Below are 55783 nucleotides of genomic sequence, written 5' to 3'. Positions count from 1 at the left end.
CTCGCTGTCGTTGGCTTCTATAAGAATGCCACCGTGGCGCACAGACGCCTCGGCTTGGGCGAGTCCATTCAATTACAAAGGGCGGTGAAAATACCGAATGCCAGACAGCACAAAGGGGAGCCGAAGCTCCCCTTTAATTTTTCGTTGCGCGTGCTCTTTTTTTATTATTGAGGGGCGGTCTGTTGTTGTTTTTGGTGACCGTGACCCTTTACCGCTGTTTTTTTCGATCCCCATCCGGGATCAAGAGCAAACGTATTTTTTTGAGCGCTGATCTACTTTCTCGCTGAGCGATCCAACCGATTCGGGAGCTACCTGAAGGTAGTTTTATTGTTCTCTGCCCGGTTGCGGGTAACTCCGAAAAGCACCCTGAAAAGCACACCTTCTCCAAAAAAATCTGTTAGCTGCGTCTCTGCCGTGTTGTTTTTGTTATGTCAGAGTCGTTACGTCTTGTTTTTATTGGTTGTGCCGCTTTTTTTATTCTTGTTATGCCATAGAGATAGCAGGTGTCGTGCCAACTTTTAAAAATACTTTAAAATCAATAGCTTAATAAAAGTGTAAGGTTTTTCCCTCAGGTAAACCCCGACAATTTGTTTCCGTGTTACTCGCTTTTGCCCCACGCCCAGCCGCAGCGGTAACACCCGGACACAACCGCGCCCTCACTGAGCGCTACGTGCCTTGGCCACGCGCGAACCGGTGGGCCGCCCCAGCACTGTGCAGATTTGCTGGCCGGCGAGGATCAGGGCGTCCAGGTCGATTCCCGTGTCGATACCCAGCCCATTGAGCAGGTACACCACATCTTCCGTGGCGACGTTACCGCTGGCGCCCTTGGCGTAAGGGCAGCCGCCGAGGCCGGCGATGGAGCTGTCGAATACCGAGATACCTTCCAGCAGGCTGGCGTAGATGTTGGCCATGGCCTGGCCGTAGGTGTCGTGGAAGTGCCCGGCCAGTTTGTCCCGTGGCACGACAGCGGAAACCACGTCGAACATCTTGCGGGTGGCGCCCGCGGTGCCGGTGCCGATGGTGTCGCCCAGGGATACCTCGTAGCAGCCCATGGCGTAGAGCTCGCGGGCGACCCGAGCGACTTGTTCCGGTGCGACGTTACCTTCATAGGGGCAGCCCAGCACACAGGACACGTAACCACGCACGGTCACGCCGTGTTGTCTGGCCGCCTCCATGATCGGCACGAAACGCTCCAGGCTTTCGCTGATCGAGCAATTGATGTTGCGTTGGGAAAACGCTTCGGAGGCCGCCGCAAACACCGCGACTTCCTTGACCCCGGAGGCGATGGCGTCTTCAAACCCTCGAAGGTTGGGGGCGAGCGCGCCGTAAGTCACCCCGGGTTTACGCTGGATCTGCGCGAAGACATCCGCAGAGCCCGCCATCTGCGGTACCCATTTGGGCGAGACGAAACTGCCGACTTCTATATAGCCCAGGCCGGCAGCCGTCAGCGCGTCGACCAGTTGTACCTTGTCGGCAACGCTGATGGGTTGGGCTTCATTTTGCAGACCGTCGCGCGGGCCGACTTCGACAAGGCGTACGTGGGTGGGGAGGGACATGGCATTGGACCTGTGCTGATTGTTCGGAGAACCCTGTAGGAGCGAGCCTGCTCGCGATGGGCTCCCAGGCACCGCGTTTATCCAGCAAACACGCGTTATCGTTAACGACCATCGCGAGCAAGCTCGCTCCCACAAGGGGATTGTGTTGTCTTATTGAAGCGATTCCTGGCTTTTGAGGGTCTGTTCCAGCGCCTGGACGCAGCGTTCTTCCGCCGTATCGAGTTCGAGTTTCATCTGCTCGATGTCCAGCAGTTGCTGTTCCAGCTGTTCCCGACGCTCGCTGATTTTCGCCAGCATGCTGTGCAATTGCTTGGTGTTACCGCTGGAAGGGTCGTAAAGCTCGATCAGCTCGCGGCATTCGGCCAGGGAGAAGCCGATGCGCTTGCCTCGCAGGATCAGCTTCAGGCTGACCTTGTCGCGGGGCGAATAGATGCGTTCCTGACCTCGCCGTTCGGGGCTGAGCAGGCCTTGCTCTTCATAGAAGCGAATCGCCCGGGTGGTGATGTCGAGCTCGCGGGCGAGGTCGGAAATGCTGTAGGTCTGGCTGCTCATGGAAGCGCTCGCAAAAGGTCATGGCGCTAAGCTAATGGCAGGTTGACGTTTACGTCAAGGGGCAGGGGATGACTGCTGTTCTTGCCGGCCCCATCGCGAGCAGGCTCGCTCCCACAACGTTTTTCGGCGTACACAATCAAGTGCGTGACAAATTGACCCGTGGGAGCGCGGCGTGCCGGTGATGAACGATGACGCGGTAACACGCCCTACGCCTTTTCCAGCTTTTTCTCGTGCGCCGTCACCTGCTGGCACAACTCGATCATCTGCTCGCGCATCCAGCGGTTGGCCGGATCCTGGTCGGTGCTTTCGTGCCAGTACAGGTGGGTTTCCACCGGCGGCACATCGTTGACCGGCAAGCTGAAGGCGTGCAGATCGTTACGACGGGCGAAGCGCTCCGGAACGGTCATGACCATGTCGGTCTGCTGCAGCACTTGCGATGCCATCAGGTAATGCTGTGAGCGCAGGGCGATCTTGCGCTGGATGCCCATCTTGCCGAGGGCCAGGTCGACATGCCCCAGACCGCTACGGCGGCTGGAAATATGGATGTGGGTCAGGCCCAGATAATCATCGAGGGTGAATTTTTCCTTGCCCGCCAACGGATGCCCCTTGCGCATGGCGCATACATAGCGGTCTTCCATCAACTTGACGTGGCGCACTTGCGGGTCGGTGTTGAGCGGCGCATCCACCGCAAAATCGAGGCGACCGGCGGCCAGTTCCTTGGTGGTCTCGCGGCGCTTGGACAGGAAACTCTCGATGATCACCGTGGGGGCGAGACGGCGCAGGCGCTGGAACAACGGTGGCAGAATCACCGCCTCGGTCAGGTCGGTCATGCTGATGCGGTAGGTCTTGACCGCCTGCAACGGGTTGAAAATGCGGCTTTCCTGCACCGATACCCGCAGCAGGGAAAGGGCGTTGCGTACCGGGCCGATGATGTTCTGGGCCATCGGCGTCGGCACCATGCCCTGGGCGGTGCGCACGAACAAAGGGTCGTTGAAGGTTTCGCGCAGGCGGGCCAGTGCGTTGGATACCGCCGGTTGGGTAATCCCGACGATCTGCCCGGCGCGGGTCAGGTTGGCTTCGGTGTAGATCGCGTCGAAGACGATGAAAAGGTTGAGATCGACCTTGCTCAGATTCATTACGCGGCTCTCTTATTGTGTGGGCGGCTGGCCTTGAAGATCAGCCGATCATATATCGGTGATGAATGTTAATACACGCCGAGAATAGGCTAGGTAAATTTTCGTAGCTGTTCTAGCATCGATTGCATGATCTAAACAACCTCCCCCAAGAAGGTATCTTGCTCATGGATTTCGCTTATTCGCCCAAGGTTCAGGAACTGCGTGAGCGCGTGACAGCGTTCATGGACACCTACGTCTATCCCGCTGAAACCGTGTTCGAGCGCCAGGTTGCCGAGGGCGACCGCTGGCAGCCGACCGCGATCATGGAAGAACTCAAACTCAAGGCCAAGGCGGAGGGCCTGTGGAATTTGTTTCTGCCTGAGTCAGAGCTCGGTGCCGGCCTGACCAACCTCGAATACGCGCCCCTGGCCGAGATCATGGGGCGCTCGCTGCTGGGGCCTGAGCCGTTCAACTGCTCCGCGCCCGACACCGGCAACATGGAAGTGCTGGTGCGCTACGCCAACGAAGAACAGAAGCAACGCTGGCTCGAGCCGCTGCTGCGCGGCGAAATCCGCTCGGCATTTGCCATGACCGAACCGGACGTCGCATCGTCCGACGCCACCAACATGGCCGCCCGTGCCGTGCGCGATGGCGACGAGTGGGTGATCAACGGCAAGAAATGGTGGACCTCCGGGGCCTGCGATCCACGCTGCAAAATCCTGATCTTCATGGGCCTGAGCAACCCTGATGCACCGCGCCATGCACAGCACTCGATGATTCTGGTTCCGGTGGATACCCCCGGCGTAAAGATCCTGCGTCCGCTGCCGGTGTTCGGTTATGACGACGCGCCCCACGGTCACGCCGAAGTGCTGTTCGAAAACGTGCGTGTGCCGTACGAAAACGTCCTGCTGGGTGAAGGACGCGGCTTCGAAATCGCTCAGGGTCGCCTCGGCCCGGGCCGGATTCACCACTGCATGCGTTCGATCGGCATGGCCGAACGTGCCCTGGAATTGATGTGCAAACGCTCGGTGAACCGCACGGCGTTCGGCAAACCCCTGGCGCGACTGGGTGGCAACATCGACAAGATCGCCGACTCGCGGATGGAAATCGACATGGCGCGCCTGCTGACGTTGAAAGCGGCGTACATGATGGATACCGTCGGCAACAAAGTGGCGAAGAGCGAAATCGCGCAGATCAAGGTGGTGGCGCCGAACGTGGCGTTGCGGGTGATTGACCGGGCGATCCAGATTCACGGCGGGGCAGGGGTCTCCAACGATTTCCCGCTGGCCTACATGTATGCGATGCAGCGCACCCTGCGCCTGGCCGACGGTCCGGACGAAGTGCACCGTGCGGCAATCGGCAAGTTCGAAATCGGCAAGTACGTGCCAAAGGAAATGATGCGTAGCGGGCAGTAACAGGCACCGAGTCATCGTTCATCGCGGGCTAGCCCGGCTCCCACAGGTTTAGTGTGATCCTTGTGGGAGCGGGCTTGCCCGCGATGGCGTCGGCCCATTCAACACATCTACATCAAATTCAATACACCCAAACCTCAACCCGCCGATTCTTGATCCGCCCCTCATCGGCGCTATTGGCCGCCACAGGCATTTCGGCGCCAAACCCGCGAACGTCGCGCAGCACCACGCCACTTTTCACCAGTTCGCGCCGCACCGCCATGGCCCGCAGTTTTGACAGCAGGTCAGCGCGGGCCGGGTCGCTCTTGGCATCGCCAAACCCTACTAGTGTGACCTGCCGATCGGTTTTGCCGTGCTGCTTTATATAGTCGAGCACTCGGGACAGGTCCTGTCGCGCCTTGTTGTCCAGGCTGGCGCTGCCTTCCTCGAAGCGAAAGTTAACGGTCAGGCGCTGGGCGTGGCGGCTGAGTCCCTGGTAGGCCTCGGGCATCAGTGCGTTGGGTGTGACGGTCATGGCCTGCACGGTCTGGGCGATAAACCCGTTGGCCGCGACAATCGCCTGACCCTGGCCGCTTTGCGCGAACGTCACCAGCGCGTCGGCCCAGGGATTTTTCCCGTTGGGCGGCAGGTAGAGGAACAAGCGGCGGGACAGGGGATAGTCTTCCGTGGCGATCAGGCTGTTGAGCGGCAGCATGGCCTGGGATTGGCCGTCGACAATCGCCACCGGTTTGGCCGAGCGCACGTACGGCAGGCCAATGAAGCCGATGCCTTGTGGATCGAGGCTGACCGCGTCCGACAATTGCTCGCTGGATTCGAAACGTTTCGCTGCACCGCTCAGGGTTTTCCCGCGACGGCTGAGGACCAGTTCCTTGAAGGTGTCATAGGTGCCGGAGTGATCATCCCGCGCATACAGATGAATGGCGCCGCCACGGCCGCCGAGTTCTTCCCAGGTTTTGACCTCGCCACTGAAGAGGCGTGCCAGTTGCTCGGTATCGAGTTGGTTCAGCGGGTTTTGCGGGTGAAGGATAATCGCCAGGCCGTCGATGGCGATGACCTGCTCGGCGGCCGCGCTTTTCAGATCACCCAGGGATCGGAGGTCAACCAACTCGCTGTCCTTGATCGGGCGCGATGAAGCGGCCAGATCGGCCCTGCCGGCCTTCAGTGCGCTGAAGCCGGTGCTGGAGCCGTGGGCCGCGAGTTCGACCTCGACCCGGCGTCCTTGCGGGGTTTCACCGACAATCCGCAGTTCGTTGGCCTTGTCCGGCGCTTCGCTGTGCACCTTGAGCAAGCCCTGTTCGCGCAACAGTCCTTCGACCAGCGCCGGACCGAGTGCCGCTCCGATGGTATTGGAGCCCTGGATGCTTAGCACCGGGCCATGGTCGGGCACCGGCAAACTGTTGGCCGAGGTCATCAGCGGCAAGCAGGTGCACAGCATCAACAGGAACAAACCGCGCAGCGTCATGCCGGCACCTTGAATGGCTAAAGGAGGTGCCGGGAGATTAAGTCAGTAGGGTTTCAGAGAGATGACAGTTTTCCAATGTGGGAGTGAGCCTGCTCGCGATGAGGGCCTGGCATTCAATTTTCAGTTGGATGACAGTCCGTCATCGCGAGCAGGCTCGCTCCCACAGAAGAGGGTAATCAGCTCAACTCAAGCCAGATCGGCGCGTGATCGGAGGGTTTTTCCATGCCGCGCAGTTCGTAGTCCACGCCCGCGTCCTTGACCCGCGGCAACAGGCCATGGGACGCCATGATCAGGTCGATGCGCAGTCCGCGCTTGGGCTCGTCTTCAAAACCGCGGCTGCGGTAGTCGAACCAGCTGAACATGTCGGTCACCTCCGGGTTCAGGTGACGGAAACTGTCCACCAGGCCCCAGTTTTTCAGGCGGGCCATCCACTCGCGCTCTTCCGGCAGGAAGCTGCATTTACCGGTTTTCAGCCAACGCTTCATGTTGTCGGGGCCGATCCCGATGTCACAGTCTTCCGGTGAAATGTTCACATCGCCCATGACCACCAACGGCTGATCGTTCCGGAACTGGCTTTCCAGCAGTTGCTGCAGATCGCTGTAGAAACGTTCCTTGGCCGGGAATTTGGTCGGGTGGTCGCGACTTTCGCCTTGAGGGAAATAGCCGTTCATGATGGTCACCGGCACGTCATTGGCGTCGGCGAACGTGCCCCAGATAAAGCGCCGCTGGGCATCTTCATCGTCGGTGGCGAAGCCTTTGTGCAGCACCAGCGGTTCTTTGCGCGACAGCAGGGCGACGCCGTAGTGACCTTTTTGTCCATGGAAATACACGTGGTAGCCCAGGGCTCTGACTTCATCGAGCGGAAACTGGTCGTCATGGACCTTGGTTTCCTGCAGGCCGATCACGTCGGGCTGGTGTTTGTCGATCAGCGCCGCCAGCTGATGGGGACGGGCACGCAGCCCGTTGATGTTGAAGGAGACGATCTTCATGGTCGGCAGTCCTGGCAAAAGGGCGATGCTAGCTGACATGTCGGCATCGGGCCAGTGTCGGTGCAGCCGGCTTTTACATTGACTGACTGATCTGCGAGTCTGGTCTATACCTGTGGGGGGGGGAACTGTGTTGCCACCCAAAGGCTCCTACCAACAAGAGCACAGCCGTTCGAGCTGTGCCGGGGAGAATGACCGTCATGCCCGAAACGTCCACCGCCATCGCCGATATTCACATGCTCGACAGGGGCTATTCCCGCGAAGCACGTTCCCTGTTGTACCAGGCTTACCGGCACGAGCCGACGTTCGGCTACCTGTTCGAAGCCGAGCGCCCCGGCTATGAACAGCGGGTGCGCGCCACGGTGCGTGAGCTGGTCAAGCAACACTTTCTCCAGGATTTGCCGGCCATCGGCCTGCTGGTCAACGATCGCTTGATCGGCATCGCCCTGATCGCGCCGCCGCAACGGCGCCTGGGCATCACTGAAAGTTGGGCCTGGCAGCTGCGGATGGTGCTGAGCACCGGGTTTCGCTGCACCCGTCGCTACCTTGAATATCACGATGCGGTGATGGCTTGCGTGCCGTCCGACTCGGTGCACCTGCTGCCATTGCTGGGGATTCATCCGCAATTCCAGGGCAAGCACTTCGGCGAACAACTGCTGCAAGCGGTGCACAACTGGTGCGCGGTGGATGAACATTCTCAGGGCGTGGTGCTCGACACCGGCAATCCGCGTTACCTGGAGTTCTATAAGCGACAGGGTTATGAGGAAATTGGTGAGGTCGCTGTAGGACCGATCCGCGAACACGTGTTTTTTCACGCCAATCCTCAAGTCGTACAAACCGCAACGGCATAACCGTCGAACTTTTGGGGCGCACCGGGCTCTATCACGCTCCCATGTTCATCAAGCATGCTCGTGATAGCATCCGCGCCTATGAAGTTTCCAGGAAGAATTACCAGTGGCGTGCTGATGCTGATTTCCAGCTGCGCGGCACTGGCCCAAAGTGAATTGGATGTTCGGATCAAACCGTCCAACGATGAACTGAAAGCCAATATAGAGGGCTATGTCGGCAGTCTCGGCGATCGTGACGAAGAGGCCTTGCTGCGCTTCAGTCGGGGCGCCGAGGAACAGGCGCGCAAGGCCGCCCAGGCCTTGGGTTATTACCAGCCGCACATCGACAGCGACGTGAAGGGCGGCAAGACGCCACGCCTGATACTGAACATCGACCCCGGCGAACCGGTGCATCTGCGCAACGTCACCATCCGCATCGACGGCCCGGCCGCCTCGCTCAAATCCTTTCGTGTGCCCAATGACCATTCGCTGAAAACCGGTGCGGTGCTCAACCATGGCCATTATGAAGATGCCAAGCGGCTGATCCAGAACCAGGCCTCGCGCTATGGCTTTTTCAGCGGGCGTTTTACCCGTTCGACACTGTCGGTGGACCCGCGAGCCGGCGTGGCCGATATCGAGCTGGTCTATGACAGCGGTCCGCGTTACGCCCTGGGCAAGGTCAGTTTCGAAGGCGACACGCCCTTCGACGAAGACCTGCTGCAACGCATGGTGCCATTCAAGGCGGGTGCGCCCTATGACTCCGAGCTGATTGCCGAACTCAACCAGGCCCTGCAATCGAGCGGTTATTTCGAGGGCGTGCGGGTGGACGCGGCGCCGACCGCGTCCAGGGACAACGTGATCCCGGTGGACGTCCGGCTCGAAACCCGCAAGCCGCGGACCATGGGCCTGGGCCTGGGTTACTCCACCGATGTCGGCCCGCGGATCAAAGCCAACTGGACGCGGCACTGGGTCAATCCGCAGGGGCACAGCTATGGCTGGGAAACCGAGGTCTCGGCGCCACGGCAAAACGTCGGGGTGTTCTATGACATTCCGCTGGACCCACCACTGACGGACAAACTGCGTTTCGCCGGTGGCTATCAGAATGAAGAAATCGCGGACAGGGACAGCCTCAGCAAACTCCTGACCATCGGTCCCGAATGGCACAGCAAGTTGCCCAGCGGATGGCAGCGGGTGGTGTCGCTCAAGTGGCAACACGAGGAGTACCGGCTCGGCGATGACTCGGGACTCAGTAACCTGCTGATGCCCGGCGTGAGCTATTCGTACCTCAAAAGCGATAACCGCATCGACCCGCACAATGGCTATCGCCTGCAATTCGAAAGCAAGGTGGCCAAGGAAGGTCTGGGGTCGGATAACAACCTGGTGTACGGCACGGCGCTGGTGAAGGGCTTGACCACAGTGTTCGACAAACACCGCTTCCTCGGTCGGGTGCAGGTCGGCGGCAGTGCCACCAACGGCTATAAGTCGGTGCCACCGTCGCTGCGCTTCTTCGCCGGTGGCGATCAGAGCGTGCGCGGCTATGACTACCAGAGCCTGTCCCCGGAAAACAATGAGGGTGACCGCATCGGTGGCCGCTACATGGTCGCCGCCAGCGCGGAGTATCAATATTCCATCGCCGAAAAATGGCGTGTCGCCACGTTCATCGACCAGGGCAATTCCTTCAATACACTTGAACTGCCGAATCTGAAGACCGGTGTCGGTATCGGTGTGCGCTGGGTCTCGCCAGTGGGGCCGATCCGCCTCGACCTGGCTCACGCGATGGACGACGATGGCGGCATTCGACTGCACTTTTCCATGGGGCCCGAGTTGTGAAGCGTGGTTTGAACATATCGCTGCTGGCGGTCCTGACGCTGCTGATGCTGGTCGCCCTGACCCTGGCCACGGTGTTGGGCACGGCGGCGGGCAGTCGCTGGGCGCTTGGCTTTGTGCCGGGTTTGAGCCTCGACAACTTCCAGGGGCGCCTGGGCGGGCAATGGAGCGCCGACCGCGTTGTGTGGCAGCAAGACGCCAGCCAGGTCGAACTGAACAAGGTGATTTTTGCCTGGTCGCCGCTGTGCCTGACGCGCATGACCTTGTGCATCGAGCAATTGCAGGCTGATCAGGTCAGCCTGCAATTCCCGCCGGGCGGTGAAGAACAAAGCAGCGGGCCGATCAGCCTGCCGGATTTGAAATTGCCGGTGGCGCTGGAACTGGGTGACGTGCAGGTCGGCAGCTTGCGGTTCAACGGCAGCGAGCAGCTCAAGGGCTTGAAACTGACGGCGCACTGGACCGAGAAGGGGATGCAGATCGACTCGGTGAAACTGCAGCGGGACGATCTGAACCTGAATTTGACCGGGCAGTTGCAACCTGGCGGCAACTGGCCGCTCACCGCTGAAGGCCAATTGACCCTGTCGACGCCTGCGCCCTGGACGCTGGCCCTGAAAATCGACGGCGATTTGCTCAAGACCCTCAACCTGAAAGCCGACAGCAGCGGATACCTCAACGGCCAACTGACCGGTCAACTGCAACCCTTGGTGGAGAACCTGCCGGCCAAGGTGCGCATCACCGCTGACGGTTTCAAGCCCAGCGCCGACCTGCCGGACACCCTGCAACTCAATCAGCTTGAACTCACGGGCGACGGCGACCTGAAAAACGGCTACGCGCTGCTCGGCAAGGCCACGTTGCCGGCCGAACAAGGACCTGTAGCGCTGGTGTTGCAAGGCAAGGTCGACGCCAATGGCGCGCAGATTGCCGCGCTCGACCTGACGGCCAGCGACAAGCAAAACCTAAAACTCACGGGGCAAGTCGACTGGAGCAAAGGCCTGAGTGCCGAGGCGAAAATCGATTGGCTGGACTTCCCGTGGCACCGCCTCTATCCGCTGATCGATGAGCCGCAAGTGGCTCTGCGCAGCTTCAATGGCGAAGTTTCCTACACGGACGGTAAGTACCTCGGCCACTTCAACGCCGCGCTGGACGGTCCGGCCGGGGCGTTCAGCCTGACCAGTCCGTTCGCGGGTGACCTGACGAAAATCTACCTGCAACAGATTCAACTCACGGCTGGCCAGGGCAAGGCTGAAGGGCATCTGAACCTGCAGTTCGCCAATGGCATCGCCTGGGATACCGCGCTGGATTTGTCGGCGATCAACCCGGCGTACTGGGTGGCGGAATTGCCCGGCACCCTGGCCGGCCCATTGCGCAGCCAAGGGGAAATCAAGGATGAAAAACTCAGCCTGAGCGCCGACCTCGATTTGAAAGGAAAACTGCGTGGTCAGCCTGCGGTGATCCAGGCCAGGGCCAATGGCGGCGGCGAGCAGTGGAACCTCGATGCGCTGCAGATTCGCCTGGGCGACAACAGCATCAACGGCAAGGGCAGCCTGCAACAGAAACTCGCCGGGCAGATCGATATCAAGCTGCCGCGTCTGGCCCAGCTCTGGCCGCAATTGCGCGGCCAGCTCAATGGCCGGATCGATGTCGCCGGCACGCTCAAGGCACCGCAAGGCAAGCTGGACCTGCAAGGCACTCAGCTGGCGTTCGCCGACAATCGGCTGCAAAGCCTGAACCTGGACGCCACCCTCGACAGCGCGCAACGGGCGAAAATCGACCTCAAGGGCAGCGGGATCCAGGCCGGCGACACCTCCCTTGGCACCCTGACCGCCAGTGGGCAGGGCGATATCAAAAACCAGAAACTGACCCTCGATCTGCAAGGGCCGAAGCTGAAACTGGCCCTCGGTCTCGACGGCATCCTGGACAAAGGCAACTGGCGCGGACGCCTGGCCAGCGGCGATATCCAGGCCGGTGGCCAGGACTGGAAGCTGCAAGGCCCGGCAAAACTGGAGCGGCTGGCGGATGGCAAGATCAACTTCGGTGCCCATTGCTGGCAGTCCGGCCCGGCCAGTTTGTGCGGCGAAGACCAGCGTCTGATGCCTGATCCGAAACTGCGCTATCACCTCAAGCAGTTCCCCATCGAAAGCCTCGCGCAGTGGTTGCCCAAAGACTTTGCCTGGCAGGGTCGACTCAACGCCGACGTGCAACTGGATCTTCCAGCCAGCGGTCCGAACGGCCAGGTCAGCCTCGACGCCAGCGGTGGCCTCTTGCGCATGCGCGAGAAAGACCAGTGGCTGGACTTCCCGTACCAGACCCTGAAACTCACCAGCAAATTCACGCCAAAACGCATCGACACCGACCTCAACTTCGTCGGCGGCAAGCTCGGCGAACTGATGGTGCAGGCACAGATCAACCCGCTGCCCAAGAACAAACCCCTGAGCGGTTCCTTCCGCTTGAGTGGCCTGGACCTGTCGGTGGCGCGACCGTTTGTGCCCATGGTCGAAAAGCTGACTGGCCGTTTGAATGGCAGCGGTACGATTTCCGGTGGGCTGCTGGCGCCCCAGGTCAATGGCAATCTGTTGCTCAGCGATGGCCAGGTTTCCGGGCCGGAACTGCCAATGGAGATCGAGGCGTTGCAACTTCAGGCCGTCATCGCCGGCGAAACCGTGCAATTGAACGGTGGCTGGAAAAGCGGCAAGACCGGCCAGGGCAGTTTGAGCGGTAGCGTTGCCTGGGGTCAGGCGCTGGTGGTGGACCTGGCGCTCAAGGGCACGCAGTTGCCGGTCACCATCGAGCCCTACGCCAAGCTTGAAGTGGCGCCGGACCTGAAGATCTCGATCAAGGACGACAAGCTCGCGGTTTCCGGGAAAGTGCAGGTGCCCAGGGGGGAAATCACCATTCGCGAGTTGCCGCCATCGACGGTCAAAGTCTCCGGTGACACGGTGATCGTCGGCCAGCAGACCGAAGAGGGCAAGCCGCCGATGGCCACGCTGATGGACATCGATGTGGTGGTGGGCGAGGACAAACTGAGCTTCGCCGGGTTTGGTCTTACGGCCAACCTGCAAGGCCACGTTCACATCGGCGACAACATGGACACCCGGGGTGAACTCTGGCTCAACGACGGCCGTTATCGCGCCTACGGTCAGCGGTTGACCGTGCGCCGGGCGCGCTTGCTGTTTGCCGGCCCGATCGATCAGCCGTACCTCGACATCGAAGCCATTCGCAAGACCGACGACGTGATCGCCGGCATTCGCTTGAGCGGCAGCGCCGAGCAGCCGACCACGCAGATTTTCTCCGAGCCGGCCATGAGTCAGGAACAGGCGCTGTCCTACCTGGTGTTGGGCCGTCCGCTGAGCAGCAACGGCGAGGACAACAACATGCTCGCCCAGGCGGCCCTTGGTTTGGGGCTGATGGGCAGTTCCGGGGTCACCAGCGGGCTGGCCAAGAATCTGGGTATTCAGGACTTCCAGCTCGACACCCAGGGCAGCGGCAACACCACCAGCGTGGTGGCGAGTGGCAACCTCTCCGAGAAGCTCAGCCTGCGCTATGGCGTGGGCGTGTTCGAACCGGCGAACACCATTGCCTTGCGTTACAAATTGAGCAAAAAGGTCTACCTCGAAGCCGCTGGCGGCGTGGCCAGTTCGCTGGACATCTTCTACAAGCGGGATTTCTAGGTCCCGCTCTCTCCAAAACCTGCTCTCAACCTTCGCTGGCTTGCCAGCGAAGGCATCACCGCGTTCGCCGTTAATATCCGACGCCATTAGTCAACTAATTACAAAGCATGCTAACTATTGCGTTGACATTCGCTGCCTAAGCAGTAATATCTCGACATACATTCACTGCCTAGGCAGCTAACTGGTGTCCAGATGAAACATTTCACCCCAGACGATTTCCATAATTGCCACCTTGGCCTGCTGCTCGGACGCGCTGCGCTGCTCAAGGACCGGATTATCGACACCCACATGGAGCCCCACGGCATCACCGCCGCGCAGTTCAAGGTGCTGATCATCATGGCCCAGTTCGGCGTCGATACCCCGGCCGAGCTGTGCCGGCACCTGTCGTTGGACAGCGGTTCGATGACCCGGATGCTCGATCGTCTGGAACAGAAAGGTTTCCTTGCCCGCCAACGCTCCGAAGCCGATCGCCGGCAGGTCCAGCTGGTGTTGACCGAAGAGGGTCAGAAGCTGGCCGCTCTGTTGCCGCACATTGGCGCCGAAGCCATGAACGAACTGGCGGGCGGCATCACCCCTGAAGAGTTGAAGACCCTGGAACAGATCCTGAAGAAAATCCTGGTGGCAGCCGGTGACGCGATCACCTTGCTGCGGGTAGGTGACAAATGAGCAGCAAAACCCTGCGTACCGGTTTCAGCCTGGTGCTGTTGGCCATGACGCTCGCCGGCTGTGCCAATTACAGCGGCCTGAACACCGAAGGCGTCAGCCTCGAGGCGAAAAACCTCAAGGCCGGGCAATCCCTTAGTGGTGTGACTCTGTCGCCGGCGGCCTGGCCGAAAAGCGACTGGTGGAAAAGCCTCGGCGACCCTCAGCTCGACGGCCTGATTCGCGAAGCCCTGCACGACAGTCCCGACATGCAGATCGCCGACGCCCGTGCCCATCAGGCCAGCGCTGCCGCTTATGCCGCCGATGCCGCGCGGATGCCGACCCTCGATGCCAGCGCCGGCGTGACCCGTTCGCGTCTGGCCCGTGATCAAGACCCGAGCGGGCAGGGCGACAACTACTCCACCCTGCGTAACATCGGCGCCAGTTTCAATTACAACTTCGATCTCTGGGGTGGCCAACGGGACGCCTGGGAAGCCGCATTGGGCCAGGCCCGTGCCGCTGAAATCGATCAACAGGCCGCGCAGTTGACCTTGTCCGCCGACGTGGCCCGCGCTTACAGCGATCTGGGGCAGGCGCACATCGTTTACGACCTGTCCGCCGAAGACCTCAAGCGCACCCGGCAGATGCTCGATTTGAGCCAGCGCCGCCTGAGCGCCGGGATCGACAGTCAGTATCAGTTCCAGCAGACCGAAAGCCTGGAGGCCACCTCTGAAGCGAACCTGATCGACGCCGAAAAACGCCTGCAAAGCGCCAAAATCGCGCTGGCCGTGTTGCTGGGCAAGGGCCCGGATCGCGGTAACGAGATCGCCCGGCCGAAAGTCCTTCAGGCCAGCGCCGTGGCGTTGCCGTCGGTGCTGCCGGCCGAGTTGCTCGGTCGTCGTCCGGACCTGGTGGCCGCGCGCTGGCGGGTTGAGGCGGCCAGCAAGAACATCGACGCGGGCAAAACCCGGTTTTATCCCAACTTGAACCTGAGCGCGGCGGCCGGTGCCCAATCTTTGTTGGGCGATGCGATGTTCGGTTCGGCCAGTCGTTTCTTTAACGTCGGGCCGACGATTTCACTGCCGATCTTCGATGGCGGCCGCCTGCGCGCCGACCTCGATTCCCGCGACGCCGATTACGACCTCGCGGTGGCGCAGTACAACAAAAGCCTGGTGAAGGCGTTGGGGGATGTCAGCGACAGCATCAACCAGTTGCGTGATATCGGTCGGCAAATCGCCGCCCAGCAACACGCCACGGACATCGCCCAGGACTCTTACAACACCGTGGTCCAGCGGTACGGTTCCGGCATCGGCAACTACCTGGACGTGCTCAGCATCGAGCAACAGTTGCTCCAGGCCCAGCGGCAGCTGGCCAACCTGAACGCCGAGCAGATCGACTTGTCGATCCAATTGATGCAGGCGCTGGGTGGCGGGTTTACGCCCGACAACCTCGCGTCTGCCAACACATCGCCAGCCACGCTGAGCCACTAATTCAAGGTATTTGCCATGGCCACTGCCGATACAACTCAAACTGCTGAAAACACTCCAGGCAATCCCAACGCGGGCAAGCGCAAGTTCATGCTGCTGATTCTCGCGGTGGCAGTGGCGCTGAGCGGGGCGGGCGTCTGGGCCTACCACGAGTTTTACGGTCGCTGGAGCGAGAGTACCGACGACGCCTATGTGAACGGCAACGTGGTGGAAATCACGCCGCTGGTCACTGGCACCGTGGTCAGCATCGGCGCCGATGATGGCGATCTGGTGCACGAAGGTCAGGTATTGGTGAACTTCGACCCGAACGATGCCGAAATCGGTTTGCAAAGTGCCCAGGCCAATCTGGCCCGTACCGTGCGTCAGGTGCGCGGCCTGTACAGCAACGTCGACGGCCAGAAAGCCCAGGTCAATGCCCAGCAGGCAGAAGTGCAGAAAGCCCAGGACAATTTCAATCGCCGCAAGAACCTCGCGGCGGGCGGGGCGATTTCCCAGGAAGAACTGTCCCACGCCCGTGATGACCTGACTTCGGCGCAAAACGCCTTGGCCGATGCGAAGCAGCGACTGAAAACCACCAGCGCCCTGGTGGATGACACCGTGGTGTCGTCGCATCCGGACGTGATGGCTGCCGCCGCGCAATTGCGCCAGGCGTACCTGAACAACTCGCGCAGCACCTTGATTGCACCGGTCACCGGTTATGTGGCCAAGCGCACCGTGCAGCTCGGTCAGCGTGTGCAGCCGGGCACGGCCCTGATGGCGGTAATACCGCTGGACCAGTTGTGGATCGACGCCAACTTCAAGGAAACCCAGTTGCGTGACATGCGCATCGGCCAGCCAGTGGAAATCGAAACCGACCTTTACGGCAGTGCCGTGAAATACAGCGGCACCATCGACAGCCTTGGCGCCGGTACTGGCAGCGCGTTCGCCCTGTTGCCCGCGCAGAACGCCACCGGTAACTGGATCAAGATCGTGCAGCGCGTGCCGGTGCGGATTCACGTCAACGCCGATGAGCTGGCCAAACACCCTCTGCGGGTCGGCCTGTCGACCGTGGTCGATGTGAACCTGCATGACCAGAGTGGCCCGGTGCTGGCGCAACAGCCACCGCAAAAGGCGTCGTTCAGCACCAACATCTATGACCGTCAGTTGGCCGAGGCCGACGCGATGATCACTCAACTGATCCACGACAACAGCGCCGCGGTCAGCAAAACCGCGCAACGCTGATTCGCCTGTGTGCAGCACGCCGCCCCTCTGTGGGAGCGAGCTTGCTCGCGATGGCGGTTTGCCAGTCAATGAATGTGTTGAATGTTCATTCGCTATCGCGAGCAGGCTCGCTCCCACAGGGTCAGCTGTGTCTGTAACAGACGCAGCGCCAACAAGGTTTCAAAGGATTCGCGATGAGCAATAACGCGTCTTTCACACCCCCCAGCCTGGTGCTCAGCACCATCGGCTTGTCGCTGGCGACCTTCATGCAGGTGCTCGACACCACCATCGCCAACGTGGCGCTGCCGACGATTTCCGGCAACCTCGGGGTGAGTTCGGAGCAGGGCACCTGGGTCATCACTTCGTTTGCCGTCAGCAACGCCATTGCCTTGCCGCTGACTGGCTGGCTCAGCCGGCGGTTCGGTGAGGTGAAGCTGTTTGTCTGGGCGACGCTGCTGTTCGTGCTTGCTTCGTTCCTGTGCGGTATTTCCACCTCCATGCCGGAACTGGTGGGCTTTCGCGTGCTGCAAGGGGTGGTGGCGGGGCCGTTGTATCCGATGACCCAAACACTGCTGATTGCGGTCTACCCCCCGGCGAAACGGGGGATGGCGCTGGCGCTGTTGGCGATGGTCACGGTGGTGGCGCCGATTGCCGGGCCGATCCTCGGCGGTTGGATCACCGACAGTTACAGCTGGCCGTGGATTTTCTTCATCAACGTGCCGATCGGTTTGTTCGCCGCGTGGGTGGTCACCCGGCAGATGAAGAAACGTCCGGTGGTCACCAGCCGCCAACCCATGGATTACGTGGGTCTGATCGCGTTGATCATCGGTGTCGGCGCATTGCAGATTGTTCTCGACAAAGGCAACGACGCCGATTGGTTCGAGTCCAGTTTCATCGTTATCGGCTCGGTGATTTCCGTGGTCGCCCTGGCGTTTTTCGTGATCTGGGAAATGACTGATGAGCACCCGGTGGTGAACTTGCGGCTGTTCGCCCACCGCAACTTCCGCTTTGGCACCCTCGTGTTGGTGCTGGGCTATGCCGGATTCTTCGGGATCAACCTGATCCTGCCGCAATGGTTGCAGACCCGCTTGGGCTACACCGCGACCTGGGCCGGTTTTGCCGTGGCGCCGTTGGGCATTCTGCCGGTGCTGCTGTCGCCTTTCGTCGGCAAATACGCACCGCGATTCGACATGCGGGTGCTGGCGGGCGGGGCATTCCTGGCCATCGGTCTGAGTTGTTTCATGCGTGCCGGCTTCACCAATGAGGTGGATTTCCAGCACATCGCCCTGGTGCAATTGTTCATGGGTATCGGCGTGGCGCTGTTCTTCATGCCGACCCTGACCATCCTGCTGTCGGACCTGCCGCCCAGCCAGATTGCCGACGGTTCGGGGCTGGCGACGTTCCTGCGGACACTGGGCGGCAGCTTCGCCGCCTCACTGACGACCTGGATCTGGATTCGCCGCGCCGACCAGCACCATGCCTACCTGACCGAAAGCATCACCCCGTTCGACCCGGCAACCCGCGAGGCATTGCATCAATTGGGCGGGGCAGGGGCCAAGGCTTATACGCAGATGGACCAAATGGTGATCAGCCAGGCGTACATCATGTCCACGGTGGACTACTTCACGCTGCTGGGCTGGATGTTCATGGGGCTGATCCTGATCGTATGGCTGGCCAAGCCCCCCTTTACCGCCAAGGCCGGGCCGGCGGCCTCCGCCGGGCATTGATACAAACGCAATCCCTGTGGGAGCGAGCAGGCTCGCTCCTACAGTTTTTTGTTGTGCAAATTAGTTGGCGGGGGCAGCCAATTGCGGCGGCGGGGCGAAATCGAACGGCGCCAACGCAAACCCGTGATCATCCACTTGCAACGCCCAACCCTGGCGATCCCAATCCCCCAGCACAATGCGCCGCGCAGCTTGATCGCCCAGTTGCAGCTTGTGCACGGCGGGGCGATGGGTATGGCCGTGAATCAGGGTTTTCACCCCGTATTCCTGCATGATCCGCGGAATTTCTTCGGGCGTGACATCAACGATGTCGTTGGCCTTCATCCGCGTTTGCGCACGGCTTTCACTGCGCAGCTTGCGCGCCAGTTTATGCCGGGTGCGCAGCGGCAGATGCCGCAGGATGAACAGCGTGACGGGGTTACGCAGGTAGCGACGCAGCTTCATGTAGGCTTCGTCGCGGGTGCAGAGGCTGTCGCCGTGCATCAATAGCACCGGCTCGCCTGCCAGTTGCACGACACTCGGATCCTTCAGCAAGGTGCAGCCGGCCTGTTTGCAAAAGGCCTGGCCGAGCAGGAAGTCGCGATTGCCGTGCATCAGAAAGATGGCCGTGCCGCTGTCGCTGAGGTCGCGCAGGGCCTGGCAGATGGAGCGCTGGAACGGCGTCATGGCATCGTCGCCAATCCATGCCTCGAAAAAGTCGCCCAGAATGTACAGCGCACTCGCCGAGCGGGCGCGTCCGGCGAGCAAATCCAGAAACGCCCGGGTAATGTCCGGGCGCTCCTCTTCCAGATGCAAGTCTGAAATCAGCAATATCACTCAATGATCTCGGCTTTCTCGATGATCACGTCGTCTGCTGGTACGTCCTGGTGGCCGGCCTTCATCGTGGTGGAAACACCCTTGATCTTGTCGACAACGTCGGTGCCTGCAACGACTTTGCCGAACACGGCGTAGCCCCAGCCCTGAGTGGTCTTGGCGCTGTGGTTCAGGAAGCTGTTGTCAGCCACGTTGATGAAGAACTGGGCGGAAGCCGAATGCGGCTCCATGGTGCGTGCCATGGCCACGCTGTACTTCTCGTTCGGCAGACCGTTGTCGGCTTCGTTCTGGATGCTTGGGCGCTTGTCTTTCTTTTCTTTCATGCCAGGCTCGAAACCGCCGCCCTGGATCATGAAGTTACCGATGACGCGGTGGAAAACAGTGTTTTCGTAGTGACCGGCTTTGACGTATTCGATGAAGTTGGCCACGGTGATCGGGGCTTTCTCGGCGTTCAGTTCCAGGACGATGTCGCCATGGTTGGTGGTCAGTTTGACTTGGGTCATGATTACTACTCATTCAGGGAATTCGTGGATTTCGGGACATTGCGGTCCCTTCACCGGTTCAGCCGTTTTCGGCCAAGATGCGCAGTTTAGCGTGCCAGACGCGAATTTCGAGGCTGTTTTTCATTTACGCCCCATTAAATGCGACCGTTTGCAGGCCTGCTCTGTCAGCTGCTTGACGGCATCGGCTATGATAGCGGCTTTGTTTTGTCCGGCCTTTATTACGGCCACGCACTTGTACGTTCAAGGATCCTATGAGCAAGCCCACTGTCGACCCTACCTCGAATGCCAAGACCGGCCCTGCCGTGCCGGTCAATTTCCTGCGGCCGATCATCCAGGCAGACCTGGACTCGGGCAAGCACACGCAGATCGTCACGCGTTTCCCGCCTGAGCCCAACGGCTACCTGCACATCGGTCACGCCAAGTCGATCTGCGTGAACTTCGGCCTGGCCCAGGAGTTCGGCGGCGTCACGCACCTGCGTTTCGACGACACCAACCCGGCCAAGGAAGACCAGGAATACATCGACGCAATCGAAAGCGACGTCAAATGGCTGGGCTTCGAATGGTCCGGTGAAGTGCGCTATGCCTCGCAGTATTTCGACCAGTTGCACGACTGGGCCGTCGAGCTGATCAAGGCCGGCAAGGCCTATGTCGACGACCTGACCCCTGAGCAGGCCAAGGAATACCGTGGCAGCCTGACCGAGCCTGGCAAGAACAGCCCGTTCCGCGACCGTTCGGTGGAAGAGAACCTCGACTGGTTCGCGCGCATGCGCGCCGGTGAATTCCCGGACGGTGCACGGGTGCTGCGAGCCAAGATCGACATGGCCTCGCCGAACATGAACCTGCGTGACCCGATCATGTATCGCATCCGTCACGCTCACCACCACCAGACCGGTGACAAGTGGTGCATCTACCCGAACTACGACTTCACCCACGGTCAGTCGGACGCCATCGAAGGCATCACTCACTCGATCTGCACCCTGGAATTCGAAAGCCACCGTCCGCTGTACGAGTGGTTCCTCGAGAACCTGCCGGTGCCGGCCAACCCGCGCCAGTACGAGTTCAGCCGCCTGAACCTGAACTACACCATCACCAGCAAGCGCAAGCTCAAGCAGTTGGTCGATGAACAGCACGTCAATGGCTGGGACGACCCGCGCATGTCCACGCTGTCGGGTTTCCGTCGCCGTGGCTACACGCCGAAATCGATCCGCAACTTCTGCGAGATGATCGGCACCAACCGTTCCGACGGCGTGGTCGACTTCGGCATGCTCGAATTCAGCATCCGCGACGACCTCGACCACAGCGCCCCGCGCGCCATGTGCGTACTGCGTCCGCTGAAAGTCGTAATCACCAACTACCCGGAAGGCCAGGTCGAGAACCTCGAACTGCCATGCCATCCGAAAGAAGACATGGGCGTGCGCGTCCTGCCGTTCGCCCGTGAGATCTACATCGACCGTGAAGACTTCATGGAAGAGCCGCCAAAAGGCTACAAGCGCCTGGAGCCAAACGGCGAAGTGCGCCTGCGCGGCAGCTACGTGATCCGTGCCGACGAAGCGATCAAGGACGCCGACGGCAACATCGTCGAGCTGCGTTGCTCGTACGACCCGGACACCCTGGGCAAGAACCCCGAAGGCCGCAAGGTCAAGGGCGTGGTCCACTGGGTGCCGGCCGCTGCCAGCGTCGAGTGCGAAGTCCGTCTGTACGATCGTCTGTTCCGCTCGCCGAACCCGGAGAAGGCCGAAGACAGCGCGAGTTTCCTGGACAACATCAACCCTGATTCGCTGCAGGTACTCACCGGTTGTCGTGCTGAACCCTCGCTGGGCAATGCACAGCCGGAAGACCGTTTCCAGTTCGAGCGCGAAGGCTACTTCGTCGCCGATATCAAGGATTCGAAACCAGGTCAGCCGGTATTCAACCGTACCGTGACCCTGCGTGATTCGTGGGGCCAGTGATTTAGCGTCAAGGAATTAACGTGCTTACGATCTACAACACGCTCACCAAGAGCAAAGAAGTCTTCAAGCCGCTGGATGGCAACAAGGTGCGCATGTACGTGTGCGGCATGACCGTGTACGACTACTGCCACCTGGGCCACGGCCGCAGCATGGTCGCGTTCGACCTGATCACCCGCTGGCTGCGTTTCAGCGGTTACGACCTGACGTACGTGCGCAACATCACCGACATCGACGACAAGATCATCAATCGGGCCAACGAGAACGGCGAGTCGTTCGAAGCCTTGACCGAGCGCATGATCGCGGCGATGCACGAAGATGAAGCGCGCCTGAACATCAAGAAACCGGACATGGAGCCGCGCGCCACGGATCACATCCCTGGCATGCACGCCATGATCCAGACCCTGATCGACAAGGGTTACGCCTACGCCCCGGGCAATGGCGACGTGTATTACCGCGTCGCCAAGTTCATGGGCTACGGCAAGCTGTCGCGCAAGAAGATCGAAGACCTGCGCATCGGCGCGCGGATCGAAGTCGGCGAGTCCAAGCAGGACCCGCTGGACTTCGTGCTGTGGAAAGCCGCCAAGCCGGGCGAGCCAAGCTGGGAATCGCCGTGGGGCGCCGGGCGTCCGGGCTGGCACATCGAATGCTCGGTGATGTCGACCTGCTGCCTCGGCGAGACCTTCGACATTCATGGCGGCGGCAGTGACCTCGAGTTCCCGCACCATGAAAACGAAATCGCCCAGAGCGAAGCGGCCACCGGCAAGACCTACGCCAACGCGTGGATGCATTGCGGCATGATTCGTATCAATGGCGAGAAGATGTCCAAGTCCTTGAACAACTTCTTCACCATTCGCGACGTGCTGGAAAAGTATCACCCGGAGGTCGTGCGTTACCTGCTGGTATCCAGTCACTACCGCAGCGCGATCAACTATTCGGAAGACAACCTCAAGGACGCCAAGGGCGCTCTCGAGCGTTTCTACCACGCGCTGAAGGGCCTGCCGAGCGTGGCTCCGGCTGGCGGCGAAGCGTTCGTCGAGCGCTTCACCACGGTGATGAACGACGACTTCGGCACGCCTGAAGCCTGTGCGGTGTTGTTCGAGATGGTGCGCGAGATCAACCGCCTGCGCGAGAGCGATCTCGATGCGGCGGCCGGTCTGGCGGCGCGCCTGAAAGAGCTGGCCAGCGTGCTGGGCGTGTTGCAGCTTGAAGCCGACGACTTCCTGCAGGCCGGTGCCGAAGGGCGCGTGGATGCCGCTGAAGTGGAAGCGCTGATTGCTGCGCGTCTGGCGGCTCGTGCCGGGAAAGACTGGGCCGAATCCGACCGCATCCGCGACCAGCTCACCGCCATGGGCGTGGTGCTGGAAGACGGCAAGGGTGGGACGACCTGGCGCCTGGCTGACTGATTGCTTGATCGGTAAAAAACAAAACCCGCCTTGTGCGGGTTTTTGTTTTTAGGGGGCTGCTCGCTGATTCTGCGCTGACAGGACGGGCGTCATCGCTGGCAAGCCAGCTCCCACAGTGTCCGTGTCGTACACAAAGTCTATGCAGCCCGCTGCACCTGTGGGAGCTGGCTTGCCAGCGATGGGGCCCATCTGGGCAATCCATCATTCCGTCTGGCGAAGTCGTTTGTAGAGGGTGTTGCGACTTACGCCAAGCCTGCGCGCCAAATGCGAGATGTTCCCCCCAACCGCCTGCAACTGCCGATTCAACTCATCGGCATCATCAAGATCCACCGCCAACGGCTCCGGCGTCTCCACCGGCTCCATCTCCAGGTCGACAAAGAAATCATCCGGCAAATGCTCCGGCCGCACCGGTTGTTCCTCAGCCATGGCCAGCGCCACCTGCATCACGCTGCTGACCTGGCGCAGGTTGCCGGGCCACGGATGACGGCTGAACAGCTCCTGAACTTCATCGCTAAGACCCGCCCATTGGGTGGGCTCCCGATGCTGCTCCCACAAACGCTTGAACAGTGCCTGCTTGTCGCTACGCTCGCGCAGCGGCGGCAACTCCAGGGTCAGGCCGCCGATGCGGTAGTACAAATCTTCGCGGAAACGCCCCAATTGCACCTGCTCGCGCAAGGAGCGGTTGGTCGCGGAGATGATGCGGATGTCCACCGGAAACAAGTCACTGCTGCCCACCGGTTGTACGCAGCGCTCCTGCAACACCCGTAGCAAGCGGGCCTGGGTCGGCAGCGGCATGTCGCCGATTTCGTCGAGGAACAAGGTGCCTTTGTCGGCCTTGCGGATCAGGCCGATGCTGCCTTTCTGGTTCGCTCCGGTGAACGCGCCTTTCTCGTAGCCAAACAGCTCGGACTCTACCAGTTCGGCGGGGATCGCAGCACAGTTGACGGCAATGAACGCTTGTTTATGGCGGGAGCTGGCTTGATGCAGGGCCTTGACGAAGACTTCCTTGCCGACCCCGGTTTCCCCGTGAATCAACAGCGGAATGTCTTTCTCCAGCAAGCGCTCGGCCTGGCGCACGGCCTTTTCCACGCGACTGTCGCCAAAGTGCAGGGTCTTCAGGCTGATGGTGGCGGGTTTAGCGTCCGCCACGGCGCTCTTGGGGTCAGCACGTTTGCTTTCAGAAAACAGCCGCGGCTGAATCGTTGCCTGCTTCGGCCGTTTCAACAGGCACTGGAAGCGGTTGCGTCCGCGAGTCTGCAGGGCGAAGGGCAGGCCTTCGGGCTGATTCAGCAGTTCCAGCAGCGAGACGTTGAACAGGCTCTCCACACTGACTCGCGACAGGCGGATACCCAACAGGTTGTCAGCCCGGCGGTTGGCGGACAGCACCTGGCCATTTTCATCGAAAATCAGCAACCCGGCCCACTGGCTGTCGAGGTTGTTCAGGCCCGTGTTGAAGGTCAACTGGAAATGCTGGCCGTGGAACAGGTTGAGGATCAGCCGGTTTTCCACGGTCTGGCTCATCATCTTGACCATGCCCAGGGTGTGGGACGGCGGCAGGTAGCTGTCGCTGGAGACATCCAGCACGGCAATGACCTTGCGCTCAGCGTCGAAAATCGGCGCGGCGGAACCGGTCATGAAGCGGTTGGCCTTGAGAAAGTGTTCATCGTGTTCGATGTGCACCGCTTGTTCGCAGGCCAAAGCGGTGCCGATGGCGTTGGTCCCGCTGCAGTGCTCCAGCCAACTGGCGCCGGCGCTGAAACCGCGGGTCAGGCTCGGTTCGATGAAGCGCTGGGTGCCCCATGACGTCAGCACCTGGCCCTGATTGTCGGCGAGCATGATCAGGCAATTGGAGTTGCTGAGGATGTTCTCGTAATACGGCAGGACTTCCTGGTGGGTGGTCTGCACCAGGGAGTGTTGGCTCTCGAGCAACTGCGCGATGCCTTCGGCGGGCAATTGATCGAACGCCGGAGCGCTTTGATGATTGAGACCGAACGCGCGGCAGCGGGACCAGGAGTCCTGGATGATGGCGTCGTGGGACAGCGGCAGGGCAGGTGGGGCCATTACAAGTCAGCCTCTGATTAACGCTTTTATTGTTGTTATTGGTTTTCCTTTTGGGAGCGAGCCTGCTCGCGAAAAGGGCTTGTCAGGCGACATGAATGTTGCCTGATCCAACGCCATCGCGAGCAGGCTCGCTCCCACAGGTTTTGCGTCCGTTTCAGGGTGCGTGAAACGGTCTGTAGAGTGTTGTTCACTAATGTTCATTGTCAATCGGTGAACTGTTCAATTGTTCACTTTCGATTGTTCATTTGTGTTCATCAACGAACGTGACTCGGTAGTCACGCTCAAGGATTTTTATCCAAATCAACGGCTTGTGATTTTTGGCATGGTTGTCGCTATGTAGCTCCGGTCGCTTGACTCCAAAAATAAAAAAGGCCGAGCCATGTCATTAACCCTGGAGCATGTCAGCCGTACCGTCGAGGGCCAGGCCTGGATCGACGATGCGTGCCTGAGTTTCGAACCCGGTTCCTTCAACGTATTGCTGGGGCGCACGCTGTCCGGCAAAACCAGTCTCATGCGCTTGATGGCCGGGCTGGACAAGCCTGATACCGGGCGCATCCTGATGAATGGCGTGGATGTCACCCAACGCCCGGTGCGCCTGCGCAATGTGTCGATGGTGTATCAGCAGTTCATCAACTACCCGACCATGACGGTGTTCGAGAACATCGCTTCGCCGTTGCGTCAGGCCCGCGTGTCCAATGAGCAGATCCAGAGCAAGGTGCTGGAAACCGCCAGGATGCTGCGCATCGAGAAGTTTCTGCAGCGTTATCCGCTGGAGCTCTCCGGGGGCCAGCAACAGCGGACGGCCATGGCCCGGGCGCTGGTCAAGGACGCCGAACTGATCCTGTTCGATGAGCCACTGGTCAACCTCGACTACAAACTGCGCGAGGAACTGCGCCAGGAAATGCGCGAGCTGTTCAAGGCCCGCCACACCATCGCGATCTACGCCACCACCGAACCCAACGAGGCGCTGGCCCTCGGCGGCACCACGACCATTCTTCACGAGGGTCGGGTGATCCAGAGCGGCAAGTCTTCTGCGGTCTATCACCAGCCGCAGACCGTGCTGGCGGCCGAGCTGTTTTCCGAACCGCCGATCAACCTGATGCCGGGGCGCATCGCCGGTAACGAAGTGAGTTTCGCCAATTTCGTGCATTTCCCGCTGAACGTCGATTTGCGGCCGGTGGGCGAGGGCGAATTTCGCTTCGGCGTGCGGCCCAGCCATATCTCGCTGGTGCCGAGCAACGACGACGACCTGGAATTGGCAGTGACCGTCGAAGTCGCGGAAATCAGCGGCTCGGAAACCTTCCTGCACGTGCGCAACGAGCATTTCCTGCTGGTGCTGCACTTGCCCGGTGTCCACGAATACGACGTCGATGCGCCGATCCGCATCTACATCCCGACCCATAAACTGTTTGTGTTCGATACGCAGGGGCGGCTGGTCCAGGCGCCGGGCCGGCGTGTCGCGAGGGTTGCCTGATGGCCGAAATCCGTTTGCAGAACCTCGCCCACAGCTACACCAAAACCCCGGGCGGACCCGAGGATTACGCGATCCGCGAGATGGACCACATCTGGGAGCAGGGCGGAGCCTATGCCTTGCTCGGCCCGTCGGGGTGCGGCAAGTCGACCTTGCTCAACATCATTTCCGGGTTGCTCAGCCCGTCGCAGGGCCGTGTGTTGTTCGATGGCAAAGCAGTCAATGACCTGACCCCGGAGAAGCGCAACATCGCCCAGGTTTTCCAGTTTCCGGTGGTCTACGACACCATGACGGTGTTCGACAACCTGGCTTTCCCGCTGCGCAATCAGGGCATGGCCGAGGCGAAAATTCACACCAAGGTGCAGGAAATCGCTGAAGTCCTCGACCTGCAGAACCTGCTGAGCAAAAAGGCGCGCAACCTCACCGCCGACGAAAAGCAGAAAGTGTCCATGGGCCGTGGACTGGTGCGCGATGACGTGTCGGCGATTCTCTTCGATGAACCGCTGACCGTGATCGACCCGCACCTGAAGTGGAAGCTGCGGCGCAAGCTCAAGCAGATCCATGAGCAGTTCAACATCACCATGGTCTATGTCACCCACGATCAACTGGAAGCCTCGACCTTTGCCGACAAGATCGCGGTGATGTACGGCGGGCAGATCGTGCAGTTCGGCACGCCACGGGAATTGTTCGAGCGGCCGAGTCACACCTTTGTCGGTTACTTCATCGGCAGCCCGGGGATGAACCTGATCGAGGTGCAGCCGCAACCGGGCGGCGTCGGTTTCGCTTCGACCCATTTGCCATTGTCCGCCGCCATGCAGCAACGCATCGCCGAGACCGAATGGAAAACCCTGAAAGTCGGTATCCGACCCGAGTTCGTCCATGTGTGGGAAGAGCCATTCGATGACGCGATGCGGGCTCACGTCGTACACGTCGAAGACCTCGGCACTTACAAGATCATGACCCTGAACCTCGATGGCGTGCCGCTGAAAGTACGCCTGGCCGAAGACAAACCGGTGCCTGAAGGCACGGCGTACATCAGTTTTCCGGGCCAGTGGCTGATGGTCTACGCCGACGAATTCCTGCTGGAGCCCCATGCCGTCAACGAAGCAAAGGCCAATGAAGAGGCGCAGCCATGAACAAGGTGCAGAACAACAAGGCCTGGTGGCTGGTGCTCCCGGTGTTCCTGCTGGTGGCGTTCAGTGCGGTGATCCCGATGATGACCGTGGTCAACTACTCGGTGCAGGACATTTTCGACCAGTCCAGCCGCTACTTCGTCGGCGCCGACTGGTACAGGCAAGTGCTGCTCGATCCGCGCCTGCATGACTCGCTGCTGCGCCAGTTCATCTACTCGGCCTGTGTGTTGCTGATTGAAATTCCCCTGGGCATTGCCATCGCCCTGACCATGCCGACCAAGGGGCGCTGGTCGTCGCTGGTGCTGATTGTGCTGGCGATCCCGTTGCTTATTCCGTGGAACGTGGTGGGCACCATCTGGCAGATCTTCGGCCGCGCGGACATCGGTCTGCTGGGTTCTAGCCTCAATGCCCTGGGTATCAGCTACAACTACGCGGCGAACACCATGGACGCCTGGGTCACCGTGCTGGTGATGGACGTCTGGCACTGGACGTCACTGGTGGCGCTGTTGTGTTTCTCCGGTCTGCGGGCGATTCCGGACGTGTATTACCAGGCGGCGCGGATCGATCGGGCTTCGGCCTGGGCGGTGTTCCGGCACATTCAGTTGCCCAAGCTCAAGAGCGTGCTGCTGATCGCGGTGATGCTGCGCTTCATGGACAGTTTCATGATCTACACCGAACCGTTCGTGCTCACGGGCGGCGGGCCGGGTAATGCCACGACCTTCCTCAGTCAGACATTGACCCAGATGGCCGTAGGGCAATTCGACCTGGGCCCTGCCGCGGCGTTTTCGCTGGTGTATTTCCTGATCATCCTGTTGGTGTCGTGGCTGTTTTATACCGCCATGACTCACTCTGACGCCAACCGCTGAGGCCCGCCATGAGCAAGAGAAAGCTGATTCCGCTGCTGCTCTACATCCTGTTCCTGCTGGTGCCGATCTACTGGTTGCTGAACATGTCCTTCAAGAGCAACACCGAAATCCTCGGCGGCCTGACGCTGTTTCCCGCGGATTTCACCCTGCATAACTACAAAGTGATCTTCACCGATCCGAGCTGGTACACCGGTTACCTCAACTCGCTGTACTACGTGAGCCTGAACACGGTGATCTCCCTGAGCGTGGCGCTGCCGGCGGCCTATGCGTTCTCGCGTTACCGTTTCCTCGGTGACAAGCACCTGTTCTTCTGGCTGCTGACCAACCGCATGGCACCGCCGGCGGTGTTCCTGTTGCCATTCTTCCAGCTGTATTCGTCGATCGGGCTGTTCGACACCCACATAGCCGTCGCCCTGGCGCACTGCCTGTTTAACGTACCGCTGGCGGTGTGGATTCTCGAGGGGTTCATGTCCGGCGTGCCCAAGGAAATCGACGAAACCGCCTACATCGATGGCTACAGTTTTCCCAAGTTCTTCGTGAAGATTTTCATCCCGCTGATCGGCTCCGGCATCGGTGTCACGGCGTTTTTCTGCTTCATGTTTTCCTGGGTCGAACTGCTGCTGGCGCGCACCCTGACGTCGGTGAACGCCAAACCGATCGCGGCGGTGATGACCCGCACGGTCTCGGCGTCAGGCATCGACTGGGGCGTGCTGGCGGCGGCGGGGGTGTTGACCATTTTGCCGGGCATGCTGGTGATCTGGTTTGTTCGCAACCACGTGGCCAAGGGCTTTGCCCTGGGCCGGGTATGAGGAACTGATGATGGAATGGATGAGTTGGACGGTTCCCACCGCAGCGTTCTTCGTCGTCATTGGCCTGATTCTGGTGGGCATGACGACTTGGGAATTGCGTTCGCCGAGCATTCTTCGGCGTGGTTTTCTGCCGATTGCCACCACCCGTGGCGACCGGCTGTTTATCGGTCTTCTCGGTAGCGCCTACCTGCATCTGCTGGTCATCGGCGTAACCGACTGGAGCATCTGGGTCGCCTTCGCGTCGTCCTTGGTGTGGCTGTTGGCTGTGATGCGTTGGGGCTAGTCGAATCGCTCGGCAATGTTGCTCCGAAACCCTAAAAGGAGGTCTCTATGTTCGACAAAAACAATAAGCTGCGACATAGCATTTCATTGGCAGCCATGCTGGCACTCAGCGGTTTGAGCGCAACGGCCTGGGCCGATGCCTATGAAGACGCTGCGAAGAAATGGATCGGCAGCGAGTTCAAACCGTCCACCCTGACGGCTGATCAGCAGCTCGAGGAGTTGAAGTGGTTCATCAAGGCCGCCGAGCCGTTTCGCGGGATGGACATCAAGGTCGTTTCCGAAACCCTGACCACCCACGAATATGAATCCAAGGTGCTGGCCAAGGCCTTCACCGAGATCACCGGGATCAAGGTGACCCACGACCTGCTGCAAGAAGGCGATGTGGTGGAAAAACTGCAGACCGTGATGCAGTCGGACAAGAGCATCTATGACGGCTGGGTCAACGACTCGGACCTGATCGGTACGCACTTCCGATACGGCAAGACTGAAGCCATCACCGACCTGATGGCCAATGAAGGCAAGAACTTCACTTCGCCGACTCTGGACCTCAAGGACTTCATTGGCACCTCCTTCACGACTGCGCCGGACGGCAAGCTCTATCAGTTGCCCGATCAGCAGTTCGCCAACCTGTACTGGTTCCGCGCCGACTGGTTTGAGCGCCCGGACCTCAAGGCCAAGTTCAAGGAGAAATACGGCTACGAGCTGGGCGTGCCGGTGAACTGGTCGGCCTATGAAGACATCGCCAAGTTCTTCAGCGAAGACGTCAAGGAAATCGACGGCAAGCGGGTCTACGGGCACATGGACTACGGCAAGAAAGACCCATCCCTGGGCTGGCGTTTCACCGATGCCTGGTTCTCCATGGCCGGTGGTGGCGACAAGGGCTTGCCCAACGGTTTGCCGGTGGACGAGTGGGGCATTCGCGTCGAGGATTGCCATCCGGTGGGCTCCAGCGTGACCCGCGGTGGCGACACCAACGGCCCGGCGGCGGTCTTCGCCACCCAGAAGTACGTCGACTGGATGAAGGCCTACGCTCCACCGGAAGCGGCGGGCATGACCTTCTCCGAATCCGGCCCCGTGCCTTCCCAGGGCAACATCGCCCAGCAGATCTTCTGGTACACCGCGTTCACGGCCGACATGACCAAGCCGGGTCTGCCGGTGGTGAATGCCGACGGCACGCCGAAATGGCGCATGGCACCGTCGCCGCGCGGCCCGTACTGGGAGGAGGGCATGAAGCTGGGGTATCAGGACGTGGGTTCCTGGACGTTCATGAAGTCCACGCCTGAGAAGCAAAAACTCGCCGCCTGGCTCTATGCGCAGTTCGTGACGTCGAAAACCGTGTCACTGAAGAAAACCATCGTCGGCCTGACGCCAATCCGCGAGTCGGACATCAACTCGCAAGCCATGACCGACCTGGCGCCGAAGCTCGGTGGCCTGGTGGAGTTCTACCGCAGCCCGGCCCGCGTGCAATGGACCCCGACCGGGACCAACGTGCCTGATTATCCTCGCCTCGCGCAGTTGTGGTGGAGCCACATCGCCGAAGCGGCCAGCGGCGAGAAAACTCCGCAGCAGGCACTGGACGGTCTGGCCAAGGACCAGGACGCCATCATGTCCCGCCTGGAACGTTCGAAAGCGCAAACCACCTGCGCGCCGAAGATGAACCCGGAACGCGACGCGCAATACTGGTTCGACCAGCCGGGCGCACCGAAACCGAAACTGGCCAACGAGAAGCCTAAAGGGGAGACCGTGAGCTACAACGAACTGCTGAAGTCGTGGGCAGATGCGCGTAAGTAAATGACTGGAGAGTGAAAGGCGAACGGCACCGGAAGGTGCCGTTTTTTTTGCTGGCTGTGCCACCGCGTTCGCCGGCAAGCCGGCTCCTGCAGATGCAGCGCCGGCCGAAGCCCCACGATCCTTTGTAGCTGGCTTGCCAGCGATGGCGTCGTGTCGGTCAGCACGGAATGGTGAGGACAGCGCTGCCGGTCCAGCAACGGCCAGAATGCAAAAACGGCACCCGAAGGTGCCGTTTCTGTTTGCTACCGATAACGCTAAGCGATCAACCCGCCAGGCCCGATTGTTGAACCAGGCTCAGCAGCGGTTGTGGGTACAGGCCGAGGAAGAATGCCAGTACCGCGATGGCCAGCAGCATCACGCCGCCTGCTTTCTGTTCCCAGTGCAGTTGCGCATCGTGGCGACGCAGGTTCGGTTCGATCAGGTACAGGGTGACCATCACACGCAGGTAGTAGAACACGCCGATGGCGCTGCCCAGTACCAGCGAGCCGACCAGCCACCATTGCTGGGATTCGACACCGGTGGCGATGATGTAGAACTTGCCGATGAAGCCCGCGGTCAGCGGGATACCAGCCAGGGACAACATCATCACGGTCAGTACGGCAGTCAGGTACGGACGGCGCCAGAACAGGCCGCGGTATTCGTACAGGGCGTCCGCGTCACGGCCTTTGTACGGCGAGGACATCAGGGTGATCACGCCGAAGGCGCCGAGGCTGGTGATCACGTAGGTGACCAGGTACACGCCGATAGCTTCCACGGCCATGCCTTTGCTCGCCACCAGGGCGATCAGCAGGTAACCGAAGTGGGCGATGGACGAGTAACCCAGCAGACGCTTGAGGTTGCTCTGGGTCAGGGCCAGCAGGTTACCGAACAGGATCGACGCGATGGCGATGATGGTCAGTACGTTGCTCAGCACACCGCTGCTTGCCGCTGGCGAGATCTGGAACAGACGCACCATCACGGCAAACACGGCGACCTTGGAAGCGGTTGCCAGGAACGCTGCGACCGGCGCTGGAGCACCTTCGTAAACGTCCGGGGTCCACAAGTGGAACGGTACCAGCGACAGCTTGAACGCCAGGCCGATCAGCATCATGCCCAGGCCCAGTTGCGCCAGCGAGCTAGGCAGACCGGTAGCCGCCAGCGCCTGACCGATACCGACGAAGCTCAGGGAGCCGGAGTCAGCGTAGAGCAGGGCCATACCGAACAACAGGAACGCGGAACCGGCTGCCGACAGCACCATGTACTTGATGCCGGCTTCCAGCGAACGCTTGTTGAAGAAGGCGTAGGCCACCAGACCGTAGACCGGCACCGACAGCAGCTCCAGACCGATGAACAACCCGGCCAGGTGCTGCGCGCTGACCAGAACCAGGCCACCGGCGGCGGCCATCAGGATCAGCAGGTACAGTTCTTCACGGTTGCCCGGGTAACCCGAACCGCCCTCGCCGAGGTAGGCGTGGGCGAGGGTGACGCAGGCGAGGGTGGCGACCAGGATCAGCGCCATGTACAGGCAGGCGAAGGTGTCGATTTGCAGCAATGGCGTCACGGCCAGGGGCGCGACTTTCAGGGCTGGCAGGATCGACAGCAGCGCCAGGTTCAGACCCGCCACGGAAATCAGGAAGGTCTGCGAGTGGTTGCGGCGCCAGGCGATCGCCAGCATCGCCACGATGATCGTGGCGCTGGTGATCAACAACGGCGCAAGCGCGATAAAGTGTTGAGTCGTGAATTCCATAGCGCTCTTACCGTGCCGAAGCGAGTTGAGTGAAGGCGGTGCCGAGCCACTGCTGCACGCCATGCATCGTCGCGGCAGAGGTGTCGAGGAACGGTTGCGGGTAGACGCCGATGTAGACCAGCAGCGCTGCCAGACCGACCACCATGATCAGTTCGCGAGCATCCATGCCCTGCAGGACCGCGTCCGATTTGGACGGGCCGAAGTAGGCACGGTGGATCATGATCAGCGAGTAGACCGAACCGAACACCAGGCCGGACGTCGCGATCACGGTGACCCATGGAGCGCTGGCGAAGGTGCCGATCAGGATCAGGAACTCGCCGACGAAGTTACCGGTACCCGGCAAGCCCAGGGACGCGGCTGCAAAGAACAGGCTGATGGCCGGCAGGTAGGCGATCTTCGACCACAGGCCGCCCATTTCACGCATGTCGCGGGTGTGGGTGCGTTCGTACAACTGACCGCTGAGGATAAAGAGTGCCGCGGCCGAAAGACCGTGCGCCAGCATCTGAATCACCGCGCCCTGCAGCGCCAGTTGGCTGCCGGAGTAGATGCCGATCAGTACGAAGCCCATGTGGGAAACGGACGAGAAGGCGATCAGACGCTTGATGTCGGTTTGCGCGAACGCCAGGAACGCACCGTAGAAGATCCCGATCAGACCCAGGGTCATGGCGATCGGCGCGAACTCGGCCGACGCATTCGGGAACAGCGGCAGGGCGAAACGCAGCAGGCCGTAGGCAGCGGTTTTCAGCAAGATACCGGCCAGGTCCACGGAACCTGCGGTCGGCGCCTGGGCGTGAGCGTCAGGCAACCAGGAGTGGAACGGTACGACTGGCAGCTTGACCGCGAAGGCGATGAAGAAGCCGAGCATCAGGACGTACTCGGTGGTCATCGACATCTTGGTTTTCAACAGGTCGGCGTAGTTGAAGGTCATCACGCCGGTGTTGCTGAAGTTGACCAGTACCAGACCCAGGATCGCCACCAGCATGATCAGGCCGGAAGCCTGAGTGAAGATGAAGAACTTGGTCGCCGCGTAGATCCGGGTTTTCTTGCCGTCCGAAGAACTGTGACCCCAGAGCGCGATGAGGAAGTACATCGGCACCAGCATCATTTCCCAGAAGAAGAAGAACATGAACAGATCGAGGGCCAGGAACACGCCGACGACACCGCCCAGGATCCACATCAGGTTCAGGTGGAAGAAGCCGACGTGGCGCTGGATCTCTTTCCACGAGCAGAGTACCGAGAGGACACCCAGCAGGCCGGTCAGCAGGATCATCAACAGCGACAGGCCGTCGAGGGCCAGGTGCACGTTGATGCCGAAGCGCTGGATCCAGACGTGCTTGAATTCAAGCGACCAGGTCGGATCGGCGCCAGGCGCCGGGGCAAATGAATAATCACCGTGGGCCCACAGCCAAAGGCCGAGAGCGAGTTCCAGGGTCATGGTCAACAGCGCAATCCAGCGGGGGAGGGTGGCGCCGAAGCGCTCACCCATCCAGCACAGCAGGCCGCCGATGAAGGGGATCAGGATTAGCCAAGGCAGAATCATGACGGGCTCAATTCCTTTCGCAAGTTCGCAAGGTTCATATCAGACCGCTACCAGCACGACGGCGCCAATTACCAGCACGGCACCAGCAGCCATCGAGGCGGCATACCAACGCAGTTGACCGGTCTCGGTACGGCTCAGGGCGGTGTTGCCGCCTTTGGCCATGCGCGGGATCAGACCGATGGTCTGGTCGAGCGGGTCTTTGCGCAGGATGTAGCTGATCGCCAGGTATGGCTTGACGAACAGTTTGTCGTAGATCCAGTCGAAGCCCCAGGCCGCGAACCACCAGGCCGACAGGAAACGGCCGATGCCGCTGTTGGCGATGGCGGTCACGAAGCGACGCTTGCCGAGGAACAGCAGCGCGGCCAGCAGGATACCGGCCAGGGCGATGGCGCCCGAAGCGAGTTCCAGACTGTGCTTGGCTTCGCCACCGGCATGGCCGACGCTTTCCGGCAGTACGCCGTGCAACGGTGGAACGATCATCGCGCCGACGAAAGTCGACAGGACGATCAGCACCGACAGCGGCAACCAGTGAGCAATGCCGTGACCGGCGTGGGCTTCGGTCTTCGCTTCACCGTGGAACGTGATGAAGATCAGGCGGAAGGTGTACAGCGAGGTCATGAACGCGCCGACCAGACCGGCGTAAAGCAGACCGTGGTTACCGCTGGCGAACGCTTCCCAGAGGATTTCGTCCTTGGAGTAGAAGCCCGCAGTCACCAGTGGCAGGGCCGCCAGGGCCGCGCCGCCCACGATGAAGCTGGCGTAGGCCAGAGGCAGTTTTTTCCACAGGCCACCCATCTTGAAGATGTTCTGCTCGTGGTGGCAGGCAACGATCACCGCACCGGAGGCAAGGAACAGCAGGGCCTTGAAGAAGGCGTGGGTCATCAGGTGGAAGATCGCGCCATCCCAGGCGCCAACGCCCAGGGCCAGGAACATGTAGCCGATCTGGCTCATGGTCGAGTAGGCGAGGATACGCTTGATGTCGGTCTGTACCAGTGCGGCGAAACCTGCAAGCACCAGGGTCACGCCACCGACGATGCCCACCAGGTGCAGGATTTCCGGCGCCAGGGTGAACAGGCCGTGAGTACGGGCGATCAGGTAGACACCGGCGGTTACCATGGTCGCGGCGTGGATCAGTGCCGAAACCGGAGTAGGACCGGCCATCGCGTCCGCCAGCCAGGTTTGCAGCGGCAGTTGCGCGGATTTACCGACAGCGCCACCCAGCAGCATCAGGGTAGCCAGGACCATCCAGAAGTTGCCGGCCTGGAATTTCTGTGGTGCCAGCACCAGCAGTTCCTGGATGTTCAGCGTGCCCAGTTGAGCGAACAGGATGAACAGGCCGATGGCCATGAACACGTCACCGATACGGGTCACGATGAAGGCCTTGAGTGCCGCGTTACCGTTGTTGCGGTTGCTGTAGTAGAAACCGATCAACAGGTACGAGCACAGGCCCACGCCTTCCCAGCCGAAGTACAGGAACAACAGGTTATCGCCCAGTACCAGGAACAGCATGCTGGCGATAAACAGGTTGGTGTAGGCGAAGAAGCGCGAGTAGCCGTCTTCACCGCGCATGTACCAGGACGCGAACAGGTGGATCAGGAAGCCGACGCCCACCACCACACCGAGCATGGTGATCGACAGGCCGTCGATGTACAGGGCGAAGTCAGGCTTGAAGCCTTCGACCGCCATCCATTGCCACAGCACCAGGGTGTAGTGACCACCCTCGGGTGGCGCGACATTGAATTGCCAGATCACGTAGGCCGCGACCACTGCGGACAGGCCGATGGAGCCGACGCCGATCAGTGCCGAGAGGTTTTCCGAGAAGCGTCCGCGGGAGAACGACAGCAGGAGAAACCCGATCAGGGGAAATACGAAAGTCAGAAAGATCATGTTCATCCGCGCATCTCACTGGCAGCGTCGATATCGAGCGTGTGGAAGCGGCGATACAGTTGCAGCAGGATCGCCAGGCCGATACTGGCCTCGGCGGCAGCCAGGCTGATCACCAGGATGAACATGATCTGTCCATCCGGCTGCGCCCAGCGGCTACCGGCAACGATGAACGCCAGGGCGGAGGCATTCATCATGACCTCCAGGCTCATCAGCACGAAAAGGATGTTGCGGCGGACCATCAGGCCGACCAGACCGAGGCAGAACAGGATGCCGGCGACCGCCAGACCATGCTCCATGGGGATAGCAGGCATCGTCATTGCTCCTTGGCTTCGTTGCGGCCCAAGTGGAACGCCGTGACGGCTGCGGCGAGCAGCAGCATCGAGGCGAGTTCGACCACCAGCAGATAAGGACCGAACAGGCTGATGCCCACGGCCTTGGCGTCCACGGTGGTGTGGCCGATGGCCTGGCCGCTCTGGTGGGAGAACAGCACATACAGCAGTTCCACCAGCAGCAAGGCGGCGAGGGCGACCGGGCCGCCCCATATGCCGGGCTTGAGCCAGACGCGCTCTTGCTGAACCGAGGCCGGGCCCAGGTTCAGCATCATCACCACGAACACGAACAGCACCATGATGGCGCCAGCGTAGGCGATCACTTCCAGCACACCGGCAAACGGCGCGCCAAGGGCGAAGAACGTCATCGCCACGGAGATCAGCGAAATGATCAGGTAGAGCAGGGCGTGCACGGGGTTGGTGTTGGTGACCACGCGAAGCGTGGAGACCACAGCGATACCCGATGCGAAATAGAAAGCGAATTCCATCTTTCTTCCTTAAGGCAGCAAGCTCTTCACGTTGATCGGTTCGGCTTCATTCTGCGCGGAGCCTTTTGGCTTACCGGCAATCGCCATACCTGCAACACGATAGAAGTTGTAATCAGGGTTTTTGCCGGGGCCGGAGATCAGCAGATCTTCTTTCTCGTAAACCAGGTCCTGACGTTTGAACTCGGCCATTTCGAAATCCGGCGTGAGCTGGATCGCGGTGGTCGGGCAGGCTTCCTCGCAGAGGCCGCAGAAAATGCAGCGCGAGAAGTTGATGCGGAAGAACTCCGGGTACCAGCGACCGTCTTCGGTTTCAGCTTTCTGCAGCGAGATGCAACCGACCGGGCAAGCCACGGCGCACAGGTTGCACGCTACACAACGCTCTTCGCCGTCGGGGTCGCGGGTCAGGACGATACGCCCACGGTAGCGCGGCGGCAGGTAGACCGGTTCTTCCGGGTACTGCAGCGTGTCGCGCTTGCGGAAGGCGTGGCCGAAAATCATCACCAGGCTGCGAAGCTGGGTGTAGAGGCCATGCACGATGTCAAATATGTACTTCATGATTCTCTATCCTCACTGAGCCGCGACGGCGGGCGTGTTGAGCAACACGATCGCAGCGGTCACCAGCATGTTGACGAGGGTCAGCGGCAGGCAGAACTTCCAGCTGAAATCCATCACTTGGTCATACCGTGGGCGCGGAATCGAAGCGCGCAACAGGATGAACATCATGATGAAGAACGCGGTTTTCAGCGCGAACCAGATGAACGGGATCTGCGGCAGGATGCCGAACGGACCGTGCCAGCCACCGAAGAACAAGGTCACCAGCAGTGCCGAAATCAACACGATGCCGATGTACTCGCCGACGAAGAACATGCCCCATTTCATGCCGGCGTATTCAATGTGGTAACCGTCGGCCAGTTCCTGTTCCGCTTCCGGCTGGTCGAACGGGTGACGGTGAGTCACGGCCACGCCAGCGATGAAGAAGGTCAGGAAACCGAAGATCTGCGGAATGATGAACCACAGGTGCTGGGCCTGGTAATCAACGATGTCGCGCATGTTGAACGAGCCGACCTGGATCACGATGCCCATCAGCGACAGGCCCATGAACACTTCGTACGACACGGTTTGCGCCGAAGCCCGCAAGCTGCCCAGCAGGGCGAACTTGTTGTTGCTCGACCAACCGGCGAACAGCACCGCGTAGACCGACAGACCGGCCATGGCGAAGAAGAACAGGATGCCGATGTTCAGGTCCGCCACGCCCCAGGTCGGGGTGACCGGGATGATCGCGAAGGCAATCAGCAGGGCGCTCATGGCCACGACCGGTGCCAGGGTGAAGATCATCTTGTCGGCGAACGGCGGCGTCCAGTCTTCCTTGAAGAACATCTTGATCATGTCGGCGGCGATCTGGAATGCGCCGAACGGACCGACGCGGTTCGGACCGTAACGGTCTTGCCAGAGGGCGAGCAAGCGACGCTCGACCCAGCTCAGCAGTGCACCGCAGACCACCACGGCCAGCAGAATCACCACGGCCTTGAGGACCGCGATGATGATGTCGATCACTTCAGGAGTGAACAAGGTCATTGAGCTGCCTCCTGCAGACCGTCAACGGATTTGCCGAAGATCGCTGGCGGAATGCCGGCGATGCCCGCTGGCAATGCCACCAGGCCGGCGCCCAGTTCTTCATTGATGCGCAGTGGCAGACGCAGGGTCTGGCCAGCCACGTTCAGGCTCAGCAGTGCGCCGTCGTTGACACCCAGACGGTCGGCTTCGGACTTGGCCAGGGAGACGTAGGCCGCCGGGATGCGTTCCTGAACCGGAGCGGCTTTCGAAGAGGTTTCTTCGCTGCCGAACAAGTGGAAGAACGGCACAACCTGCCAGGTGCCCTGGGCCGGGTTGAACGCGCGCGGAACGTTGGCGAACCACTTCAGCGAATCACCGGTGCTTTCGATCAGGCGGGTGCCCGGGTCGCCAGCGCGGATGTGACCACCGACTTCGTCCTGGAACTTGTTCCAGGCTTGCGGCGAGTTCCAGCCCGGAGACCAGGCGAATGGCACTTGCTGACGGGGTTCGACCGAACCCGAGTAACCTTCCATCGAGAAGGCGAACGCGGTGTCTTTGTCCTGCGGTGTACGGGGTTCGTGCACGCTGATGTCGGCACGCATGGCGGTACGACCGGAGTAGCGCAGCGGTTCGCGCGCCAGTTTCAGGCCCTTGATGCGGAACGCGGCGGACGGTGCCGCGTCGACGATGGCCGACAGTTGTGGAGTGCTCGAGGCGACCGCAGCGGTGACGTGGTCCAGCTGCGTCCAGTCGATCGGCTGGTTGAGCAGGGTCGAACGCAGGGCATGCAGCCAGCGCCAGCCTTCGTGAACCAGGATGCTGGCGTCCATGTATTGCGGGTCGAAAACCTGGAAGAAGCGCTGGGCACGGCCTTCCTGGCTGACCAGGGTACCGTCGCCCTCAGCGAAGCTGGCAGCCGGCAGGACCAGGTGCGCGCGATCGCTGGTGGCGGTCTTCTGATGGTCCGCCACGATCACCACTTTCGCGGCGGTCAGGGCGGCATCGACCTTGGCTTTGTCGGTACGGGTGTACAGATCGTTTTCCAGCACGACGATGGCGTCGGCCTTTCCGTCGATCACCGCTTGCAGGGCTGCATCGACCGATTCGCCACCGAGCATGGCCAGGCCGAGGCTGTTGGCCTCTGGCACGATCAGGCTGATGGAGCCGTTCTTCTCGCGCAGCTTCAGGGCCTTGGCGATGTTCGCGGCGGCTTCGATCAAGGCTTTGGAGCCCAGGGACGTACCGGCGATGATCAGTGGGCGCTTGGCGGCGAGCAGGGCGTCGGCGATGCGCTTGGCCAGCTCGAGGGCTTCGGCGTCCAGACCTTCAACGGCAGGAGCGCTGGCATCGAGGGCGTGAGCCACGGCGAAACCGATGCGGGCCAGGTCGTCCGGCGCGGCGTGAACGCACTCTTCGGCCACGTCGTCGAGCTTGGTTTCAGCCAGGCTGGCGATGAACAGCGGGTTCAGCGCGTGCTGACCGATGTTCTTCACCGCGGCGTCGAGCCAAGGCTGTACGCGCATGGCTTCGGCCATGTCTTCGGCCTTGCCCTTGACCGATTGGCGCAGGGCCAGGGCCATGCGTGCAGCGGTTTGGGTCAGGTCTTCACCGAGGACGAACACGGCGTCGTGGTCTTCGATGTCGCGCATGTTCGGTACAGGCAGCGGGCTGTCTTTCAGCACTTGCAGGACCAGGCGGATGCGCTCCAGTTCGGAGGCTTCGATACCGGAGTAGAAGTGCTCGGCACCGACCAGTTCGAGCAACGCGTAGTTGCTTTCGAGGCTGGCGCGGGGCGAACCGATACCGACGATGTTGCGGCCGCGCAGCAGGTCGGCGGCTTTATCCAGCGCTTCGTCCAGACCCAGCTTGGTGCCGTTGGCCAGCAGTGGCTGACGCGGACGGTCTTCGCGGTTGACGTAGCCATAGCCGAAACGGCCACGGTCGCACAGGAAGTACTGGTTTACCGAGCCGTTGAAACGGTTTTCGATACGGCGCAATTCGCCGTAGCGTTCGCCCGGGGAGATGTTACAGCCGCTGGAGCAGCCATGGCAGATGCTCGGCGAGAACTGCATGTCCCACTTGCGGTTGTAGCGCTCGGAGTGAGTCTTGTCGGTGAACACACCGGTCGGGCAGACCTCGGTGAGGTTGCCGGAGAATTCGCTTTCCAGGGTGCCGTCTTCAACGCGACCGAAGTACACGTTGTCGTGGGCGCCGAACACGCCGAGGTCGGTGCCGCCGGCGTAGTCCTTGTAGTAGCGCACGCAGCGATAGCAAGCGATGCAGCGGTTCATTTCGTGGGCAATGAACGGGCCGAGTTCCTGGTTCTGGTGGGTACGCTTGGTGAAGCGGTAACGGCGCTCGTTGTGGCCGGTCATCACCGTCATGTCTTGCAGGTGGCAGTGACCGCCTTCTTCACAGACCGGGCAGTCGTGAGGGTGGTTGGTCATCAGCCATTCGACAACACTGGCGCGGAAAGCCTTGGATTCTTCATCTTCGATGGAGATCCAGGTGTTGTCGGTGGCAGGGGTCATGCAGGACATGACGATACGACCACGGGTGTCGTTCTCGTCGGTGTACTGCTTGACCGCGCACTGGCGGCAAGCGCCAACGCTGCCCAGGGCAGGGTGCCAGCAGAAATAAGGGATATCGAGGCCTAGCGACAGACATGCCTGTAACAGGTTGTCTGCCCCATCGACTTCGAGCTCTTTGCCGTCTACGTGGATAGTGGCCATGGTTCAAAGTTCTTCGTTGGCCCGGTGTCAGCGGGCGTGGCTAATGGAATCTTGTTGTTCGTCCGAATCCAAACAGCCCTTGAAAGGCGTCATCGAACGAAAGACGAAGGGCACGGACCCTTCGCCTTTTTAAGCATTTACGCGCCGACTACGATCGGCCTTGCCAGAGGCGGGACGGCGGCGCTGGTGGGCGCGATGCCGGCTTCGAACTCTGGACGGAAGTATTTGATTGCGCTGCCCAACGGCTCCACGGCGCCCGGTGCGTGAGCACAGAAGGTCTTGCCCGGGCCGAGGAAACCGACCAGACCCAGCAGGGTCTCGATGTCGCCTGGCTGACCCTGACCGTTCTCGATGGCCATCAGGAGCTTGACGCTCCATGGCAAGCCATCGCGGCAAGGGGTGCAGAAACCACAGGATTCGCGAGCGAAGAACTGCTCCATGTTGCGCAGCAGGGACACCATGTTGACGCTGTCGTCGACCGCCATGGCCAGGCCGGTACCCATACGGGTGCCCACCTTGGCGATGCCGCCGGCGTACATTTGTGCGTCCAGGTGCTCAGGCAACAGGAAACCGGTACCGGCGCCGCCAGGCTGCCAGCACTTGAGCTTGTAACCGTCGCGCATGCCACCGGCGTAGTCTTCGAACAGTTCGCGAGCGGTTACGCCGAATGGCAGTTCCCACAGGCCTGGGTTCTTGACCTTGCCGGAGAAGCCCATGAGCTTGGTGCCCATGTCTTCGCTGCCTTCGCGGGCCAACGACTTGTACCAGTCCACGCCGTCGGCAATGATCGCCGGCACGTTGCACAGGGTCTCGACGTTGTTCACGCAGGTCGGCTTGCCCCAGACGCCAACGGCGGCGGGGAAGGGCGGCTTGGAGCGCGGGTTGGCGCGGCGGCCTTCGAGGGAGTTGATCAGTGCGGTTTCTTCACCGCAGATGTAACGCCCGGCGCCGGTGTGGACGAACAGCTCGAAATCGAAGCCGCTGCCGAGGATGTTCTTGCCCAGCAGGCCCGCGGCCTTGGCTTCTTCCACGGCACGGTTGAGGTGCTTGGCGGCGGTGGTGTATTCGCCGCGCAGGAAGATGTAGCCACGGTAGGTTTTCAGTGCGCGGGCACTGATCAGCATGCCTTCGATCAGCAGATGGGGCAGTTGCTCCATCAGCATGCGGTCTTTCCAGGTGTTGGGTTCCATTTCATCCGCGTTGCACAGCAGGTAGCGGATGTTGATGGATTCGTCTTTTGGCATCAGGCCCCACTTCACGCCAGTGGGGAAGCCTGCACCGCCACGACCCTTGAGGCCGGAGTCCTTCACGGTCTGGACGATGTCGTCCTGGGCCATGTCGGCGAAGGCCTTGCGGGCAGCGGCGTAACCGTTCTTGGCCTGGTACTCGTCGAGCCAGACGGCTTCGCCGTCGTCACGCAGACGCCAGGTGAGCGGGTGAGTCTCGGCCGAACGCTTGATGCGGTTGGCCGGACCGAAGGAAGTCAGGGTCATACGTAGCCCTCGAGCAATTTGGCAACGCCTGCTGGCTGCACATCACCGAACGTGTCGTCGTCGATCATCAACGCCGGTGCCTTGTCGCAGTTGCCGAGGCAGCAGACCGGCAGCAGGGTGAAACGACCGTCGGCGGTGGTTTGACCCAGGCCGATGCCGAGCTTGCTCTGGATTTCGCTGACCACGGACTCGTGGCCGCCGATGTAGCAGACCATGCTGTCGCAGACGCGAATGATGTGGCGGCCAACCGGTTGACGGAAGATCTGGCTGTAGAACGTCGCCACGCCTTCAACGTCGCTGGCCGGAATGCCGAGGATCTCGCCGATGGCGTACAGGGCGCCGTCCGGCACCCAGCCACGTTCCTTCTGGACGATCTTCAGGGCTTCGATCGACGCCGCGCGCGGGTCTTCGTAGTGATGCAGCTCGTGCTCGATGGCCGAGCGCTCGGTTTCGCTCAGGGCGAAACGGTCTGTCTGGATAAGCGTGCTGTTCATGCTTAGCGGTCCACGTCGGCCATAACGAAATCGATACTACCCAGGTACGCGATCAAGTCCGCGACCATGCTGCCTTTGATCACCGAAGGGATCTGCTGCAGGTGCGGGAAGCTTGGGGTGCGAATCCGGGTGCGGTAGCTCATGGTGCCGCCATCGCTCGTAAGGTAATAACTGTTGATGCCCTTGGTCGCTTCGATCATCTGGAAGGATTCGTTGGCCGGCATCACCGGGCCCCACGAAACTTGCAGGAAGTGCGTGATCAGGGTCTCGATGTGCTGCAGGGTGCGCTCTTTCGGTGGCGGCGTGGTCAGCGGGTGATCCGCCTTGTACGGGCCTTCCGGCATGTTGCGCAGGCACTGGTCGATGATCTTGATGCTCTGGCGCATTTCCTCGACGCGCACGATGCAGCGGTCATAGGCATCGCCGTTGGCGGCCAGCGGCACTTCGAATTCGAAGTTCTCATAGCCCGAATATGGACGCGCCTTGCGCAGGTCGAAGTCGCAACCGGTCGAACGCAGGCCGGCACCGGTGACACCCCATTCCAGGGCTTCCTTGGTGTTGTAGGCCGCGACGCCGATGGTACGGCCACGCAGGATGCTGTTGTCGAGGGCGGCTTTCTGGTATTCGTCCAGGCGCTTTGGCATCCATTCGACGAAATCCTTGACCAGTTTTTCCCAGCCGCGCGGCAGGTCGTGGGCGACGCCACCGATGCGGTACCAGGCCGGGTGCAGACGGAAACCGGTAATGGCTTCGATCACCGTGTATGCCTTCTGGCGGTCGGTGAAGGTGAAGAACACCGGGGTCATGGCGCCGACGTCCTGGATGTAGGTACCCAGGAACAGCAGGTGGCTGGTGATCCGGAAGAACTCGGCCATCATGATGCGGATGACGTCGACCTTCTCGGGCACCTTGATGCCGGCCAGCTTCTCGACCGAGAGCACGTACGGCAGGTTGTTCATCACGCCGCCGAGGTAGTCGATACGGTCGGTGTACGGAATGAAGCTGTGCCAGGACTGACGCTCGGCCATCTTCTCGGCGCCACGGTGGTGGTAACCGATGTCCGGTACGCAGTCGACGATCTCTTCGCCGTCCAGCTGCAGGATGATGCGGAACGCACCGTGCGCCGAAGGGTGGTTCGGGCCGAGGTTGAGGAACATGTAGTCCTCGTTCGGGCCGGAACGCTTCATGCCCCAGTCTTCAGGCTTGAAGCGCGCGGCTTCTTCCTCGAGCTGTTGCTTGGCCAGGGTCAGGCTGTACGGATCGAATTCGGTGGCGCGCGCAGGGAAGTCCTTGCGCAGCGGGTGACCTTCCCAGGTCGGCGGCATCATGATGCGCGACAGGTGAGGGTGGCCTTTGAAGTCGATGCCGTACATGTCCCAGACTTCACGCTCGTACCAGTTGGCGTTCGGCCAGATGCTGGTGACGGTCGGCAGGCTGAGGTCGCTCTCGGAGAGGGCAACCTTGATCATGACGTCGCTGTTACGTTCGATCGACATCAAGTGATAGAACACAGAGAAGTCGGCGCCGCTCGGCAGCCCTTGACGCTTGGTGCGCAGACGCTCATCCACGCCGTGCAGGTCATAGAGCATGACGTACGGCTTGGGCAGGTTACGCAGGAAAGTCAGGACTTCGACGAGTTTGGCACGGGCAACCCAAAGCACCGGCATGCCGGTGCGGGTAGGCTGGGCGGTGAACGCCTCGGGGCCAAAACGGTTGTTCAGTTCGACGACCACATCCTGGTCGTCAGCCTTATAAGGCGGGATGTACAGAGCACTGCCTGTAGTCATGATTTTTTTATCGCTTTCGGTCAACGTAAAGAATGAAGCCAGCTTCTCGTTTCTTTGAAACAGCAGATCTGGATCAGACTTCGTCGGGGCTGCGCAGGTTGGTTACCTGAATACGCTGTTCGCGGCGCTTTTCCTTCTCGGAAGGCATCTCGGCGCGGTAAACGCCTTGATCGCCAACGACCCAGGAAAGTGGGCGACGCTCCTGGCCAATCGACTCCTGCAACAGCATCAAGCCTTGCAGGAAAGCTTCAGGGCGGGGCGGGCAGCCAGGCACGTAGACGTCCACGGGCAGGAACTTGTCCACCCCTTGAACGACAGAGTAGATGTCGTACATGCCACCGGAGTTGGCGCACGAACCCATGGAGATGACCCATTTAGGTTCGAGCATTTGCTCGTACAGACGCTGAATGATCGGCGCCATCTTGATGAAGCAGGTACCGGCGATAACCATGAAATCCGCCTGACGCGGTGATGCCCGGATAACTTCGGCGCCAAAGCGCGCGATGTCGTGGGGCGCCGTGAAGGCGGTGGTCATTTCCACATAGCAGCACGAAAGGCCGAAGTTATACGGCCACAGGGAGTTCTTGCGACCCCAGTTGATCGTGCCGTTAAGCACGTCTTCGAGCTTGCCCATGAAAATGTTTTTGTGGACTTGATCTTCTAACGGATCGGAAACGGTTTCCCGTTCGCCAATCGGATACTGCTCGTTAGGAGCATCGGGGTCGATCCTGGTGAGATTGTATTGCATTGCCAAAGCCTCATTGTTTCAGCTTCGCTTGCCGCTTGCGCCGAGCTTCCGGAGCCCAGTCAAGGGCGCCCACTCGGAATAGGTAGACAAGACCTGCCAACAGAATTGCTATGAAAACGAGAGCTTCGACGAATCCGGTCCAGCCGCTTTCGCGGACGGACACAGACCATGCAAAGAGAAAGAGGGCTTCGATATCGAAGATCACGAAAAGCATCGCGACCAGATAGAATTTGGCAGAGAGCCGCAAGCGGGCGCCACCTGTGGGTAGCATGCCGGACTCGAACGGTTCGTTTTTGCTGCGGCCCCAGGCTTTTGACCCGAGGAGGCTGGAGACGCCGAGCATGAAGGCACAGAGGCCGACTACGCCCAGAAGGAAAATGGCAAAGCCCCAGTTGTGGGCCATGAGTCCTGTCGCTTCGGGCATGCTGGTAATCCTTAACAGAGAGCAAAGGTCTCTGAGCTTGAAAAGAAACAACGCAGTGACGATATGTCGCAGCAATCAATCGCGCTGATTTTATGGCTAAACACTCGGCAAGTAAAATTCCTATAGCGAAATTATTTACCGAAATAAGGACATAGCGAGTGGCAAAAGCGCTGTAGCCCTTGCGTTACGGGCATTAGGTGGCATTTCGTCAATTATGTTTTGTAGGGATTGTAACGAACATAGTTTCACCTGAATGATAATCAATATCATTTGCGTTGGTTTTGAATCTGTTTAACGGGTCAGTGTTCGTTAAGTTGTCTTATATGCACGTTACTTGAAGTAGCGGCGGTGATCTTTTTAGCGGATTTTTCCGATGTTGATGCCGCTCTGGATCAGTATTTTTCCAGATCGCCACCAGCCCCTGTAGGAGCGAGCTTGCTCGCGATGGTGGTCAGCGATGACGCTGGGGGCCTGACACCCCGCGGCGCCCTCGGGGTCATCGCGAGCAGGCTCGCTCCTACAGAAGGGGGCGTTCATTGAAACGCAGGCAAAAAAACGCCCCGAACCAGTCGGGGCGTCAGATGTGCAGCGCTGCGGTTAGCTTTCTATCCGGTCCGCAGCGGCTGTCATTTCAGGTGAAGCAGATCAGTGGAACTGTTCTTCTTCGGTCGAACCGGTCAGCGCGGTTACCGAAGACGAGCCACCCTGGATCACGGTGGTCATGTCGTCGAAGTAGCCGGTGCCCACTTCCTGCTGGTGAGCCACGAAGGTGTAACCCTTGGCGGCGTCGGCGAATTCCTGCTCCTGCAGTTTCACGTAGGCAGTCATGTCGTTGCGGGCGTAGTCGTGCGCCAGGTTGAACATGCTGTGCCACATGTTGTGAATGCCGGCCAGGGTGATGAACTGGTGCTTGTAGCCCATGGCGGACAGTTCACGCTGGAACTTGGCGATGGTCGCGTCGTCCAGGTTTTTCTTCCAGTTGAAGGAAGGCGAGCAGTTGTACGACAGCAGTTGGTCCGGGTATTCCTTCTTGATCGCTTCGGCGAAGCGACGAGCTTCTTCCAGATCAGGCTTGGCGGTTTCGCACCAGATCAGGTCGGCGTACGGCGCGTAGGCCAGGCCGCGAGCGATAGCCTGGTCGAGACCGGCGCGCACTTTGTAGAAGCCTTCCTGTGTACGTTCGCCAGTGACGAATGGCTGGTCGTACGGATCGCAATCGGAAGTCAGCAGGTCAGCAGCGTTAGCGTCGGTACGGGCCAGGATGATGGTCGGAGTACCGGCAACGTCAGCGGCCAGGCGAGCAGCGATCAGCTTCTGTACGGCTTCCTGGGTCGGTACCAGTACCTTGCCGCCCATGTGGCCGCACTTCTTCACCGAAGCCAGCTGGTCTTCGAAGTGAACGCCGGCGGCGCCTGCTTCGATCATGCTCTTCATCAGCTCGTAGGCGTTCAGTACGCCGCCGAAACCGGCTTCAGCGTCAGCCACGATTGGCGCGAAGTAGTCGATGTAACCTTCGTCGCCCGGGTTCTTGCCGGCTTTCCACTGGATCTGGTCAGCACGACGGAACGAGTTGTTGATGCGCTTGACCACGGTTGGAACCGAATCCACCGGGTACAGCGACTGGTCCGGGTACATCGATTCGGCGGAGTTGTTGTCCGCAGCTACTTGCCAGCCCGACAGGTAGATCGCCTGGATGCCGGCCTTGACTTGTTGCACAGCCTGGCCGCCGGTCAGGGCGCCCATGCAGTTGACGAAATCTTTCTCAGGACGGAAGGCTGGCTTGGCACCTTGGGTAACCAGGTTCCACAGCTTTTCGGCGCCCATTTTTGCAAAAGTGTGCTCAGGTTGAACCGAGCCACGCAGGCGGACGACGTCAGCAGCGGAGTAAGTGCGTGTCACGCCTTTCCAGCGCGGGTTTTCAGCCCAGTCTTTTTCGAGGGCTGCAATTTGCTGTTCGCGTGTCAGTGCCATGGAGATAAACCTCGTCGCATAGGTCTTGGGGTGGAAAATTCCTGCTCCTGCCACGTACGCATCCTGAAATTGGCGTAAGAGGCTGCTCGCTGACCAGAAGCTTAGGCGGTCAAGTCGGGTTCGGCGGGGGAGGCGACGGGATGAACGATGGGCTCGAGGGGAAGTGAGCAGGTACGGGCGGACTGCGGGCGCATTCGGGCGTCGTGGGCCTTGGTGCGAACATCAGTGTGGTGCCGGGTTACCTAATTACGCTTCCGTCCCTCGGGACAACTTCGTTCCAGTCGACAACCTCGTCAAACACACCTTGTGGGCGGTACAGACACGAATCGGCTTGCGTGGGGTAAGTTGCAAGCGGCGACTCGAAGGCCCTTGCCGGGGCCTCTGATTAGCGGGAGCGAGGCCATCATGCCTTCGGTTTTTTGGCTCGTCAAACACTTTGTAGTGCTTTTTTTCAAGCACTACATCTTTGGTCTAATACGACTTGCCAGTCAGTTTTCGGTGACTTAGTCCAAAGTATCGACTTTCACCCGTAGCGTCATGTCATCCCGGCCTTGAGTCGAGTAGCTGCGGGTATGGCCCTGTTTGTCGGCCTGTGTCTGGCTGTTCACGCCAGCCAGCAGGATCCATTCGCCCAAGTGTCCGGTGACGGTTGTGTCGGTACTTTGTACGTTCACTACATCGGGACGTTCCTGGCTCATGCGGTCATGGTTGGTGCTGATCGACAGGTGAACGATGTCACCGGTGACGCTGGCGGTGACATAGAACCCCTGAGTGACGTTGCGGTATTCGGTCTGGCTGCGCAGGTCGCCGTAGGAATCGGTCTGGCTGGTGGTGAGCGGTACGCTCTGGCCGACCTGGATCAGTGCCGGCGTGCCTTCGCTGGCCTGGACTTGCTGAATGCCGCCATTACGGCTGGCGGTGTTGTAACTGATGATGCGGGTCTGGTTGGGCTTGGCGCCGTTCACCGAATATCCCTGGTCGCCCTGGGTGTTGTTGTCACTGGTATCGACCGTGATCAGCAGGCGTTTTGGCGCCGTGTCGAGCTGGGAAAGAAGGGCTTTAAGTTCGTCGATCTTGCGCTGATCAGCGTTGACTATAAGCTGATTCCCGTAAGCGCTGACCTGGCCGTCCTTGCCGATGAAATCCTGTGCGACCGGCAACATGTCGGCGCTGGTGTGGTAGTTCAATGGCACGATTTCGGTGGCTGCCATGACCGAAAAACTGCAGGTCACCAACAGCGTGGTGAGCAGGGTGCGTAGGGACATATCCGTTATCTCCGCAATCAAAGGCTTGATAGTGCCACTTTGTCGGCCCGTAATGGGGCAAGTTGAATCGTAGACAGCAAAACGCCCCGGCATCCGAAAATGGCGAGGCGTTTTGTGGTGTTTGCGTGTTGCTTTTGTGGTGAGGGAGCAAGCTCCTTCACCACAGGTATCAAGCCGAATGGCGAACCATATCGACATGCGGAATCCCTGCTTCCAGGAACTCCTCACTGACCATGCTGAAGCCCAGGCGCTCATAGAACGCCGTGGCTTGGACCTGGGCGCTGAGCATCTGCTGTTTTAGCCCGCGCTTTTCGGCTTCGCCGATGACCGCTTGCATCAACGCATCGCCGACTTTCAGGCCGCGCCAATCCTTGAGTACCGACACTCGGCCAACGTGACCGTCAGGCAGCAGGCGGGCGGTACCGATTGGAAAGTCGCCTTCGAATGCCAGGAAGTGCACGGCAGTCGCGTCGTCGGCATCCCACTCAAGTTCAGGTGGAACGCATTGCTCGGCGACGAACACCGTCTCACGAATGCGCCGGATCTCGGCGTTGTCCTTTTGCCAGTCTGCGACACGTACGTGAATCTTATTCATCGGCAAACCCCAGGCTACCTTGCTTGACCAGCTCGCACAGCAGGCTGCGGCCATCTTCGTCGCTCAGCCATTGGTCGAGGTTGTCGCTGTGCAGTGCATCGGCGGCGCAGATCATCTTCAGCAGCTCGCGCAATTTGCCCGGCAGATAACGGCTCTGGCCGCTGGCGAACAGCAGCAAGTCATCATCGACTTCCGACCAGGCCAGGCGTGCGCTTGGGTTGCGGATCAGTACGGCGCCCTGTTCGAGTGCGCTGAGGACGTCTTCCTCTTCGACGTCTTCCGGGCCGACGACCAGTTCCGGATAGCGTGGCTCGGTCATGAACTGGCCGAACCAGGTCAGCAGCAGGCGTTCGTCGCTCATGTGTTCGGCCAGCAGGCCTTTCAGGCGGTCGAGGGCGTCGTGCTGGATCTGGTGCGGATCGACCGCAGGCAGGGCGTCGGCGTCGGTGTAACGCTCTTCGTCAGGCAGGAACTGGCTGAGGAAGTCAGTGAAGTGGGTCAGTACTTCAGCAGCGCTCGGTGCGCGGAAGCCGACGGAGTAAGTCAGGCAGTCATCGACCGCGACGCCGCAGTGGGCCAGGCGCGGTGGCAGGTAGAGCATGTCACCCGGTTCCAGCACCCACTCATCGGTCGCTTCGAATTCGGCGAGGATGCGCAAGTCCGCGTGCTGCAGCAGCGGGCTTTCGGAGTCGCACATCTGGCCGATCTTCCAGTTGCGCTTGCCGTGGCCTTGCAGCAGGAACACGTCGTAGTTGTCGAAATGCGGGCCGACGCTGCCACCTGGTGCCGCGTAGCTGATCATTACGTCGTCGATGCGCCAGCTCGGCAGGAAACGGAAGTGCTCCAGCAGTTCGCCGACTTCCGGAACGAACTGGTCCACGGCTTGCACCAGCAGGGTCCACTCACGTTCCGGCAGTTTGCTGAATTCGTCCTCGGCAAACGGGCCGCGACGCAGTTCCCAAGGGCGCTCGCCATGCTCGATGATCAGGCGCGATTCGACTTCTTCTTCCAGCGCCAGGCCGGCCAATTCGTCGGCATCGAGCGGGCTTTCGAAGTCCGGGATGGCCTGACGGATCAACAGCGGCTTTTTCTGCCAGTAGTCGCGCAGGAACTCCCGTGCCGTGATGCCGCCCAAAAGTTGAAGAGGAATGTCAGGATTCATGTGTAACCTATTGAAAAAATGCACTTTTCATACGGGAATAAAAACGCCCGGCGCGGCCGGGCGTCTTAAAAGGGTCAAGCGGTCGATCAGATGCGTCTGGCTTGCTCTGCAGCGTTACCGATGTAGTTTGCCGGGGTAAGCAATTTCAGTTCGGCCTTGGCGGCGGCTGGCATGTCCAGGCCGTCGATGAAAGTCTGCAACGCTTCAGGGCTGATGCCCTTGCCGCGGGTCAATTCTTTCAGCTTCTCGTACGGGTTTTCGATGTTGTAGCGGCGCATCACGGTCTGGATGGGCTCGGCCAGGACTTCCCAGCACGCGTCCAGGTCGGCGGCGATTTTCTGCTCGTTGAGCTCCAGCTTGCTGATGCCTTTGAGGCTTGCTTCGTACGCGATCACGCTGTGGGCAAAGCCGACGCCGAGGTTACGCAGGACGGTGGAGTCGGTCAGGTCGCGCTGCCAGCGGGAGATTGGCAGTTTGCTCGCCAGGTGCTGGAACAGTGCGTTGGCGATGCCCAGGTTGCCTTCGGAGTTTTCGAAGTCGATCGGGTTGACCTTGTGCGGCATGGTCGACGAACCGATTTCGCCTGCGATGGTGCGCTGCTTGAAGTAGCCCAGGGAGATGTAGCCCCAGATGTCGCGGTCGAAGTCGATCAGGATGGTGTTGAAGCGGGCGATCGCATCGAACAGCTCGGCGATGTAGTCGTGCGGCTCGATTTGCGTGGTGTACGGGTTGAAGCCCAGGCCCAGCTCGTCTTCGATGAAGGCGCGGGCGTTGGCTTCCCAGTCGATCTCAGGGTAGGCCGACAGGTGTGCGTTGTAGTTGCCGACGGCGCCGTTGATCTTGCCCAGCAGCGGAACGGCAGCGACTTGAGCGATTTGACGCTCCAGGCGGTAAACCACGTTCGCCAGCTCTTTGCCCAGGGTGGTCGGCGAAGCCGGTTGACCGTGGGTGCGCGACAGCATTGGCACGTCAGCGAAACGGATGGCCAGTTCGCGGATGGCGTTGGCGGTCTGGCGCATCAGCGGCAGCATCACGTCATCGCGGCCTTCGCGCAGCATCAGGGCGTGGGACAGGTTGTTGATGTCCTCGCTGGTGCAGGCAAAGTGGATGAACTCGCTGACCTTGGCCAGTTCCGGCAGCTTGGCCGCTTGCTCTTTGAGCAGGTATTCGATGGCTTTTACGTCGTGGTTGGTGGTGCGCTCGATCTCTTTGACGCGCTCGGCGTGCTCCAGAGAGAAGTTTTCCGCCAGGGTGTTCAACACCGCGTTGGCTTCGGCGGAGAACGCCGGCACTTCGCTGATGGCAGGGTGAGCGGCCAGACGCTGGAGCCAGCGTACTTCAACCAGAACGCGGGCACGGATCAGGCCGTACTCGCTGAAAATTGGGCGCAGGGCCTGGGTTTTGCCGGCGTAGCGGCCGTCAACAGGGGAAACCGCAGTGAGCGAAGAGAGCTGCATGGGGTGTTCTCGGACAGTCGGGCAACGAAATGGGGCGCGTATCATACATGAAAAAATCCGCCGGTCCGTTGCCAACTGACCAGCGTATTACGCGTTACTGACTACAAAAGGGTGTTGCGGATGCGCCTCAGCTGGCGCGCATCAAGGGATAAAGCTCTTTCAGCAATTTGCGCCGGCTGATCACCAACTGCCAGCGATGGCCGCCCAGCTGCCGCCACAGGCGTGCAGAGCGAATGCCGGCCAGCAATAGCGCGCGAATTTTCGACGCGTTACTCGGTTGCTGCAGGTTGCGCATGTCGCCGTGGACCTGGATGCGTTGGCGCAAGGTGCTCAGGGTGTCCTGGTACAGCGCGCCACACGCGGCGATCACGTTTTCATGGGCCGGGCCGAAGTGTTCGACCTGGGACTGAATCTGGGGCAGACGTTTGCCGATGATGTCCAGCATGTCGCTGCGCTTGGCCAGTTGGCGCTCAAGGCCGAGCATGGCCAGCGCGTAGCGCAGCGGTTCGCGCTGCAGGGCGCTCGGATCGCGTTCGAGGGCGCCGATCAAGGCGCGATAGCCTTCGCGCAGATTGATATCGTCGCCGCCGTAGACTTCCAGGGTGTCCTTGGGGTCGCGGATCAGCAGGCTACCCAGCATGCAGGTCAGGCCGGCCTCGTTGGTCTGGCCGGTCTTGGCAATTTTATCGACCAGCACGGCGGCGAGAAACACGCCGCCCAGTGCCGTCAGTTGCTCCTGGGTCGGGCTCATTGGGGCTGCCCTTTGCCGGTGCTCTTGCTGGTCCAGGGTTCCGCCACTTCGATCACTCCGCCACCCAGGCAGATTTCACCGTCATAGAACACCACGGACTGGCCCGGAGTGACCGCGCGTTGCGGGTCGTCAAACGTGGCGCGGTAACCGGTGGTGGTTTTTTCCAGGGTGCAGGGCTGGTCGCTCTGGCGATAGCGGACCTTGGCGGTCAGTCTGCGCGGCTCGCTCAGGTCGATCGGATTGACCCAGTAGATGTCCGAAGCGAGCAGGGCGCGGGAGAACAACCACGGGTGGTCATTGCCCTGGCCGACGATCAGTTCGTTGTGTTCCAGGTCCTTGACCAGCACGTACCACGGCTCGTCGCTGGCGTCTTTCAATCCGCCGATGCCCAGGCCCTGGCGCTGGCCAATGGTGTGATACATCAGGCCATGGTGGCGGCCGATGACTTCACCTTCGGTGGTCTTGATCTCGCCCGGTTGTGCCGGCAGGTACTGCTTGAGGAAGTCGCTGAAGCGACGTTCGCCGATAAAGCAGATCCCGGTGGAGTCCTTTTTCTTCGCGGTCGCCAGTTCGTATTTCTCGGCAATCGCGCGTACTTCCGGCTTTTCCAGCTCGCCGACCGGAAACAGGGTCTTGGCGATCTGTTCGCCGCCGACGGCGTGCAGGAAATAGCTCTGGTCCTTGTTCGCGTCCAGGCCCTTGAGCAATTCGGTGCGACCGTCGATGTCACGGCGGCGCACGTAGTGGCCGGTGGCGATCAGGTCGGCGCCCAGCATCATGGCGTAGTCGAGGAACGCCTTGAACTTGATTTCGCGGTTGCACAGGATGTCCGGGTTCGGCGTGCGGCCGGCCTTGTATTCGGCCAGGAAGTGCTCGAAGACGTTGTCCCAGTACTCGGCGGCGAAGTTGGCGGTGTGCAGCTTGATTCCGATCTTGTCGCACACAGCCTGGGCATCCGCCAGGTCATCCATGGCGGTGCAGTATTCCGTTCCATCGTCTTCTTCCCAGTTCTTCATGAACAGGCCTTCCACCTCATAACCCTGCTCGATCAGCAGGAGGGCGGAAACGGAAGAGTCCACGCCGCCGGACATGCCGACAATGACGCGCTTCTTTTGTGTGTCAGAAGGGGCTGGATCACGCATAGGGATTCAATGAGTGTCTTGAAAAAGGACGCGATTCTAACAGGCTGGAGCCCGCAAGGCTAAAGAGAAGGGCGGATCAATTCGAGACCGAACTGTTTGCCGTCCAGATAGTCGTCGATACAGCGGATAATCAGCTCGCTGCGCCAGCTGTCCCTCTGCTCGATTAATTCGTCGCGGGTCAACCACTTGGCGCCGACGATGCCGTCGTCCAGCTGGTAGTCCGGGTGGTGTTTGAGCGGCTTGGCGATGAAGCAGACCCGTTGGTAGGTCACACCGTTGCTGGGAGCGGTATAGAGATAAATGCCCAGCACGCCGGTCGGCTCGACGTCCCAGCCGGTTTCCTCGAGGGTTTCGCGCACGGCGGCCTCGGTCAGGGTTTCGTTCGGGTCGAGGTGGCCGGCGGGCTGGTTGAGCACCACGCGTCCGTGCTTGAGTTCCTCGACCATCAGGAAGCGGCCGTTGTCTTCGACGATGGTGGCGACGGTGATGTGGGGTTGCCAGTCCATGAAATACCCTCAATTTTCAAAAGTTGAAACACTATCCCTGTGGGAGCTGGCAGACCAGCTCCCACAGGGTTTTGATTCGACCATAAATCCCAAAAACACAAACCCCGGCACAGGGCCGTAATGCTGTTCACTTAAGCATTTGAGTCAAAGCCGGGCTTCCTAGAAAATCCGATGCCAGACCTCTGGCATCGGA

45 protein-coding genes and 1 pseudogene are annotated in these 55783 nt (G+C 60.5%); 17 read left to right on the top strand and 29 right to left on the bottom strand.

All coding sequences use genetic code 11. From position 1 onward, the window contains the following. Positions 1-656 precede the first annotated feature (656 nt). The 3 genes from JQF37_RS29475 to JQF37_RS29465 all read right to left on the bottom strand — a co-directional run bounded on the left by JQF37_RS29475 (position 657) and on the right by JQF37_RS29465 (position 3244). Positions 657-1556, bottom strand: coding sequence for a hydroxymethylglutaryl-CoA lyase (locus tag JQF37_RS29475; protein WP_103405041.1), 900 nt, complete (start codon positions 1554-1556; stop codon positions 657-659). Positions 1557-1706: 150 nt separating this feature from the next. Further along, positions 1707-2108, bottom strand: a complete 402-nt coding sequence (locus tag JQF37_RS29470) for a MerR family DNA-binding transcriptional regulator (protein WP_130207637.1) — start codon at positions 2106-2108, stop codon at positions 1707-1709. 206 nt (positions 2109-2314) lie between these two features. After that, positions 2315-3244, bottom strand: coding sequence for a LysR family transcriptional regulator (locus JQF37_RS29465; protein ID WP_130207635.1), 930 nt, complete (start codon positions 3242-3244; stop codon positions 2315-2317). Between the two features lie 164 nt (positions 3245-3408). Here JQF37_RS29465 and JQF37_RS29460 point away from each other — a divergent pair, with 164 nt between their 5' ends. Continuing rightward, complete coding sequence (locus tag JQF37_RS29460) at positions 3409-4638, top strand: acyl-CoA dehydrogenase (protein WP_130207633.1); 1230 nt, start codon at positions 3409-3411, stop codon at positions 4636-4638. A 118-nt stretch (positions 4639-4756) separates the two neighbouring features. On the opposite strand, the gene JQF37_RS29455 is transcribed toward JQF37_RS29460, so the two are convergent. Next, on the bottom strand, positions 4757-6097 hold the full coding sequence (locus JQF37_RS29455) for a phosphate ABC transporter substrate-binding/OmpA family protein (protein WP_130207631.1): 1341 nt from the start codon (positions 6095-6097) through the stop codon (positions 4757-4759). A 176-nt stretch (positions 6098-6273) separates the two neighbouring features. Beyond that, positions 6274-7086, bottom strand: coding sequence for an exodeoxyribonuclease III (gene xthA, locus JQF37_RS29450; RefSeq protein WP_130207629.1), 813 nt, complete (start codon positions 7084-7086; stop codon positions 6274-6276). A gap of 197 nt (positions 7087-7283) precedes the next feature. Here xthA and JQF37_RS29445 point away from each other — a divergent pair, with 197 nt between their 5' ends. The 7 genes from JQF37_RS29445 to JQF37_RS29415 all read left to right on the top strand — a co-directional run bounded on the left by JQF37_RS29445 (position 7284) and on the right by JQF37_RS29415 (position 18461). After that, on the top strand, positions 7284-7934 hold the full coding sequence (locus JQF37_RS29445) for a GNAT family N-acetyltransferase (protein WP_130207627.1): 651 nt from the start codon (positions 7284-7286) through the stop codon (positions 7932-7934). Between the two features lie 78 nt (positions 7935-8012). Further along, entirely contained in the window at positions 8013-9740 is a 1728-nt protein-coding gene (locus tag JQF37_RS29440) for an autotransporter assembly complex family protein (protein ID WP_130207625.1), read from the top strand. Beyond that, positions 9737-13405, top strand: coding sequence for a translocation/assembly module TamB domain-containing protein (locus JQF37_RS29435; RefSeq protein ID WP_130207623.1), 3669 nt, complete (start codon positions 9737-9739; stop codon positions 13403-13405). Before JQF37_RS29440 ends, JQF37_RS29435 begins: the two co-directional genes overlap by 4 nt. 192 nt (positions 13406-13597) lie before the next feature. Continuing rightward, complete coding sequence (locus tag JQF37_RS29430) at positions 13598-14071, top strand: MarR family transcriptional regulator (protein ID WP_130207621.1); 474 nt, start codon at positions 13598-13600, stop codon at positions 14069-14071. After that, positions 14068-15537: an efflux transporter outer membrane subunit gene (locus JQF37_RS29425; protein WP_130207619.1), complete on the top strand. Its 1470-nt coding sequence runs from the start codon at positions 14068-14070 to the stop codon at positions 15535-15537. Before JQF37_RS29430 ends, JQF37_RS29425 begins: the two co-directional genes overlap by 4 nt. A 15-nt stretch (positions 15538-15552) precedes the next feature. Beyond that, a complete protein-coding gene (locus JQF37_RS29420) occupies positions 15553-16755 on the top strand; it encodes an HlyD family efflux transporter periplasmic adaptor subunit (protein ID WP_130207617.1) in 1203 nt (400 codons plus the stop codon). Positions 16756-16928: 173 nt separating this feature from the next. Further along, entirely contained in the window at positions 16929-18461 is a 1533-nt protein-coding gene (locus tag JQF37_RS29415; protein WP_130207615.1) for a DHA2 family efflux MFS transporter permease subunit, read from the top strand. A 60-nt stretch (positions 18462-18521) separates the two neighbouring features. Here JQF37_RS29415 and lpxH read toward each other — a convergent pair whose 3' ends face one another. Both lpxH and JQF37_RS29405 read right to left on the bottom strand, forming a co-directional pair. Continuing rightward, positions 18522-19274, bottom strand: a complete 753-nt coding sequence (lpxH, locus tag JQF37_RS29410; RefSeq protein ID WP_103405050.1) for a UDP-2,3-diacylglucosamine diphosphatase — start codon at positions 19272-19274, stop codon at positions 18522-18524. Then, the gene (locus JQF37_RS29405) at positions 19271-19774 is read right to left on the bottom strand and encodes a peptidylprolyl isomerase (protein WP_130207613.1); all 504 of its coding nucleotides are present in this window, start codon (positions 19772-19774) and stop codon (positions 19271-19273) included. The genes lpxH and JQF37_RS29405 overlap by 4 nt, the downstream gene beginning before the upstream one ends. A gap of 251 nt (positions 19775-20025) precedes the next feature. Here JQF37_RS29405 and JQF37_RS29400 point away from each other — a divergent pair, with 251 nt between their 5' ends. Together JQF37_RS29400 and cysS are read left to right on the top strand one after the other, a co-directional pair. Further along, positions 20026-21723, top strand: coding sequence for a glutamine--tRNA ligase/YqeY domain fusion protein (locus JQF37_RS29400; RefSeq protein WP_130207611.1), 1698 nt, complete (start codon positions 20026-20028; stop codon positions 21721-21723). Between the two features lie 20 nt (positions 21724-21743). Then, positions 21744-23126 (top strand): cysteine--tRNA ligase, encoded by a 1383-nt coding sequence (gene cysS, locus JQF37_RS29395; protein ID WP_130207609.1) that lies wholly within the window; start codon positions 21744-21746, stop codon positions 23124-23126. A 201-nt stretch (positions 23127-23327) separates the two neighbouring features. Here the strand turns inward: cysS and JQF37_RS29390 are convergent, their stop codons facing one another. Next, positions 23328-25187, bottom strand: coding sequence for a sigma-54-dependent Fis family transcriptional regulator (locus JQF37_RS29390; protein WP_130207607.1), 1860 nt, complete (start codon positions 25185-25187; stop codon positions 23328-23330). 379 nt (positions 25188-25566) lie between these two features. On the opposite strand from JQF37_RS29390, the gene JQF37_RS29385 reads away from it, so the two are divergent. Genes JQF37_RS29385 through JQF37_RS29360 form a run of 6 tightly spaced genes read left to right on the top strand, consistent with a single transcriptional unit; the run spans position 25567 to position 31539 of the window. After that, positions 25567-26661, top strand: coding sequence for an ABC transporter ATP-binding protein (locus JQF37_RS29385; RefSeq protein ID WP_130207603.1), 1095 nt, complete (start codon positions 25567-25569; stop codon positions 26659-26661). Further along, complete coding sequence (locus JQF37_RS29380) at positions 26661-27794, top strand: ABC transporter ATP-binding protein (RefSeq protein WP_130207602.1); 1134 nt, start codon at positions 26661-26663, stop codon at positions 27792-27794. The genes JQF37_RS29385 and JQF37_RS29380 overlap by 1 nt, the downstream gene beginning before the upstream one ends. Continuing rightward, positions 27791-28657, top strand: a complete 867-nt coding sequence (locus JQF37_RS29375) for a sugar ABC transporter permease (protein ID WP_130207601.1) — start codon at positions 27791-27793, stop codon at positions 28655-28657. Before JQF37_RS29380 ends, JQF37_RS29375 begins: the two co-directional genes overlap by 4 nt. An 8-nt stretch (positions 28658-28665) precedes the next feature. Continuing rightward, on the top strand, positions 28666-29466 hold the full coding sequence (locus tag JQF37_RS29370; protein WP_047527637.1) for a carbohydrate ABC transporter permease: 801 nt from the start codon (positions 28666-28668) through the stop codon (positions 29464-29466). A 10-nt stretch (positions 29467-29476) separates the two neighbouring features. After that, positions 29477-29749: a DUF2160 domain-containing protein gene (locus JQF37_RS29365; RefSeq protein WP_130207599.1), complete on the top strand. Its 273-nt coding sequence runs from the start codon at positions 29477-29479 to the stop codon at positions 29747-29749. A 47-nt stretch (positions 29750-29796) separates the two neighbouring features. Further along, the gene (locus tag JQF37_RS29360; protein WP_130207597.1) at positions 29797-31539 is read left to right on the top strand and encodes an ABC transporter substrate-binding protein; all 1743 of its coding nucleotides are present in this window, start codon (positions 29797-29799) and stop codon (positions 31537-31539) included. A 262-nt stretch (positions 31540-31801) separates the two neighbouring features. On the opposite strand, the gene nuoN is transcribed toward JQF37_RS29360, so the two are convergent. From nuoN to JQF37_RS29295, 13 genes are all read right to left on the bottom strand, one after another. Beyond that, positions 31802-33265, bottom strand: coding sequence for an NADH-quinone oxidoreductase subunit NuoN (nuoN, locus tag JQF37_RS29355; protein ID WP_130207595.1), 1464 nt, complete (start codon positions 33263-33265; stop codon positions 31802-31804). Positions 33266-33272: 7 nt separating this feature from the next. Beyond that, complete coding sequence (gene nuoM / locus JQF37_RS29350; protein WP_130207593.1) at positions 33273-34805, bottom strand: NADH-quinone oxidoreductase subunit M; 1533 nt, start codon at positions 34803-34805, stop codon at positions 33273-33275. A gap of 39 nt (positions 34806-34844) precedes the next feature. Beyond that, positions 34845-36698, bottom strand: a complete 1854-nt coding sequence (gene nuoL / locus JQF37_RS29345; protein WP_130207591.1) for an NADH-quinone oxidoreductase subunit L — start codon at positions 36696-36698, stop codon at positions 34845-34847. Beyond that, a complete protein-coding gene (gene nuoK, locus JQF37_RS29340) occupies positions 36695-37003 on the bottom strand; it encodes an NADH-quinone oxidoreductase subunit NuoK (protein WP_007946416.1) in 309 nt (102 codons plus the stop codon). The genes nuoL and nuoK overlap by 4 nt, the downstream gene beginning before the upstream one ends. Before the next feature lie 2 nt (positions 37004-37005). Then, the gene (gene nuoJ, locus JQF37_RS29335; protein ID WP_047527652.1) at positions 37006-37509 is read right to left on the bottom strand and encodes an NADH-quinone oxidoreductase subunit J; all 504 of its coding nucleotides are present in this window, start codon (positions 37507-37509) and stop codon (positions 37006-37008) included. Between the two features lie 9 nt (positions 37510-37518). Beyond that, entirely contained in the window at positions 37519-38067 is a 549-nt protein-coding gene (nuoI, locus tag JQF37_RS29330) for an NADH-quinone oxidoreductase subunit NuoI (protein WP_130207589.1), read from the bottom strand. Between the two features lie 9 nt (positions 38068-38076). After that, on the bottom strand, positions 38077-39084 hold the full coding sequence (gene nuoH / locus JQF37_RS29325) for an NADH-quinone oxidoreductase subunit NuoH (protein WP_130207587.1): 1008 nt from the start codon (positions 39082-39084) through the stop codon (positions 38077-38079). Next, positions 39081-41795, bottom strand: coding sequence for an NADH-quinone oxidoreductase subunit NuoG (gene nuoG / locus JQF37_RS29320; RefSeq protein ID WP_130207585.1), 2715 nt, complete (start codon positions 41793-41795; stop codon positions 39081-39083). Before nuoG ends, nuoH begins: the two co-directional genes overlap by 4 nt. Before the next feature lie 137 nt (positions 41796-41932). Then, entirely contained in the window at positions 41933-43288 is a 1356-nt protein-coding gene (gene nuoF / locus JQF37_RS29315; protein WP_130207583.1) for an NADH-quinone oxidoreductase subunit NuoF, read from the bottom strand. After that, on the bottom strand, positions 43285-43782 hold the full coding sequence (gene nuoE / locus JQF37_RS29310; RefSeq protein ID WP_007970445.1) for an NADH-quinone oxidoreductase subunit NuoE: 498 nt from the start codon (positions 43780-43782) through the stop codon (positions 43285-43287). Before nuoE ends, nuoF begins: the two co-directional genes overlap by 4 nt. A gap of 2 nt (positions 43783-43784) precedes the next feature. Next, complete coding sequence (gene nuoC, locus JQF37_RS29305) at positions 43785-45569, bottom strand: NADH-quinone oxidoreductase subunit C/D (protein ID WP_130207581.1); 1785 nt, start codon at positions 45567-45569, stop codon at positions 43785-43787. A gap of 73 nt (positions 45570-45642) precedes the next feature. Next, positions 45643-46317: an NADH-quinone oxidoreductase subunit B gene (locus tag JQF37_RS29300; protein WP_047527662.1), complete on the bottom strand. Its 675-nt coding sequence runs from the start codon at positions 46315-46317 to the stop codon at positions 45643-45645. A gap of 10 nt (positions 46318-46327) precedes the next feature. Next, positions 46328-46741, bottom strand: a complete 414-nt coding sequence (locus JQF37_RS29295) for an NADH-quinone oxidoreductase subunit A (protein ID WP_003223812.1) — start codon at positions 46739-46741, stop codon at positions 46328-46330. Between the two features lie 444 nt (positions 46742-47185). Here JQF37_RS29295 and JQF37_RS31865 point away from each other — a divergent pair. Continuing rightward, positions 47186-47263, top strand: a pseudogene (locus JQF37_RS31865) (outer membrane lipoprotein carrier protein LolA); the annotation flags it as partial. Between the two features lie 123 nt (positions 47264-47386). Here JQF37_RS31865 and aceA read toward each other — a convergent pair. The 8 genes from aceA to JQF37_RS29255 all read right to left on the bottom strand — a co-directional run bounded on the left by aceA (position 47387) and on the right by JQF37_RS29255 (position 55590). Continuing rightward, positions 47387-48712 carry an isocitrate lyase gene (gene aceA, locus JQF37_RS29290; protein WP_103405058.1) on the bottom strand — a complete coding sequence of 442 codons (1326 nt, stop codon included), beginning with the start codon at positions 48710-48712 and terminating at the stop codon, positions 47387-47389. A 503-nt stretch (positions 48713-49215) separates the two neighbouring features. Then, positions 49216-49977: a secretin N-terminal domain-containing protein gene (locus tag JQF37_RS29285; protein WP_130207577.1), complete on the bottom strand. Its 762-nt coding sequence runs from the start codon at positions 49975-49977 to the stop codon at positions 49216-49218. 169 nt (positions 49978-50146) lie between these two features. Continuing rightward, complete coding sequence (locus tag JQF37_RS29280; RefSeq protein ID WP_047527672.1) at positions 50147-50572, bottom strand: GNAT family N-acetyltransferase; 426 nt, start codon at positions 50570-50572, stop codon at positions 50147-50149. Then, positions 50565-51734, bottom strand: coding sequence for a cupin domain-containing protein (locus JQF37_RS29275; protein ID WP_130207575.1), 1170 nt, complete (start codon positions 51732-51734; stop codon positions 50565-50567). Before JQF37_RS29275 ends, JQF37_RS29280 begins: the two co-directional genes overlap by 8 nt. Positions 51735-51820: 86 nt before the next feature. Next, positions 51821-53191, bottom strand: a complete 1371-nt coding sequence (gene purB / locus JQF37_RS29270) for an adenylosuccinate lyase (RefSeq protein WP_103405060.1) — start codon at positions 53189-53191, stop codon at positions 51821-51823. A 127-nt stretch (positions 53192-53318) separates the two neighbouring features. Continuing rightward, positions 53319-53942 (bottom strand): high frequency lysogenization protein HflD, encoded by a 624-nt coding sequence (gene hflD, locus JQF37_RS29265; protein WP_090468415.1) that lies wholly within the window; start codon positions 53940-53942, stop codon positions 53319-53321. After that, the gene (mnmA, locus tag JQF37_RS29260) at positions 53939-55084 is read right to left on the bottom strand and encodes a tRNA 2-thiouridine(34) synthase MnmA (protein ID WP_130207573.1); all 1146 of its coding nucleotides are present in this window, start codon (positions 55082-55084) and stop codon (positions 53939-53941) included. The genes hflD and mnmA overlap by 4 nt, the downstream gene beginning before the upstream one ends. Before the next feature lie 59 nt (positions 55085-55143). Next, on the bottom strand, positions 55144-55590 hold the full coding sequence (locus tag JQF37_RS29255) for an NUDIX hydrolase (protein ID WP_130207571.1): 447 nt from the start codon (positions 55588-55590) through the stop codon (positions 55144-55146). Between the last annotated feature and the right edge of the window lie 193 nt (positions 55591-55783).

It is taken from the genome of Pseudomonas sp. MIL9 (assembly GCF_016887925.1).
Lineage (GTDB): Bacteria > Pseudomonadota > Gammaproteobacteria > Pseudomonadales > Pseudomonadaceae > Aquipseudomonas > Aquipseudomonas mohnii.
Note: the sequence above shows the minus strand (reverse complement) of the source record. Positions and strands in the feature narration are given on the sequence as shown.

Coding starts and splice junctions, on each gene's coding strand:
- JQF37_RS29385 (WP_130207603.1), top strand. CDS start 25,567: ATGTCATTAACCCTGGAGCATGTCAGCCGTACCGTCGAGGGCCAGGCC.
- JQF37_RS29295 (WP_003223812.1), bottom strand. CDS start 46,741: ATGCCCGAAGCGACAGGACTCATGGCCCACAACTGGGGCTTTGCCATT.
- nuoG (WP_130207585.1), bottom strand. CDS start 41,795: ATGGCCACTATCCACGTAGACGGCAAAGAGCTCGAAGTCGATGGGGCA.
- JQF37_RS29455 (WP_130207631.1), bottom strand. CDS start 6,097: ATGACGCTGCGCGGTTTGTTCCTGTTGATGCTGTGCACCTGCTTGCCG.
- JQF37_RS29360 (WP_130207597.1), top strand. CDS start 29,797: ATGTTCGACAAAAACAATAAGCTGCGACATAGCATTTCATTGGCAGCC.
- JQF37_RS29375 (WP_130207601.1), top strand. CDS start 27,791: ATGAACAAGGTGCAGAACAACAAGGCCTGGTGGCTGGTGCTCCCGGTG.
- JQF37_RS29420 (WP_130207617.1), top strand. CDS start 15,553: ATGGCCACTGCCGATACAACTCAAACTGCTGAAAACACTCCAGGCAAT.
- JQF37_RS29380 (WP_130207602.1), top strand. CDS start 26,661: ATGGCCGAAATCCGTTTGCAGAACCTCGCCCACAGCTACACCAAAACC.
- aceA (WP_103405058.1), bottom strand. CDS start 48,712: ATGGCACTGACACGCGAACAGCAAATTGCAGCCCTCGAAAAAGACTGG.
- JQF37_RS29440 (WP_130207625.1), top strand. CDS start 8,013: ATGAAGTTTCCAGGAAGAATTACCAGTGGCGTGCTGATGCTGATTTCC.
- JQF37_RS29255 (WP_130207571.1), bottom strand. CDS start 55,590: ATGGACTGGCAACCCCACATCACCGTCGCCACCATCGTCGAAGACAAC.
- xthA (WP_130207629.1), bottom strand. CDS start 7,086: ATGAAGATCGTCTCCTTCAACATCAACGGGCTGCGTGCCCGTCCCCAT.
- purB (WP_103405060.1), bottom strand. CDS start 53,191: ATGCAGCTCTCTTCGCTCACTGCGGTTTCCCCTGTTGACGGCCGCTAC.
- JQF37_RS29275 (WP_130207575.1), bottom strand. CDS start 51,734: ATGAATCCTGACATTCCTCTTCAACTTTTGGGCGGCATCACGGCACGG.
- JQF37_RS29280 (WP_047527672.1), bottom strand. CDS start 50,572: ATGAATAAGATTCACGTACGTGTCGCAGACTGGCAAAAGGACAACGCC.
- JQF37_RS29415 (WP_130207615.1), top strand. CDS start 16,929: ATGAGCAATAACGCGTCTTTCACACCCCCCAGCCTGGTGCTCAGCACC.
- nuoE (WP_007970445.1), bottom strand. CDS start 43,782: ATGAACAGCACGCTTATCCAGACAGACCGTTTCGCCCTGAGCGAAACC.
- JQF37_RS29405 (WP_130207613.1), bottom strand. CDS start 19,774: ATGACCCAAGTCAAACTGACCACCAACCATGGCGACATCGTCCTGGAA.
- JQF37_RS29460 (WP_130207633.1), top strand. CDS start 3,409: ATGGATTTCGCTTATTCGCCCAAGGTTCAGGAACTGCGTGAGCGCGTG.
- JQF37_RS29425 (WP_130207619.1), top strand. CDS start 14,068: ATGAGCAGCAAAACCCTGCGTACCGGTTTCAGCCTGGTGCTGTTGGCC.
- JQF37_RS29465 (WP_130207635.1), bottom strand. CDS start 3,244: ATGAATCTGAGCAAGGTCGATCTCAACCTTTTCATCGTCTTCGACGCG.
- JQF37_RS29370 (WP_047527637.1), top strand. CDS start 28,666: ATGAGCAAGAGAAAGCTGATTCCGCTGCTGCTCTACATCCTGTTCCTG.
- hflD (WP_090468415.1), bottom strand. CDS start 53,942: ATGAGCCCGACCCAGGAGCAACTGACGGCACTGGGCGGCGTGTTTCTC.
- nuoL (WP_130207591.1), bottom strand. CDS start 36,698: ATGAACATGATCTTTCTGACTTTCGTATTTCCCCTGATCGGGTTTCTC.
- mnmA (WP_130207573.1), bottom strand. CDS start 55,084: ATGCGTGATCCAGCCCCTTCTGACACACAAAAGAAGCGCGTCATTGTC.
- nuoH (WP_130207587.1), bottom strand. CDS start 39,084: ATGACCTTGTTCACTCCTGAAGTGATCGACATCATCATCGCGGTCCTC.
- JQF37_RS29285 (WP_130207577.1), bottom strand. CDS start 49,977: ATGTCCCTACGCACCCTGCTCACCACGCTGTTGGTGACCTGCAGTTTT.
- nuoM (WP_130207593.1), bottom strand. CDS start 34,805: ATGATTCTGCCTTGGCTAATCCTGATCCCCTTCATCGGCGGCCTGCTG.
- nuoN (WP_130207595.1), bottom strand. CDS start 33,265: ATGGAATTCACGACTCAACACTTTATCGCGCTTGCGCCGTTGTTGATC.
- JQF37_RS29400 (WP_130207611.1), top strand. CDS start 20,026: ATGAGCAAGCCCACTGTCGACCCTACCTCGAATGCCAAGACCGGCCCT.
- JQF37_RS29390 (WP_130207607.1), bottom strand. CDS start 25,187: ATGGCCCCACCTGCCCTGCCGCTGTCCCACGACGCCATCATCCAGGAC.
- JQF37_RS29445 (WP_130207627.1), top strand. CDS start 7,284: ATGCCCGAAACGTCCACCGCCATCGCCGATATTCACATGCTCGACAGG.
- JQF37_RS29430 (WP_130207621.1), top strand. CDS start 13,598: ATGAAACATTTCACCCCAGACGATTTCCATAATTGCCACCTTGGCCTG.
- nuoC (WP_130207581.1), bottom strand. CDS start 45,569: ATGACTACAGGCAGTGCTCTGTACATCCCGCCTTATAAGGCTGACGAC.
- JQF37_RS29475 (WP_103405041.1), bottom strand. CDS start 1,556: ATGTCCCTCCCCACCCACGTACGCCTTGTCGAAGTCGGCCCGCGCGAC.
- JQF37_RS29365 (WP_130207599.1), top strand. CDS start 29,477: ATGGAATGGATGAGTTGGACGGTTCCCACCGCAGCGTTCTTCGTCGTC.
- nuoJ (WP_047527652.1), bottom strand. CDS start 37,509: ATGGAATTCGCTTTCTATTTCGCATCGGGTATCGCTGTGGTCTCCACG.
- JQF37_RS29470 (WP_130207637.1), bottom strand. CDS start 2,108: ATGAGCAGCCAGACCTACAGCATTTCCGACCTCGCCCGCGAGCTCGAC.
- nuoF (WP_130207583.1), bottom strand. CDS start 43,288: ATGACCCTGACTTCCTTCGGTCCGGCCAACCGCATCAAGCGTTCGGCC.
- nuoK (WP_007946416.1), bottom strand. CDS start 37,003: ATGCCTGCTATCCCCATGGAGCATGGTCTGGCGGTCGCCGGCATCCTG.
- JQF37_RS29300 (WP_047527662.1), bottom strand. CDS start 46,317: ATGCAATACAATCTCACCAGGATCGACCCCGATGCTCCTAACGAGCAG.